The organism is Nocardia sp. NPDC047648, assembly GCF_040642815.1.
Classification (GTDB): domain Bacteria; phylum Actinomycetota; class Actinomycetes; order Mycobacteriales; family Mycobacteriaceae; genus Nocardia; species Nocardia gamkensis.
Genome location: NZ_JBEYSX010000013.1, coordinates 1 through 56,467, shown reverse-complemented (window position 1 = coordinate 56,467; position 56,467 = coordinate 1). Strand labels below are relative to the sequence as shown.

The 56,467-nt window shown below is 67.9% G+C and carries 51 protein-coding genes and 3 tRNA genes (1 of these 54 cut by a window edge); 35 read left to right on the top strand and 19 right to left on the bottom strand.

Annotated features, from left to right (window positions below; genetic code table 11):
- On the top strand, positions 1 to 777 hold the 3' portion of the coding sequence (locus tag ABZ803_RS25210) for an acyl-CoA desaturase (RefSeq protein WP_357042808.1). Its footprint begins 372 nt before the window's first position; 777 of the gene's 1,149 nt are visible here — the last part of the coding sequence; its start codon lies beyond the left edge, outside the window; its stop codon occupies positions 775 to 777.
- 42 nt (positions 778 to 819) lie between these two features.
- Entirely contained in the window at positions 820 to 1,095 is a 276-nt protein-coding gene (locus tag ABZ803_RS25205; RefSeq protein WP_245548852.1) for a hypothetical protein, read from the top strand.
- Here the strand turns inward: ABZ803_RS25205 and ABZ803_RS25200 are convergent, their stop codons facing one another.
- A complete protein-coding gene (locus ABZ803_RS25200) occupies positions 1,096 to 1,626 on the bottom strand; it encodes a DUF4254 domain-containing protein (protein ID WP_357042805.1) in 531 nt (176 codons plus the stop codon).
- Positions 1,627 to 2,057: 431 nt separating this feature from the next.
- On the opposite strand from ABZ803_RS25200, the gene ABZ803_RS25195 reads away from it, so the two are divergent.
- Positions 2,058 to 2,336, top strand: coding sequence for a hypothetical protein (locus tag ABZ803_RS25195; protein WP_210750904.1), 279 nt, complete (start codon positions 2,058 to 2,060; stop codon positions 2,334 to 2,336).
- Positions 2,337 to 2,379: 43 nt separating this feature from the next.
- On the opposite strand, the gene ABZ803_RS25190 is transcribed toward ABZ803_RS25195, so the two are convergent.
- The 3 genes from ABZ803_RS25190 to ABZ803_RS25180 form a co-directional block, all read right to left on the bottom strand.
- A complete protein-coding gene (locus ABZ803_RS25190) occupies positions 2,380 to 3,618 on the bottom strand; it encodes an MFS transporter (RefSeq protein WP_357042802.1) in 1,239 nt (412 codons plus the stop codon).
- Entirely contained in the window at positions 3,615 to 4,667 is a 1,053-nt protein-coding gene (locus ABZ803_RS25185; RefSeq protein ID WP_357043119.1) for a PLP-dependent cysteine synthase family protein, read from the bottom strand. Before ABZ803_RS25185 ends, ABZ803_RS25190 begins: the two co-directional genes overlap by 4 nt.
- 239 nt (positions 4,668 to 4,906) lie before the next feature.
- Positions 4,907 to 5,323 carry a hypothetical protein gene (locus ABZ803_RS25180; RefSeq protein WP_357042799.1) on the bottom strand — a complete coding sequence of 139 codons (417 nt, stop codon included), beginning with the start codon at positions 5,321 to 5,323 and terminating at the stop codon, positions 4,907 to 4,909.
- Between the two features lie 226 nt (positions 5,324 to 5,549).
- Here ABZ803_RS25180 and ABZ803_RS25175 point away from each other — a divergent pair, with 226 nt between their 5' ends.
- Entirely contained in the window at positions 5,550 to 6,227 is a 678-nt protein-coding gene (locus ABZ803_RS25175) for a DUF4389 domain-containing protein (RefSeq protein WP_357042796.1), read from the top strand.
- A 27-nt stretch (positions 6,228 to 6,254) separates the two neighbouring features.
- Here the strand turns inward: ABZ803_RS25175 and ABZ803_RS25170 are convergent, their stop codons facing one another.
- From ABZ803_RS25170 to ABZ803_RS25160, 3 genes are read right to left on the bottom strand one after another with little or no spacing between them, the layout of a single operon-like run.
- Complete coding sequence (locus ABZ803_RS25170) at positions 6,255 to 7,250, bottom strand: ATP-binding cassette domain-containing protein (protein ID WP_357042793.1); 996 nt, start codon at positions 7,248 to 7,250, stop codon at positions 6,255 to 6,257.
- On the bottom strand, positions 7,247 to 8,074 hold the full coding sequence (locus ABZ803_RS25165; RefSeq protein ID WP_062975709.1) for an ABC-2 family transporter protein: 828 nt from the start codon (positions 8,072 to 8,074) through the stop codon (positions 7,247 to 7,249). The genes ABZ803_RS25170 and ABZ803_RS25165 overlap by 4 nt, the downstream gene beginning before the upstream one ends.
- Positions 8,067 to 8,798 (bottom strand): ABC-2 family transporter protein, encoded by a 732-nt coding sequence (locus ABZ803_RS25160; protein ID WP_357042789.1) that lies wholly within the window; start codon positions 8,796 to 8,798, stop codon positions 8,067 to 8,069. Before ABZ803_RS25160 ends, ABZ803_RS25165 begins: the two co-directional genes overlap by 8 nt.
- 269 nt (positions 8,799 to 9,067) lie before the next feature.
- Here ABZ803_RS25160 and ectB point away from each other — a divergent pair, with 269 nt between their 5' ends.
- Positions 9,068 to 10,324, top strand: coding sequence for a diaminobutyrate--2-oxoglutarate transaminase (gene ectB, locus ABZ803_RS25155; RefSeq protein WP_357042786.1), 1,257 nt, complete (start codon positions 9,068 to 9,070; stop codon positions 10,322 to 10,324).
- A gap of 230 nt (positions 10,325 to 10,554) precedes the next feature.
- On the opposite strand, the gene ABZ803_RS25150 is transcribed toward ectB, so the two are convergent.
- Positions 10,555 to 10,628: transfer RNA gene (locus tag ABZ803_RS25150), tRNA-Arg, on the bottom strand.
- Between the two features lie 201 nt (positions 10,629 to 10,829).
- Here ABZ803_RS25150 and ABZ803_RS25145 point away from each other — a divergent pair.
- The 8 genes from ABZ803_RS25145 to ABZ803_RS25110 all read left to right on the top strand — a co-directional run bounded on the left by ABZ803_RS25145 (position 10,830) and on the right by ABZ803_RS25110 (position 23,080).
- Entirely contained in the window at positions 10,830 to 12,863 is a 2,034-nt protein-coding gene (locus ABZ803_RS25145) for a cytochrome c oxidase assembly protein (RefSeq protein WP_357042784.1), read from the top strand.
- Positions 12,860 to 13,828, top strand: coding sequence for a serine/threonine dehydratase (locus tag ABZ803_RS25140; RefSeq protein WP_357042781.1), 969 nt, complete (start codon positions 12,860 to 12,862; stop codon positions 13,826 to 13,828). Before ABZ803_RS25145 ends, ABZ803_RS25140 begins: the two co-directional genes overlap by 4 nt.
- A 160-nt stretch (positions 13,829 to 13,988) precedes the next feature.
- Entirely contained in the window at positions 13,989 to 14,486 is a 498-nt protein-coding gene (locus ABZ803_RS25135; RefSeq protein WP_357042778.1) for a single-stranded DNA-binding protein, read from the top strand.
- 79 nt (positions 14,487 to 14,565) lie between these two features.
- The gene (gene ettA, locus ABZ803_RS25130) at positions 14,566 to 16,242 is read left to right on the top strand and encodes an energy-dependent translational throttle protein EttA (RefSeq protein ID WP_063053815.1); all 1,677 of its coding nucleotides are present in this window, start codon (positions 14,566 to 14,568) and stop codon (positions 16,240 to 16,242) included.
- A 411-nt stretch (positions 16,243 to 16,653) separates the two neighbouring features.
- Positions 16,654 to 16,776 carry a hypothetical protein gene (locus tag ABZ803_RS25125; RefSeq protein ID WP_357042775.1) on the top strand — a complete coding sequence of 41 codons (123 nt, stop codon included), beginning with the start codon at positions 16,654 to 16,656 and terminating at the stop codon, positions 16,774 to 16,776.
- A 191-nt stretch (positions 16,777 to 16,967) separates the two neighbouring features.
- Positions 16,968 to 21,905: an NAD-glutamate dehydrogenase gene (locus tag ABZ803_RS25120; protein WP_357042772.1), complete on the top strand. Its 4,938-nt coding sequence runs from the start codon at positions 16,968 to 16,970 to the stop codon at positions 21,903 to 21,905.
- Positions 21,906 to 21,913: 8 nt separating this feature from the next.
- The gene (locus ABZ803_RS25115; protein ID WP_063053764.1) at positions 21,914 to 22,366 is read left to right on the top strand and encodes a thioesterase family protein; all 453 of its coding nucleotides are present in this window, start codon (positions 21,914 to 21,916) and stop codon (positions 22,364 to 22,366) included.
- A gap of 63 nt (positions 22,367 to 22,429) precedes the next feature.
- The gene (locus ABZ803_RS25110; protein ID WP_357042769.1) at positions 22,430 to 23,080 is read left to right on the top strand and encodes a hypothetical protein; all 651 of its coding nucleotides are present in this window, start codon (positions 22,430 to 22,432) and stop codon (positions 23,078 to 23,080) included.
- Between the two features lie 655 nt (positions 23,081 to 23,735).
- Here ABZ803_RS25110 and ABZ803_RS25105 read toward each other — a convergent pair.
- On the bottom strand, positions 23,736 to 24,044 hold the full coding sequence (locus ABZ803_RS25105; RefSeq protein ID WP_357042766.1) for an AzlD domain-containing protein: 309 nt from the start codon (positions 24,042 to 24,044) through the stop codon (positions 23,736 to 23,738).
- Entirely contained in the window at positions 24,044 to 24,739 is a 696-nt protein-coding gene (locus tag ABZ803_RS25100) for an AzlC family ABC transporter permease (RefSeq protein WP_357042764.1), read from the bottom strand. The genes ABZ803_RS25105 and ABZ803_RS25100 overlap by 1 nt, the downstream gene beginning before the upstream one ends.
- A gap of 93 nt (positions 24,740 to 24,832) precedes the next feature.
- Here ABZ803_RS25100 and ABZ803_RS25095 point away from each other — a divergent pair, with 93 nt between their 5' ends.
- A complete protein-coding gene (locus ABZ803_RS25095) occupies positions 24,833 to 25,399 on the top strand; it encodes an XRE family transcriptional regulator (RefSeq protein ID WP_062977186.1) in 567 nt (188 codons plus the stop codon).
- A 4-nt stretch (positions 25,400 to 25,403) separates the two neighbouring features.
- Here ABZ803_RS25095 and ABZ803_RS25090 read toward each other — a convergent pair whose 3' ends face one another.
- The gene (locus ABZ803_RS25090; protein WP_357042761.1) at positions 25,404 to 26,108 is read right to left on the bottom strand and encodes an HNH endonuclease; all 705 of its coding nucleotides are present in this window, start codon (positions 26,106 to 26,108) and stop codon (positions 25,404 to 25,406) included.
- Positions 26,109 to 26,351: 243 nt separating this feature from the next.
- Between ABZ803_RS25090 and ABZ803_RS25085 the strand changes: the two genes are divergently transcribed.
- The 6 genes from ABZ803_RS25085 to ABZ803_RS25060 all read left to right on the top strand — a co-directional run bounded on the left by ABZ803_RS25085 (position 26,352) and on the right by ABZ803_RS25060 (position 30,750).
- Complete coding sequence (locus ABZ803_RS25085) at positions 26,352 to 26,756, top strand: globin (RefSeq protein WP_062977185.1); 405 nt, start codon at positions 26,352 to 26,354, stop codon at positions 26,754 to 26,756.
- A gap of 247 nt (positions 26,757 to 27,003) precedes the next feature.
- Complete coding sequence (locus ABZ803_RS25080; protein ID WP_357043117.1) at positions 27,004 to 28,578, top strand: alpha-amylase family glycosyl hydrolase; 1,575 nt, start codon at positions 27,004 to 27,006, stop codon at positions 28,576 to 28,578.
- Between the two features lie 103 nt (positions 28,579 to 28,681).
- The gene (locus ABZ803_RS25075) at positions 28,682 to 28,960 is read left to right on the top strand and encodes a hypothetical protein (protein WP_062977182.1); all 279 of its coding nucleotides are present in this window, start codon (positions 28,682 to 28,684) and stop codon (positions 28,958 to 28,960) included.
- Positions 28,947 to 29,411, top strand: a complete 465-nt coding sequence (locus tag ABZ803_RS25070; protein ID WP_357042757.1) for a DUF5130 domain-containing protein — start codon at positions 28,947 to 28,949, stop codon at positions 29,409 to 29,411. Before ABZ803_RS25075 ends, ABZ803_RS25070 begins: the two co-directional genes overlap by 14 nt.
- Positions 29,412 to 29,603: 192 nt before the next feature.
- On the top strand, positions 29,604 to 29,837 hold the full coding sequence (locus ABZ803_RS25065) for a hypothetical protein (protein WP_357042754.1): 234 nt from the start codon (positions 29,604 to 29,606) through the stop codon (positions 29,835 to 29,837).
- 46 nt (positions 29,838 to 29,883) lie between these two features.
- Complete coding sequence (locus ABZ803_RS25060) at positions 29,884 to 30,750, top strand: alpha/beta hydrolase (protein WP_357042751.1); 867 nt, start codon at positions 29,884 to 29,886, stop codon at positions 30,748 to 30,750.
- Between the two features lie 185 nt (positions 30,751 to 30,935).
- Here ABZ803_RS25060 and pepN read toward each other — a convergent pair whose 3' ends face one another.
- Positions 30,936 to 33,518, bottom strand: a complete 2,583-nt coding sequence (gene pepN / locus ABZ803_RS25055) for an aminopeptidase N (protein WP_357042748.1) — start codon at positions 33,516 to 33,518, stop codon at positions 30,936 to 30,938.
- Between the two features lie 219 nt (positions 33,519 to 33,737).
- Between pepN and ABZ803_RS25050 the strand changes: the two genes are divergently transcribed.
- Positions 33,738 to 34,574 (top strand): phosphoribosylaminoimidazolesuccinocarboxamide synthase, encoded by an 837-nt coding sequence (locus tag ABZ803_RS25050; RefSeq protein ID WP_357042745.1) that lies wholly within the window; start codon positions 33,738 to 33,740, stop codon positions 34,572 to 34,574.
- A gap of 3 nt (positions 34,575 to 34,577) precedes the next feature.
- On the opposite strand, the gene ABZ803_RS25045 is transcribed toward ABZ803_RS25050, so the two are convergent.
- The 4 genes from ABZ803_RS25045 to ABZ803_RS25030 form a co-directional block, all read right to left on the bottom strand.
- Positions 34,578 to 35,054, bottom strand: a complete 477-nt coding sequence (locus ABZ803_RS25045) for an NUDIX domain-containing protein (protein ID WP_062977174.1) — start codon at positions 35,052 to 35,054, stop codon at positions 34,578 to 34,580.
- 232 nt (positions 35,055 to 35,286) lie between these two features.
- Positions 35,287 to 36,552 carry a DUF6596 domain-containing protein gene (locus tag ABZ803_RS25040; protein ID WP_357042742.1) on the bottom strand — a complete coding sequence of 422 codons (1,266 nt, stop codon included), beginning with the start codon at positions 36,550 to 36,552 and terminating at the stop codon, positions 35,287 to 35,289.
- Positions 36,549 to 36,950 (bottom strand): YciI family protein, encoded by a 402-nt coding sequence (locus tag ABZ803_RS25035; protein ID WP_174315502.1) that lies wholly within the window; start codon positions 36,948 to 36,950, stop codon positions 36,549 to 36,551. Before ABZ803_RS25035 ends, ABZ803_RS25040 begins: the two co-directional genes overlap by 4 nt.
- A 110-nt stretch (positions 36,951 to 37,060) precedes the next feature.
- Positions 37,061 to 38,293 carry an FAD-dependent oxidoreductase gene (locus ABZ803_RS25030; RefSeq protein ID WP_357042739.1) on the bottom strand — a complete coding sequence of 411 codons (1,233 nt, stop codon included), beginning with the start codon at positions 38,291 to 38,293 and terminating at the stop codon, positions 37,061 to 37,063.
- A 179-nt stretch (positions 38,294 to 38,472) separates the two neighbouring features.
- On the opposite strand from ABZ803_RS25030, the gene ABZ803_RS25025 reads away from it, so the two are divergent.
- On the top strand, positions 38,473 to 39,114 hold the full coding sequence (locus tag ABZ803_RS25025; RefSeq protein ID WP_084499355.1) for a DsbA family protein: 642 nt from the start codon (positions 38,473 to 38,475) through the stop codon (positions 39,112 to 39,114).
- Between the two features lie 40 nt (positions 39,115 to 39,154).
- On the opposite strand, the gene ABZ803_RS25020 is transcribed toward ABZ803_RS25025, so the two are convergent.
- Positions 39,155 to 40,072, bottom strand: a complete 918-nt coding sequence (locus tag ABZ803_RS25020; RefSeq protein WP_357043115.1) for a M48 family metallopeptidase — start codon at positions 40,070 to 40,072, stop codon at positions 39,155 to 39,157.
- 365 nt (positions 40,073 to 40,437) lie between these two features.
- On the opposite strand from ABZ803_RS25020, the gene ABZ803_RS25015 reads away from it, so the two are divergent.
- Both ABZ803_RS25015 and ABZ803_RS25010 read left to right on the top strand, forming a co-directional pair.
- Positions 40,438 to 40,911, top strand: coding sequence for a ribose-5-phosphate isomerase (locus tag ABZ803_RS25015; RefSeq protein WP_062977163.1), 474 nt, complete (start codon positions 40,438 to 40,440; stop codon positions 40,909 to 40,911).
- A gap of 19 nt (positions 40,912 to 40,930) precedes the next feature.
- Positions 40,931 to 41,743: a DNA-formamidopyrimidine glycosylase family protein gene (locus ABZ803_RS25010; RefSeq protein WP_357042736.1), complete on the top strand. Its 813-nt coding sequence runs from the start codon at positions 40,931 to 40,933 to the stop codon at positions 41,741 to 41,743.
- Between the two features lie 19 nt (positions 41,744 to 41,762).
- Here ABZ803_RS25010 and ABZ803_RS25005 read toward each other — a convergent pair whose 3' ends face one another.
- The gene (locus tag ABZ803_RS25005; RefSeq protein WP_040865435.1) at positions 41,763 to 42,713 is read right to left on the bottom strand and encodes a GGDEF domain-containing protein; all 951 of its coding nucleotides are present in this window, start codon (positions 42,711 to 42,713) and stop codon (positions 41,763 to 41,765) included.
- A 1,043-nt stretch (positions 42,714 to 43,756) separates the two neighbouring features.
- Here ABZ803_RS25005 and ABZ803_RS25000 point away from each other — a divergent pair.
- Positions 43,757 to 43,830: transfer RNA gene (locus ABZ803_RS25000), tRNA-Gly, on the top strand.
- Positions 43,831 to 43,877: 47 nt separating this feature from the next.
- Positions 43,878 to 43,954: transfer RNA gene (locus ABZ803_RS24995), tRNA-Pro, on the top strand.
- A 360-nt stretch (positions 43,955 to 44,314) separates the two neighbouring features.
- Here the strand turns inward: ABZ803_RS24995 and ABZ803_RS24990 are convergent.
- A complete protein-coding gene (locus ABZ803_RS24990) occupies positions 44,315 to 45,037 on the bottom strand; it encodes a MerR family transcriptional regulator (protein WP_357042733.1) in 723 nt (240 codons plus the stop codon).
- Between the two features lie 267 nt (positions 45,038 to 45,304).
- On the opposite strand from ABZ803_RS24990, the gene ABZ803_RS24985 reads away from it, so the two are divergent.
- The 9 genes from ABZ803_RS24985 to ABZ803_RS24945 all read left to right on the top strand — a co-directional run bounded on the left by ABZ803_RS24985 (position 45,305) and on the right by ABZ803_RS24945 (position 56,030).
- Positions 45,305 to 45,757: a hypothetical protein gene (locus ABZ803_RS24985; RefSeq protein WP_157107009.1), complete on the top strand. Its 453-nt coding sequence runs from the start codon at positions 45,305 to 45,307 to the stop codon at positions 45,755 to 45,757.
- Positions 45,758 to 45,807: 50 nt separating this feature from the next.
- Positions 45,808 to 46,701, top strand: coding sequence for an ROK family protein (locus ABZ803_RS24980; protein ID WP_357042730.1), 894 nt, complete (start codon positions 45,808 to 45,810; stop codon positions 46,699 to 46,701).
- A 380-nt stretch (positions 46,702 to 47,081) separates the two neighbouring features.
- A complete protein-coding gene (locus ABZ803_RS24975; RefSeq protein ID WP_357042727.1) occupies positions 47,082 to 48,206 on the top strand; it encodes a GAF domain-containing protein in 1,125 nt (374 codons plus the stop codon).
- Between the two features lie 67 nt (positions 48,207 to 48,273).
- On the top strand, positions 48,274 to 49,278 hold the full coding sequence (locus ABZ803_RS24970; RefSeq protein ID WP_357042724.1) for a conjugal transfer protein: 1,005 nt from the start codon (positions 48,274 to 48,276) through the stop codon (positions 49,276 to 49,278).
- Positions 49,279 to 49,294: 16 nt separating this feature from the next.
- The gene (locus ABZ803_RS24965; RefSeq protein WP_040865441.1) at positions 49,295 to 49,555 is read left to right on the top strand and encodes a hypothetical protein; all 261 of its coding nucleotides are present in this window, start codon (positions 49,295 to 49,297) and stop codon (positions 49,553 to 49,555) included.
- Positions 49,552 to 50,091, top strand: a complete 540-nt coding sequence (locus ABZ803_RS24960) for a hypothetical protein (RefSeq protein WP_245660143.1) — start codon at positions 49,552 to 49,554, stop codon at positions 50,089 to 50,091. The genes ABZ803_RS24965 and ABZ803_RS24960 overlap by 4 nt, the downstream gene beginning before the upstream one ends.
- On the top strand, positions 50,091 to 52,616 hold the full coding sequence (locus ABZ803_RS24955; protein ID WP_357042721.1) for an ATP-binding protein: 2,526 nt from the start codon (positions 50,091 to 50,093) through the stop codon (positions 52,614 to 52,616). The genes ABZ803_RS24960 and ABZ803_RS24955 overlap by 1 nt, the downstream gene beginning before the upstream one ends.
- Positions 52,616 to 55,075, top strand: coding sequence for a hypothetical protein (locus tag ABZ803_RS24950; RefSeq protein WP_357042719.1), 2,460 nt, complete (start codon positions 52,616 to 52,618; stop codon positions 55,073 to 55,075). The genes ABZ803_RS24955 and ABZ803_RS24950 overlap by 1 nt, the downstream gene beginning before the upstream one ends.
- An 82-nt stretch (positions 55,076 to 55,157) precedes the next feature.
- The gene (locus tag ABZ803_RS24945; RefSeq protein WP_357042716.1) at positions 55,158 to 56,030 is read left to right on the top strand and encodes a hypothetical protein; all 873 of its coding nucleotides are present in this window, start codon (positions 55,158 to 55,160) and stop codon (positions 56,028 to 56,030) included.
- The last annotated feature ends 437 nt before the right edge of the window (positions 56,031 to 56,467 follow it).

The following is a 56,467-nucleotide window of genomic DNA, read 5'->3' as shown; positions in this document are numbered from 1 at the left end:
CACTCGCACAACTACCTGCACCACACCTACACCAACATCCACAACAAGGACCGCGACATCGGCTACTCCATCCTGCGCATGGACGAGGCCCAGGAGTGGAACGTGCTGCGGCTCGGTCAGCCGCTGTACGCCTTCGTGCTCATGATGCTGTTCGAGTGGGGTGTGATGGGCCACGACCTCGAGGTCGAGAACATCCTGGCGGGCAAGAAGAAGTGGCCGGAGGTCAAGAAGCTGCTGCTCGGCCAGTGGCGCAAGGCGGGCAAGCAGGTGCTCAAGGACTACCTGGTGTTCCCCGCCCTGACCGGGCCGCTGTTCTTCCACACCCTGGCCGGTAACGTCACCGCCAACCTGGTGCGCAACGTGTGGGCCTTCGCCATCATCTTCTGCGGTCACTTCCCGACCGGCGTACAGACGTTCACCGAGGAGGAGACCGCGGACGAGACCCGCGGCGAGTGGTACATCCGGCAGATGCTCGGCTCGGCCAACATCAGCGGCAGTAAACTGTTCCATCTCATGTCGGGCAATTTGTCGCACCAGATCGAACACCACCTGTTCCCGGACCTGCCCGCGAGCCGTTATCCGGAGATGGCGCCGACTGTACGCGCATTGTGTGAAAAGTACGGTTTGCCGTACAACACCGGCCCGCTCGGTAAGCAGATCGGCTCGGTGTGGAAGAAGATCTTCAAGCTCGCACTGCCGCCGCGCTGGGTCGAGAGCGAGCCGTCTCCCGGTGTTATCGTGATGCGACAGCGGCAGGCGAGCGAAGCGGGCGTGTGAATGATCGGGAAATTCGAAAGCAACAAAGATCTCATTCAGGAAATGACCTCCTCCGGCGCCAAGCATGTCGGCAATATCGCCGGCATCATCACGGGCACCGTCGCCGAGGTCACCCGGGAGATCGGTGAGTGGATCACCGACACGATCGAGATGCGGGAGGCGGCGGCCGCGGCTCGCCGGGACGCCGCTGCGCAGCGGGACCTCGATACCGATCTCGGCGACGAGGCCGAGGTCCCGGTCGAGAAGCCGCCGGTCAGCCGGACGGAAGAGTTCCTCGACGCCGAAGTCGTCGAACCCGGAGTCGACGAGCCGCGCTGATCACCACACCGGCAGCCGGCGCCGGTGCTCGGTGACGTCGGTGATCAGATCCTGGTAGCCGTCGATCAGTTCGGCCAGCCTCGTCCACCGCAGGTGGGCTTCCCCGCCCACCTGCGCCGGATGCGGCCCACTCGTGATCTCGTCGCCCAAAGTGTGACGAGCCGCAACCCACTTCGCCGCGATTCGATCGATCACCGCCCCGAGTGTCTCGGTATGCAGCGAGGCGCCCTCCCGGTGCTGCACGTTGGCGGCGACCCAGGCGTCGATTCGTCCGATCCATTCGGCGCGGCAGCCGTCGATGTCCTCCAGCTGCCTGCTGCTTGCCGCGACGTGCGCGCTGGAGGCCTCCGGCGCGTGTGCGCGCTCGAGCGCCAGCTGCCGTCGCTCGTGGCAGTCGACGAGCATGCGCGCGGCGTGCAGCACGCTGTGCCGGTGCTGGTTCTCGCCGGCTTCGCGGAGCGCGCGAAGCAGTGCGGCGGGCGGTGGCAGCTCCTCGGCTCCGAGGCCGCGCTGAGCGTATTCGGTGGGCATGGCATACCTCCGGCGACGCGGCGATTCCTGGATGCGCCAGGGCCGAGGGGGATTTCGGGGAGGGGCGCCCCTCGGCTCCGGCGCAGTCCCGCATCCGGATGTCGTCCCACGGTCCACCAGCACGGCAGAGAAACCGGGAAATCCGCGACGATGCGAGAGAAGACGTCCGAGTAATCGGGACACTTTCAGGAAAGCGCGATAGCCGAAGCCACGCAATACTCTGGTGTACGAATCCGAGAGCTGCCGGGAAATTGTTATGCTCCGTTACGGATCGGTCAACCGGATCCGCGCAGGGGTTGCGCGCTCTCGAATTGTTCGAGCGCATGCGCAGCAATCCGATTCGACCCGAGCGCTGCGCGTCCGCGTCCGATCGGCTAACCTCGGTCTTCGTGCCCGCCTACGTGTCATCGCCCGAGTTGACATTCGGCTTCATGTTCGCACTGGAAGACCCTGAGCGAATCGCCGAGGTCGTGCGCAATCTGATCGTCCGCAAGACCGTCTCGGTCTTCCGTCTGGCCCGGCTCTCTGATGACGACGGCCCGCCGGAGCGCTACGTGGTCAACTGGGCGGTCATCCCGCAGATCTCGATCACCACCAGCGCCCCGGATCACGAGGAACTACGAGCCAACCGCACCATGCTGGTCAACGCCTTCCTGAGCGAGGACGGCGAGGTCAGCCTGTATTCGGCGCAGTCGAACGGACCCGCCTGACCAGGCCGTCCCGGCCGGCACGCACCCGGGACGACCCGCTCGATCAGCCGACCGGGACCGGTGCGTCGAGCCGTCCGGAACGGGCGAGCGCGAACAATGCCGCCGCCGCGACCGTGCCGACGGCGACCAGCGCCGCCCACGCCAGTGCGCTCAGACCGGCCTCGCGCGTGGCATCGAGCAGCGTTCCGATGCCCAGATTCCCGAGCAGGATGCCGACGCCGACGATCGTGTTGTAGAGGCCGTAGTGCGTCGCCACCAGGTGGTTGCCCGATAGTGCGACCACGGTGTCCATCTCGAACGGGAAGACCGCCGCCGCACCGATTCCCAGGACGACGGCGGTCAGCAGCAGCGCGCCGATCGCAGGCCACACGCCCGCGCCGGTGCCCGGGATCACCACCAGCGGTACGAACGCGGACGCGAGAATCGCCATACCCAGTGCCAGGCTGTGCGCGCGGCCCCAGCGCTGCCCGAACCAGCGGGTGATGCGCAGCTGCCCGGCGATAGCGATCAACCCGGACAGCACGAACACCGCGGTCATCAGCGCGGTCGCCGAGTCGCCCGCGATCCGTGCCGCGTGCACGGGCAATGCCAGGTAGACCTGGAAGGCCAGCACCGAGGAACTGATCATCGCCGAGGCGAACAGCAGGAACGGGCGGTTGGCCAGTACGACGCGCCAATCGTCCAGCACGGACGTGGTTTTCGGCGCGGCCGTGTGCTGCGGGAGCGCGCGTAACTGGGCCAGGGTCAGCGCGCCGAACACCACCGCGGCGCCCGTGGCGGTCGCGCGGAAGTCGACGGCCATCAGCGCGAGCCCGACGATCGGCCCGAGCAATATGCCCGCCTGATAGAAGACGTTGAACACGGCGAACGCCTCCACCCGGCGCGACCCCGAGTCCACCGCCAGATACGCGCGGACCGCGGGATTGAACAGCGCGCCCGCGAAACCGGTCGCTGCCGAGGCGACAAGCAGCGCCGGGAGCGTATCCGCAACTGCCAGCAGCGCGAAACCGCCTGTGCGCAGCAGACATCCGGCCACGATCAGCGGTTTGTAGCCGAGTCGATCGGCCAGGGTGCCGCCGAGCAGGAACATGCCCTGCTGGGCGAAGTTCCGGATGCCGAGGACCAGCCCGACCGCCCACGCGGCCAGCCCGAGCGGGCCTGCCAGGTAACCGGCCAGGTAGGGCATCAGCATGTAGAACCCGGTGTTGATGGCGAACTGATTGACCATCAGCATGCGGCTGGGGCGGTTGAAGCCGCGAAAGGTGGCGATCAGCTCGGTCATCGCGTCCGCTCCGCATCGGCGCCACCGCGGGGATCGACGACCGTCGTGCAGCGCGTCCACGGGTCGACGACGGCGTCGGTCGGATGCGCGATGCGCAGGGGTGCGGCGGGCGGCGTGACGCCGAGCAAGCCGTGCGCACGGCAGTACTCGTCGTTGTAGACGGTGTCGAAGTAGCGCAGCGGGCCGTCGGGGAAGATCGCGGCGATCCGTGTGGCCGGATCGCTGGTGCGGGCCAGCCAACCGGCGACCAAGGTGACGGCGCCGACGCTCCAGCCGCCGCTGGCGTGGTGTGTCGCGGCGAGCCTGCGGCAGGCCCACACCGCTTCCGCGGGCGCGACCCAGTGAACCTCGTCGAACGCCGCATAGTCGACGTTGCCCGGATGAATACTCGACCCCAGCCCGCGCATCAGCCGCCGTCCCGCGGGCTGGCCGAAGATCGTGGACGCCACGGCGTCGACGCCGACCAAACGCAAATGCGGGAAGTATCGGCGCAGCGTGCGCGCGATTCCGGCGGAATGGCCGCCCGTGCCGACCGAGCAGACCAGGACATCGATCCGGCCCAGCTGGGCCACCAGCTCGAGCGCCAGGGTTTCGTAGGCGTCGCGATTGTCGGGATTGCGGTACTGGTCGGGGCACCACGCCCGGGGGTCCCCGGCCAGCAGTTCGGCGACACGGTCGCGGCGCGCCTGCTGCCAGCCGCCGGTCGGGTGCGGCTCGGCGACCAGTTCAATCCGCGCACCGTAGGCCGCGAGCATGCGGTGCATGAGTGGTTCCAGGCCGGGGTCGGTGACCAGTGTGACCGGGTGGTGGTACACCATGCCCGCCAGCGCGAGGCCCAGACCGAGCGTGCCGCTGGTCGATTCGATGATCGGCGCGCCCGGTGCGAGGTCGCCGCGCGCGATGGCGCGCTCGACCATGTGCAGCGCGGGCCGGTCCTTCATCCCGCCGGGATTGGCGCCTTCGAGCTTGGCCCAGAAGCCGCGGCCCTCCGGTGGCGTGGTGTCACCCAGCGGTTCGGTGATCCAGAGGACCGGCGTGTTGCCCACCATGGTGTCCGGACGCGGACAGCGCTGGGCGGTGGTCAGCAGACTCGCCGGGCTCGCGAGCGGTGTCGAGGGAGGCGTCTGCGGCTCGCGCGCAGCGGGATCGGGCACAGCCGGGTTCTGCAGCGCAGAAGTCATGAGGAATCGTCGATTCTGTGCGGTCGCTACTGGTAGCGACGGTGTGAGTGCGGACTTCGCACGAACACCGGCCGGGCCCCGGCAGGCTCCGGCCTGACGCTGACCGATCAGTTCCGATCGATGCCGAATCGAGTGAGTTTGTCTCTGCCCGGACACACCGGGATGGCCGCGATCGGGGGCGCGCGCACGCCGCCACCGAGCGCGGCCGCGGGCGCCGCAAGCAGCACCGGCACCGAGGCGACCAGCAGCAGCATCAGCAGCGAGATGGCGCGTGGCAGGGCGGCGAGCACTGCGTCGCCGGGAACGTGCCGATCCGGCTCGTTGGCGTGCTGATGGCGGTCGAGGAGGATTGCCTGGGTGACGGAGGAGGCCATGACCGGGCCGGACGCTTCGATATGCGCATGGGGGGCGGCGGCGTGGGTGAAGACGTGACACTGGGGCACCGCGATGGCGACCACCCAGGCGGTGTACGCGAGAGCCACGAGTACCCGGGTCACCGGTAGTCGCAGCGCGCCGAAGGTCACGTCCCGATGGTACAAGTCCGGCCGGGGCGCGATCCGCCGGTGTCGGTGGCGGCTCGATCGATTCGATTGCGGCTCAGGCCCAGCCGTGTGCGGACCGCCCTCTCCGCGCCCTGATTCGTTGGCGTGTCGGTATCAGATGGTGCCGTTCTCACACGGCTGGATACGGGACAATCAGGACACCTACTGGTTGTGGGTTGGATCACAGCAGCCGTAAGGAGCGTTGCTCATGGAGCTCGAGAAGCCCGCCGTCCCGTCCGACCCGATTCGCGTGCGTGGCGATCTGGATCCGGCGCTGTCACGGTGGTTGTGGCTGGTCAAATGGCTACTGGCGATACCGCACTACATCGTGCTGTTCTTCCTGCACATCGCCTACGCGGTGCTCACGGTCGTCGCCTTCTTCGCGATCCTGATCACCGGCAAATACCCGCGGGGCCTGTTCGACTTCAATGTCGGCGTCATGCGCTGGGGATGGCGGGTGACCTTCTACTCCTTGTCGGTGCTCGGCACCGACAGATACCCGCCGTTCAGCTTGCGGACGAACGCGGACTACCCGGCCGACCTGGAGATCGACTACCCGGAGACGTTGCACCGCGGCCTGGTACTGGTGAAGTGGTGGTTGCTGGCCATTCCGCACTACCTGATCGTCGGCGCGGTGGTGAGCGGTGGCGTCGCGTTCGCGGGCGGCGAGGGGGACGACTGGGGCGGCGCCTCGATTTCGCTGCTGAGCATCCTGCTGATCGTCGCGCTGGTCGCCTTGCTGTTCACGGCGCGTTACCCGCAGGGCCTCTACGACTTCGTGATGGGCATCAATCGCTGGATCATCCGAGTGCAGGCCTACGCCGGTTTGATGCGGGACGAGTACCCGCCCTTCCGGCTCGACCAGGGCGCTCGTGAGTCCGACTGAACCCGGCCCACCGGAACCGCCCGTTCGTCAGCGGGCGGATTCGTAGATCCGCCGCACCACGTCCTCGATCTCGGGCTCCTCGATCGACAGGTCCCGCACTTCGGCGCGCTCCGACACCGCGGCCAGCAACTGCGCGGCCGTGATCTGTTCCGGATCGAAGGCCAGCCGTTGCCGCATGCCGTCGGCTTCGGTGCCCAGCAATTGGGCCGAGGGCAGATCGTCGAAGTCCGGGGCCGGTTCGGCCAGGTCCACCACCAGCACCCGGCGCGCGCCGACGGTGGCCGCCAATCCGGTGAGCGACCCGTCGTACACCAGGCGGCCGTGGTCGGCGACGAGCACCCGCTCGCAGAGCCTTTCGATGTCGCCCATGTCGTGGGTGGTGAGCAGCAGGGTGGTACCGCGCTCGGCGCGCTCGGCCCGGAGGAACTCGCGCAACCGTTGTTTCGACAGCACGTCGAGGCCGATCGTGGGCTCGTCGAGGATCACCAGCTCGGGCGAATGCAGCAGGGCCGCGGCGACTTCCGCGCGCATGCGCTGGCCGAGCGAGAGCTGGCGCACCGGTGTGTCGAGGGTGTCGGCCATTTCCAGTTGCTCGATCAGTTCGTGCGCGCGCTCGCGTGCGGCATCCGGCGCCAATCGGTGGATCGCGGCGAGGATCGAGAACGATTCGCGCAGCGGCAGATCCCACCACAGCTGGGAGCGCTGGCCGAACACCACCCCGATCCGGCCCGCCAGTTCGCGTCGCTGCCGCACCGGGTCCAGCCCGCAGGTACGCACGGTGCCGGAGGTGGGTACCAGGATGCCGGTGAGCATCTTGATCGTGGTGGACTTGCCCGCACCGTTGGCGCCGATGTAGCCGACGGCGGCGCCCCGCTCGATCCTGGCGGTCATCCCGTCGACCGCGGTGAGCGTTTCACGGCGCCTGCGCCAGCGGCGGCCGTTCTTGCGATACAGGATGAACTGCCTGGTGAGGTCCGCCATATCGATGATCGCCTCCGGGCCGGGGCGCCGGCTCGTTCTCATCCTCCGCCTCCCTGATAGTGCCGAGTGCCCGAGCGCCACAGACCGAGCGCCAGCAGCCAGACCCACAGCGCCGCTACCGGAGTCAGCCAGGCCAGCCAGGCGGGCAGCAGTGGCGGGCCGGGCAGGCGCAGCAGCGCGAGGGTGGGCAGGTAGGCCGTGAACGCGACCGGGATCGCGAACCCGAACAGCAATCGCATGGGGGTGGGGAACACCGAAGCGGGTTGTGTCGCCGCGAACGAGCCGCCATAGGTGAAGCTGTTGGTGAGCTCGGAGCCGTCGATCAGATAGAACTGCAACCCCGCGGCGCAGACGAACACGCCGCCGAACAGCGCGATACCGCCGACGAGCGTGAGGGCGAGCAGCGCGGCCGTGGTCGCGTCGCAGGCGATGTCGTTGCGCACCAAGCCCGCCGCCAGCGCGACGATCGAGACGGACGCGCGCGCGAACCTGCGCAGCGAGACATCGCTGGTGATCAGTTGCAGCAGTAGCGGTTGCGGTCGCAGATGATAGGCGTCGAGCTGGCCCATCCTGATCAGGACCGGCAGCGTGTCGAGGTGGCCGAACAGCACCTGGGACAGCGCGAAACTCGTGTTGCTCAATCCGAACAGCAACAGCGCGCCGTCCAGATCCAGTCCGCCGAGGACGCGCGCGGCGCGGAAGATCAGCCAGACTTCTGCCAACTCGACCAGGCCGACCAGCAGGGCGCTCAACAGCTCACTGACGAAGGACAATCGGTAACTGCGCTGTGCGCGGATCCTGGAGCGCAACACCGCGACGTAGGGTGTCGACCACGACCCGGCGCGCGCGGCGGCGACCTCAACCACCCTGCACCTCCAGCCTGCGCCGGCCGGTGATCAGCAGCACGCGCCCGGCGATCCCGGCCACCAGCACCCAGAACACCTGAACGCCGAGGACGGAAAGCGCTTGCGCACCGGTGATCCGGCCGGAGAGCACATCGATCGGAGACTGCAGGATCGAGGGGAAAGGTGTGGCGGCCGCGAGCGCGCCCAGCCACGCGGGGAACATGTGCACCGGGACGAAGAGCCCGGCCAGGAAGGTCCCGCCGGTGTAGTACAGCACCCGGATGCCGCGGGTCTCCACGACCCAGAATCCGATCAGCACCACGATGAACCGGCACAGGAACGAAATAATCACGGCCAGTAGGACACTCACCGCGCCGAGCAGGTAGGGGCCGGCCGAGACCGGCATCACCAGCCCGAAGGTGAGCGTGCCCACCAGCACGCTCGGTATGCCACGCGGCAGGAAGGTGCACGCCGCTCGCCCGAGATCGTCCGCGAGATAACCGCATTGGATATCGACAGGACGCAGGAAATCGATGGCGATGTCACCGTTCTTCACCCGATCATCCAGTGGTCCCAGGGTCCCCATGAATTGCAACGCACCGAGCAGCCCCTGTGACAGCCATACGTAGGCGCCGATGCTGCCCCGGTCGTACCCGCCGAAGTCACCGCCGGCGTCCACCGCCGCGGCAAGGACGGCGGCGCGGACGAACCCGAACACACAGTTGGTGAACAGTCCCGCGAACATCGCCGCTTTGTATTGCCACTGTCTACGGAATCCGGCGCCCATGAGCGATGTGTAGAGGGCGACGGCGCTGCGAAATCGTTCCCCCGACGGCACGCTGTCCGCCCCCCTCCGGTCTCCCGCGCACAAGGAGTCAACCTTACCGGCCCAGGTGGGCGCAGGAAAGGCCTCTGCGCTGTTTGGGGAAAAGGCCACATCCAGGCGTCGCGGATGTTAGAAACACTGTCACTTCAGATTGTGGAGCGCTCGCGCACGACGAGTAAGGATCGCCGATGACCGTCACCGAGATGACTGTGTTCGAGGCACTCGAATCCAACGTGCGCGGGTACTGCCGCTGCTGGCCCGCGGTCTTCGACACCGCCAGCGGAGCGTGGCTGCGCGATGAGACCGGCAAGGAATACCTGGATTTCTTCGCCGGGGCGGGATCGCTCAACTACGGCCACAACAACCCCGTGCTCAAGCGGGCGCTGCTGGACTACATCGCGGGCGACGGCATCACCCACGGCCTGGACATGTCGACCGTCGCCAAGCGGCAGCTGCTGGAAGCGCTGCGCGACAACGTCTTCGGTCCCCGCGGCCTGGACTGGAAAGTCCAGTTCCCCGGGCCGACCGGAGCGAACGCGGTCGAGGCCGCGTTGAAGCTCGCCCGCAAGGTCACCGGGCGCCAGACCGTGCTGAGCTTCACCAACGCCTTCCATGGCATGTCGCTCGGCGCGCTCGCGGTCACCGGAAACGCCGCGAAGCGGTCCGGCGCGGGGGTGCCGCTCGCGCATGCCGTGCCCATGCCCTACGACGGATACCTCGGCATCGCCGACGACCTGCTCTGGATGCGCAGGGCGCTGGACGATCCGTCCTCCGGTCTGGACAAACCGGCCGCGGTGATCGTGGAGACGGTGCAGGGCGAAGGGGGCATCAATGTGGCCCGCGCGGAATGGCTGCGCGGACTGGCCGAGCTGTGTTCGGCCCGCGGCATCCTGCTGATCGTCGACGACGTCCAGATGGGCTGCGGCCGTACCGGGCCGTTCTTCTCCTTCGAGGTCGCCGGGATCACGCCCGATATCGTGACGTTGTCGAAGTCGATCGGCGGCTACGGCCTGCCGATGGCGTTGGTGCTGTTCAGGCCGGAACTCGATCAGTGGGCGCCCGGCGAGCACAACGGCACCTTCCGTGGCAACAACGCCGCATTCGTCACCGGTCGTGTGGCGCTCGAGCACTATTGGTCGGATTCGGCGCTGGAACTCGCGACCCTCGCCAAGGGGGAGCGGATCGCACGGGCGCTCGATGGGCTGGCCGAGGCGTTCGAGGGGGTCTCGGCGCGCGGCCGCGGCCTGGTGCACGGCGTCGTCTTCGAGGACGCGTCGCTGGCGGAGAAGGTCGGCCAGGCCGCGTTCGACCGCGGACTGCTCGTGGAGACCTCCGGCTCGGCGGACGAGGTGATCAAGCTCATGCCGCCCCTGACGGTCACCGACGACGAGATCGACCACGGCATTCGCCTGTTGACCGGAGCGATGGAGGCGGTCTGCGGTTGACGGTTCGAGGCTCGGCAGGCGCTCCGCGCTGGTCAGCGGGCGGGCCGCGGGGGCGGTGGTGCGGTGTCCGGTCCCGCAACCGGCTCGCAAGTCTCGCGGGAACTTCGGCTCGATCGCGGACACTGCCCGCCGTCGAGACGCGCGGGAGGAGAATCTGCGAGTGTTTGAGCCTCGCGCTCCCTGGGTAATAGCACTGGAGACCCGCATAGCTGCAGGTCTCCAGTGTGCTGCGCCCCCGGCAGGAATCGAACCTGCGACCTAGGGATTAGAAGGCCCTTGCTCTATCCAACTGAGCTACGGAGGCAGCGGGTTCCACGATGGCCGACATTGGCCGTGCTGTCCAGCGGGTCGATTATAGCGACCGTCCAGGTGGTCAAACTCTTAGCGTTAGCAACGTTTCAGCCATTCCGAGACAGTAGGTGACGCGCCGGTGGTGATCCGCGGTCAGGATATCGGTACAAACCCGACCGGGCCACGGATTACTCGCCGAACTACGCTCAGTCGTATGTCGTCCGCCCCCACCTCGTCCGCCGCTCCCGAAGCCGAGGCTGTCCGGTCCGGGGCGACGTTCACGACGGTGACCGCGCTGGCCGGCGCCATCGCGGCCGTGGTCGCGGCACTGGTGGTGGGGCTGTCGGCGGCGCAGGCGCTGAGTCTGCTCGGCATCCCCGACCCGGGCGTGGCGACCACCTACGGTCTGCCCGCGGTGCGGGCGCTCGCCGATCTGGCGGCGGCCCTGACGGTCGGTTCGCTGCTCTTCGCGGCGTTCCTCGTGCCGCCGCAGGGCAACGGACTGCTGGACGTCGGCGGGTATCGGGCCGTGCGCCGGGCATCGAACTTCGCGGTGGTCTGGGCATGCTGCGCGGCGCTGCTCGTGCCGCTCACGGTCTCGGACACCACGGGCCGGCCGGTCGGGGAGGTGCTGCGGCCCGACGGTCTGTGGCGGGCGATCGGTCAGATCGAGCTGGCCGGGGCCTGGCGCACGACCGTCGTCTTCGCGCTGATCGTCGCGGTCGGCTGCCGGCTCGCGCTGCGCTGGGGCTGGACTCCGGTTCTGCTCGGCGGCGCGATCGCGACCATGATGCCGCTGGCGTTGACCGGGCATTCGTCCTCGGGCGGGTCGCACGACGTGGCGACCAACAGCCTGATCCTGCACCTGGTGGGGTCCGCCGTCTGGGTCGGCGGCCTGTTCGCGGTGCTGGCGCACGCCTTGCGCGGCGGCGCGTACACCGACCTGGCGGCGCGGCGCTTCTCGCTGACCGCCACGGTGGCATTCGCGGTCATCGCGGTCAGCGGCGTGATCAACTCCTGGGTCCGGGTGCCGCTGGAGGAGCTGTTCAGCAGCACCTACGGCAGGCTGGTGCTCGCCAAGGCCGCGGCGCTCGCGGTGCTCGGCGCGTTCGGTTATCTCCAGCGCCGCGCCGCCTTGCCCGCCCTCGCCGCCGATCCTCGCGACCGCTCGGCGCTGGTCCGCTACGCGGGCGTCGAGGTGCTGATCTTCGCCGCGACCATCGGCCTCGCGGTCGGGCTCGGCCGCACGCCGCCGCCACCTCCGGATTCCGTTCCGACCCCCGTCGAAGTGGAGCTGGGCTACGACCTGGCCGGGCCGCCCAGCATCGCTCGCATGATGTTCGACTGGCGGTTCGATCTGATCTTCGGAACGTTGTCGCTCGTGCTCGCGGTGCTGTATCTGCTGGGCGTGCGGCGGCTGCGAGCGCGGGGTGACGCGTGGCCTGCCGGGCGGACGCTGGCCTGGCTGTCCGGGTGCGTGGTGCTGCTCGTCGCCACCTCCTCCGGCGTCGGCCGGTACTCGCCCGCGATGTTCAGCGTGCATATGGGAGCGCACATGGCGCTGTCGATGCTCGCCCCGATCCTGTTCGCGCTGGGTGGCGCGGTGACGCTGGCGTTGCGCGCGCTGCCTCCGGCGGGCCGCGGCGGCGTGCCCGGCCCCCGGGAATGGCTGCTGGCCGCCGTGCACAACCCGGTGTCGCGTTTCCTGACCCACCCGATCGTGGCCTCGGCGATCTTCGTCGCCGGGTTCTACGCGCTGTATCTGGGCGGCATCTTCGACGCCTACGCCGACTCGCACGCCGCGCATCTGCTGATGAACACGCACTTCCTGCTCAGCGGTTACCTGTTCTACTGGGTGGTGATCGGCATCGACCCCAAGCCGAGGCAGGTCGAACCGCTGACCAAGCTCGCCATGGTGTTCGGCTCGCTGCCGTTCCACGCGTTCTTCGGCGTCGCGCTGATGAGCACGACCACGGTGCTCGGCGGCTGGTTCTACCGCGGCCTCGGGCTCGGCTGGAACGGCGATCTGCTCGGCGACCAGCGCACCGGCGGCAGCCTCGCCTGGGCGAGCGGTGAGGTCCCTCTGGTGGTGGTGATGCTGGCCTTGCTGATCCAATGGTCGCGCAGCGACAAGCGGCTCGCGCAACGCACCGATCGAGCCGCCGAACGCGACAACGACGCCGCACTCGCCGCATACAACGCGATGTACGCCGAACTGGCCAAGCGAGATGGAGAAGTGCGTAAGTGAGTGAACGCGCCACCGTGGTCTCCCCACACAGACCGGTCGGGCGGGTGGAACGGTCGCACGTGCGATCCGCGCGCAAGCGGCTGGCGGGGCAGATCCGCAAGACGCCGGTCTTCCACACGTCCGTGGCGAGCCCTTCCGGTCCGGTGCCGGTGACGATGAAGCTCGAGCATCTCCAGCACGGTGGCACGTTCAAAGTCCGCGGCAGCCTCAACGCGCTGCTGGAGTCGGGCGAGCAGGCCGATCATGTCGTGATCGCCTCCGGTGGCAACGCCGGTATCGCGGCCGCGCTCGCCGCCGCGCGACTGGGCAAGTCGTGCACTGTCGTCGTCCCGGAGACCGCCCCGCACACCAAGGTCGCCGCGATGTGGTCGCACGGCGCCGATGTGCTCTGGCACGGCACCACCTACGCGGAGGCCTCGGTGCACGCGGCCGAGCTGGCCGCCGAACGCGACGCGCTGCTGCTGCACGGCTACGACCTGCCCGCGGTGGTCGCGGGCATCGGTGTAGTCGGGCTGGAACTCGAGGAGCAGGTGCGCGGTCGGCCGCCGGTGCTGGCCGCGGTGGGCGGCGGCGGACTCGTCGCCGGGATCGCGGCGGCGGTCGGGCGCCGTCAGCAGGTCGTCGGGGTGGAGCCCGAGGGCGCCGCGATCCTGCGCGCGGCGTTGACGGCGGACCATCCCGTGGACATCGTCGCGTCCGGGCTCACCGTCGACGCGCTGGGCCCGACGCGGATCGGCGATATCGCCCTCGACGTCTCGCGCCGGCACGGTGTGCAGTCGCTGCTGGTCACCGACGACGCGATCAGCGCGGCGCGCGAGTATCTGTGGCGCGAATTCCGCATCCTGGTGGAACTGGCCGGTGCGGCGGCGCTGGCCGCGGTGCACAGCGGAGCCTATGTCCCCGAGCCGGACGAGCGCCCGGTCATCGTGCTCTGCGGCGCCAATACCGATGTGGCGGTGTTCTGATCTCCCCTGCGTGAAACGCCCAATCTTCACAACTTGGGAAGTTGTGCACATTCCCGGATCGGCTCGCTCGGCGCCCGCGGATCGGCGCACCCTAGAAGAGCCTCCTGGAGGGGGAGGAGATTCCGGGCAGGCCCGGATCCGAATGCGAAGGGGCGTAATCATGTACGAGGCTCATGCGACCGTGATCGGAACGATCGCGACTCATCCGGTCAAGCGCGACCTCGCCAACGGCGAGCAGGTGGTCACCTTCCGGCTGGCGAGCAATTCGCGCAGGCTGGATCACGCGTCGGGGCAATGGGTGGACAACGGCACCTTGTACCTCACGGTCAGCTGCTGGCGCAGGCTGGTGGCGGGGGTCGACGCGTCCCTGCGGCGCGGCGATCCGGTCATCGCCTACGGCCACCTGCGCTCCCACGAGTACCGCAGCAAGGACGGTGTGGAACGACGGGACCTGGAGATGCGCGCTACCGTGGTCGGACCGGACCTGTCCCGTTGTGTGGCGCGGCTGACGCGGTTGTCCGACCTGTCGTCGCGGAATACTTCCGAGGTGCCGAGCGCTGAAGCTCGGGTACCGGACGGCGATGCGCCGGGGGAGAATGTCGCAGCCGCCGGTTCGGCACCGCCACGCGGCAACGCACCCGAGCCTGTCGACGCTTGATCGCACGACCGGTTTCGTCCCGGCGGCAGGGTAGCTCTGCTTCGTCCCCTCATCTCACGCACCGATAGGCTTCACACTTATGGCTGAGTTCATTTACCAGATGAAGAAGGTTCGCAAGGCGCACGGCGACAAAGTCGTGCTCGACGATGTCACCTTGAACTTCCTTCCCGGCGCCAAGATCGGCGTCGTCGGCCCGAACGGCGCAGGTAAATCCAGCGTGCTGAAGATCATGGCCGGCCTGGACCAGCCGAACAACGGTGACGCCTTCCTCGCCCCGGGCGCGACCGTCGGCATCCTGCAGCAGGAACCGCCGCTCAACGAGGAGAAGACCGTCCGCGGCAACGTCGAGGAGGGCATGGGCGAGATCAAGGTGAAGCTGGATCGCTTCAACGAGATCGCCGAGCTGATGGCCACCGACTACTCCGACGAGCTCATGGAGGAGATGGGCAAGCTCCAGGAGGATCTGGATCACGCCGACGCGTGGGATCTGGACTCCCAGCTCGAGCAGGCGATGGACGCGCTGCGCTGCCCGCCGCCGGACGAGCCGGTCACCAACCTCTCCGGTGGTGAGCGCCGCCGGGTGGCGCTGTGCAAGCTGCTGCTGAGCAAGCCCGACCTGCTGCTGCTGGACGAGCCGACCAACCACTTGGACGCCGAGAGCGTGAACTGGCTCGAGCAGCACCTGGCGCAGTACCAGGGCGCCGTGCTCGCGGTCACCCACGACCGGTACTTCCTGGACAACGTCGCCCAGTGGATCCTCGAGCTGGACCGCGGCCGCGCCTACCCCTACGAGGGCAACTACTCCACCTACCTGGAGAAGAAGGCCGAGCGGCTCGAGGTGCAGGGCAAGAAGGACCAGAAGCTGCAGAAGCGGCTCAAGGAAGAACTCGCCTGGGTCCGTTCCGGCGCGAAGGCCAGGCAGGCCAAGAACAAGGCCCGTCTCGGCCGGTACGAGGAGATGGCGGCCGAGGCCGAGAAGATGCGGAAGTTGGACTTCGAGGAGATCCAGATCCCCGCGGGCCCCCGTCTGGGCAACGTCGTGGTGGAGGTCGAGCACCTGGACAAGGGCTTCGGCGATCGCCAGCTGATCAAGGACCTGTCGTTCACCCTCCCGCGCAACGGCATCGTCGGCGTGATCGGGCCGAACGGCGTCGGCAAGACCACGCTGTTCAAGACCATCGTGGGGCTCGAGCAGCCCGACAGCGGCGAGGTGAAGGTCGGCGATACGGTCAAGCTGAGTTACGTCGACCAGAATCGCGCGGGCATCGACCCGAAGAAGACGGTCTGGCAGGTGGTCTCCGACGGGCTGGACTACATCGAGGTCGGCCAGCAGGAGATGCCGTCGCGCGCCTATGTGAGCGCGTTCGGCTTCAAAGGCCCCGACCAGCAGAAGCCGGCGGGCGTCCTGTCCGGTGGTGAGCGCAACCGGCTGAATCTGGCGATGACCCTCAAGCAGGGCGGCAACCTGATCCTGCTCGACGAGCCGACCAACGACCTCGACGTGGAGACCTTGGGTTCGCTGGAGAACGCGCTCGAGAAGTTCCCCGGCTGCGCCGTGGTCATCTCGCACGACCGCTGGTTCCTCGACCGCACCTGCACCCACATCCTCGCGTGGGAGGGCGACTCGGACAACGAGGCCAAGTGGTTCTGGTTCGAGGGCAACTTCGAAGCCTACGAGGCCAACAAGGTCGAGCGGCTCGGCCCGGACGCGGCCCGTCCGCATCGGGTGACGCACCGCAAGCTGACCCGCGGCTGAGTTCGTCGTGGCGGGTGGGTGCACGACGTAGGACGCACCCACCCTGCCCGGAGCGGTGAAACATTCGTGCGCAACCTCGGGCGGGATCGCTTTTCCTGTTACCGGGGCGATTCAGTGGCCCGACCACGGCTGTCCGCCACCGTTCGGTGCGGGCTGAGTTCGGACCGGATGTCGGCGAGTCGATTTCGCCGTGCGTGATCCACTGCCACCGCGGGAGAACGCGCGGAGGCCGGGCGGTGATTTCTGCTGCTGCCCAGCGTTTGCTGATGCGCCGTGGGGGGCGGCGAGGCCGGATAACAGAGCCGGGAGCGGGCGACGAACGCTCTCGGTGGGACGGCGCGAAAAGTCTTTGTCCCCGAACGCGGAAACAGGAGTGACACCTACCCGCGCGTAGCTCGCTAGGGTGGAGATGTGAATGCGCAGGCGCAGTTCGAGCAATCGGTGGCTTCGGTCGCCGGCGCGGTGGTCGAGCTGACCCGAGGTACCGGTGCGGCGCCGCTGCCGCCGCGGATACGACCTGTAGCGCTCACCTGACGTTCGCGGGTCCGATTCTGTGCTGTGCCCGAGATCAACGCGTGCGATCTCGGCACACGAGCGGCGAACTGCGCGGTCGCGGTGAACTCCTGCATGTCGAAAGGGAATTCACCCACGCGTCCTCGGCGCACAGTTACTCTCGGACCGGCGTCACTTTGTTACGGAACCGATATCCGAGGGAGTTGGCGAAAATGACCGTCTCGTCCGAATTGTCCAGCGCGGCGTGGGCCGCGGGTTTGCCGCAGTCACTGCGCGGCGAACTCGCGACGCTCGAGGAAGCCTACTTCCGCCACGTCGACGCGGGCGATGTGGACTGTGCGATCACCGGCATCACCCAGATCTTCCGCAGGCATTTGGAGTTGGCCGTGACCCGACGCCCTGGTCGCGCGCTGGTCCGGGTTTATCACCCGGATGACGCTTCCGGAATCGGTGCGGCGGTGCAGATCGTCACCGACGATATGCCGCTGCTGGTCGAGTCGATCAGTTCGTCGCTGAGCCGGATCGGCGTGAGCGTCAGCGAGATCATCCACCCGATCTTCGAGGTCGAGCGGGACGAGCAGGGCCGGCTGACGCACGCCGCCGCGCACGAGGTGGACGGCACCGGCGCGGCCGGGCTGCGCGAATCCTGGATGCACGTGCAATTGCACCCGTCGACCAGTGCGGCGCTGCTGGCCAAGGTCGAATCCGCGATGCCGGATGTGGTGGACGACGTGCGTCAGGTGATCGGTGACACCGAGGCCATCAAGGACGCCCAGAGCAAGCTGGCCGACGACCTGGAGCGGGCCGCGCGATCCGGGACGGCGCCGTTCGAACCGGCCGAACTGACCGACACCGCCAACCTGCTGCGCTGGCTGGCCGGGGGGAATTTCACCCTCCTCGGATACGCGCGCTACCGGCTGAGCACCGACCAGGGCAGGGAGATGACCACCGTCCTGCCCGCCACCTGCCTCGGCGTACTGCGTCCGGACGTGGGCACCGACTTCCACGTGCCGGTCAACGGCGGCGACCGTCCGCTGCTGACCCTCACGCAGGGGCTGGTTCCGGCCACCGTGCATCGTGCGGTGTACCCGTACTTCGTCAGCGTCGCCGACTTCGACGCGAACGGAGCGGTGGTCGGCGAACACTTGTTCATCGGCGTCTTCACGGTCACCGCCGTACACGAGAACGTCCTGGACATCCCGGTGATCGAGCGCCGGGTCCGCACGGCGATCGAGGAGAGCGGATTCGACCTGGAATCGTTCTCCGGGCAGGCGATGCTCGAGGTCATCCAGTCGTTCCCCCGCACCGAGCTGTTCTCCGCCGACGGCGAGACGCTGCGCCGCACCGCCACCGCCGTACTGAGCGTGGGCTTGCGCCGCCAGGTGCGCCTTTTCCTGCGCGCGGACACCTACGGCCGCTATGTCGCCTGCCTGGTCTACCTGCCCCGTGACCGGTACACCACCAGGGCACGGCTGGAGATGCAGGAGATCCTGGTCCGGGAACTGGGTGGGGTGTCCATCGACTACTCCGCGCGAGTGGGCGAAAGTGATTTGGCGCGCGTGTATTTCACGGTGCGCATGCCGGAAGCCGAGCACGGCGCCCCGCGGCGGACGCCGCCCGTCGCCGACACTTCCGAGCCCAACCGGCTGCGTCTGCAGAACCTGCTCGCCGAGGCGACTCGTACCTGGGACGACCGCCTGAACGACGAGGTGAGCACGTCGACAGTGCTCGACCCCGCCGTGGTGCAGCAGTACGCGGAAGCCTTTCCCGAGGGCTACAAGCAGGATTTCGCCGCGCCCCGCGCGCTGCGGGACATCGTGCGCTTGGAGCGGCTGCGCGACGGCGGTATCGACCAATACCTGTACCGCAAGCCGGGTTCGGCGCCGGGCTCATGGCGCTTCACGTTCTACATCGGCGGCAGCGGGATCTCGTTGAGCCAGGTGCTTCCGCTGTTGCAGAGCCTCGGCGTCGAGGTGGTGGACGAGCGGCCCTACCAGATCGAGCTGGAGGCCGCCGACGGCGCCGAAGGCGGTGAGCGGTGGATCTACGACTTCGGCCTGCTCGCCCGCGCGGAGCTGCTGCGCAGTTCGCTCGATCGGGATCTGGACGCGGAACTGCTGGAGTCCTCCAAGCGCGCCGACGTGCTGGAGGCGGAGGTGCGCGGGCTGCGGGAGCGGTTCGTGGAAGCCTTCGAGGCGATGTGGTACGGCCGCGCGGAGGCGGACGGCCTGAACGAACTCGTGCTGCGCGCCCGGCTGCCGTGGCGGGCCGTCTCGATCCTGCGCACCTACGCGAAGTATTTGCAGCAGGCGGGTTTTCCGTACAGTCAGGCCAATATCTGCCGTGTGCTGCTCACCTATCCGGATATCGCGCGCCTGTTCGTCGACCTGTTCGCGGCGCGCTTCGATCCCGACACCGTCTCCGCCGAGCACGCCGCGGAACTGGAGACGCAGGTGCGCGGCCGGATCGACGAGGTGGTCAGCCTGGACGCGGACCGCATCCTGCGCGCGATCCTCGGCCTGATCAAGGCGACGCTGCGCACCAATTACTACGTGACCGACGCGGAGGGCAAGCCGCGCGACTACGTCTCGGTGAAGGTGGAACCGCGGGAGATCGTCGAATTGCCCAGGCCGAAGCCGCAGTTCGAGATCTTCGTGTACTCGCCTCGGGTGGAGGGCGTGCACCTGCGGTTCGGTCCGGTGGCCCGTGGCGGGTTGCGGTGGTCGGACCGCCTGGAGGACTTCCGTACCGAGATCCTGGGTCTGGTCAAGGCGCAGGCGGTGAAGAACGCGGTGATCGTGCCGGTGGGTGCGAAGGGCGGCTTCGTGGTGAAGCAACCGCCCGCGGCCACAGGCGATCCGGTCGCGGACCGGCAGGCGCTGGGTTCCGAAGGCGTGGCCTGCTATCGCACGTTCATCTCCGGCCTGCTGGACGTCACCGATAATGTGGACCGCGCGAGCGGGGAGGTGCTGCCCCCGGCCCGAGTCGTGCGGCGCGATGGTGACGACACCTACCTGGTGGTGGCGGCCGACAAGGGCACCGCGACGTTCTCCGACATCGCTAACGACGTCGCGCAGAGTTATGGCTTCTGGTTGGGCGACGCGTTCGCCTCCGGTGGATCCGCGGGGTACGACCACAAGGCGATGGGCATCACCGCCAAGGGCGCGTGGGAGAGCGTGAAGCGGCACTTCCGCGAGATGGACATCGATACGCAGACCCAGGACTTCACCGTGGTGGGCGTCGGGGACATGAGCGGCGACGTCTTCGGCAACGGCATGCTGTTGTCGGAGCACATCCGCTTGGTGGCGGCGTTCGACCACCGGCACATCTTCCTCGATCCCGATCCGGACGCGGCGCGTTCCTATCGGGAGCGGCAGCGGATGTTCGCGTTGCCGAGGTCGTCGTGGGCGGATTACGACACGTCGCTGATCAGTTCCGGCGGAGGTGTGTGGGACCGCACCGTGAAGGCCGTGCCGATCAGCCCGCAGGCCAGGGCGGCGCTGGGCCTCGGCGATGACGTCGTCTCGCTGTCGCCGCCGGATCTGGTCCGCGCCATCCTGCTCGCACCGGTCGATCTGCTGTGGAACGGCGGGATCGGCACCTACGTCAAGGCGAGCACCGAGACCAACGCCGAAGTGGGCGACAAATCCAACGACCCGGTGCGCGTCAACGGGAACAAGTTGCGGGTCAAGGTGATCGGCGAGGGCGGCAACCTCGGTGCGACGGCGCTCGGTCGCATCGAGTTCTGCCGCAACGGCGGCAAGATGAACACCGACGCCTTGGACAATTCGGCGGGCGTGGACTGCTCCGACCACGAGGTCAACATCAAGATCCTGCTCGATGCCGTCGTCTCCGGCGGTCAGCTGCCGCCGGACGAGCGCAATCCGCTGCTGGCCTCGATGACCGACGAGGTCGCGCAGATGGTCCTGCGCGACAACGTGGCGCAGAACTTCCTCATGGGTATCTCACGCACCGAGGCTTCGCAGATGCTGAGCGTGCAGATGCGGCTCGTCGAGGATCTGGAAGAGCGTCGCGGCCTGGATCGCGAACTCGAGGCGCTGCCCTCCGATCAGGAGCTCAAGCGCAGGCTGGAAGAAGGCTCCGGGCTGGCATCGCCGGAGCTGGCCAATCTGATGGCACACGTGAAGCTCTCGCTCAAGGCCGATCTGCTCGATTCCGACCTGCCCGACAGCCAGTACTTCGCCATGCGGCTGCCGGACTACTTCCCGACACCGCTGCGCGACCGCTTCGGGGCGGCGATCAAGCGGCACCGGCTGCGCCGGGAGATCGTCACCACCATGATCGCCAACGAGATGGTGGACTACGGCGGCATCACCTACGCGCACCGGTTGAACGAGGAGGTCGGCGCCACCACCACCGACGCGGTGCGCGCTTTCGCCGCCGCCAGCGGGATCTTCGACCTGCACAAGACGTGGACGCGAATTCGCGCGTGCGACGCGCCCACGTCGGTGCGCGACCTGCTCGAACTGGAGACGAAGCGCACGCTGGACCGGGCGTCCCGCTGGCTGCTGAGCAACCGGCCGCAGCCGATCGCGGTGGGCTCGGAAATCAGCCGGTACCGCGCCGACGTGCGCGAACTGGCCCCGAAGGTGCCGGGATGGCTGCGTGGACACCACGTGTCGACCCTCACCGACCGGTCCGCCGAGCTGATCGCCCGCGGCGCGCCGACCGATCTGGCCACCGAGGTCTTCGGCCTGCTCCACCTGTTCCCGCTGCTGGACATCGTGGACATCGCCGACATCACCGACCGGGACGGCGACGAGGTCGGGTCGCTGTACTACGCGCTCAACGATCACCTCAAGATCGACTGGCTGTTGCAGGCGGTCAGCCACCTCGAACGCGGCGACCGCTGGCACGCGCTGGCGCGGCTCGCGCTGCGCGACGACATGTACGGGTCGCTGCGCTCGCTCACCCTCGACGTGCTCTCCGGCGGCGACCCCGAGGAGACGGCGGATGAGAAGATTGCATACTGGGAGTCGAAGAATCAGTCCCGCCTCGGCCGAGCCAGGGCGGCGCTGTCGGAATTGTTCGAGTCCGGAACCCACGATCTCGCCACGTTGTCGGTTGCAGCGCGGCAAGTGCGGAGCATGGTGAGCGGGGTGGGCGCTCAATCGGAGGTACCACGTTGACGAGTTCGGTGAGCGGAAGTGGGAAAGCGGCGGGCAGCCTCGTGCTGCCCAGGCGTTTCCACGCCAAGGTGGACGTCAGGTGGTCGGACATGGACGTGTTCCAGCACGTCAACCATGCCCGGATGGTGACGTTGCTGGAGGAGGCGCGGATTCCGTGGCTGTTCGAGGACGGCCGTCCGACCGCCCCGCTGCGCGAGGGATGCGTACTCGCCGACCTGCGGGTCCGCTACCGCGGCCAGCTGCGGCACGAGGACACGCCGCTGGATATCGCCATGTGGATCGAGCAGTTGCGCGCGGTCGACTTCACTATCGGCTACGAGGTGCGGGCGGCGGGCGCACAGCCCGATTCGCCCGCGGCCGTGGTCGCCTCCACGCAGATCGCGGCGTTCGACATGCGGGCGCAGCGATTGCGCAGGCTCACCGACGCCGAACGTGATTACCTGTCCGAATGGATGGAGTGAGTGGCCGCGCGTCGATGATCGTCGAGTGCTGACGGCGGAGCTGCCGTGATAGCGGAACAACGAGTGCTGCATGTGCCGGATCCGGCGGAGCGAGAGAACCTCGCGACGTTTCTGACCAGGGCCGTGCGGCTGGACCCGGCGGCGGTGGTGCGCTTGCGCCGCCGCGGGGAGAACTACGTCGCGGCCTGGGTGGCGACGGGTTTCGAGGCGCTGGCCATGCGCACGGTGGTTGCCCAACTCGGTGTCGACGACGTGACCGTCGGCGCCGATCTTGTGCTGGCCGGTTCGGCGAGCGGCGGTCCGATCGACCTGGGATTCTCGATGGATTCCGCGTGGCGCGGCGCGCTGCCGCCCACGGACGGTTTCGCGCACGTCGACGATGTGCCCGCGCGCACCCTGGTGGAACTCGCCGAGCAGGGTGCGCAGCTGGCGAAGGAACACGGCAGCAGCCACGGCCCGCCCGCCTCGTTGCTCGATCAGGCGGTGCTGACCGTGTCCGGCGCGGGCGCCCGGGTGCAGGTGCCGATGCGGGTCGTCTTCGCTCTCACGGCCATGGACTTCATCCCGCATTCGGGGGAGAAGGCCGACGCCCGCCGTATTCCGCCCACCGAGATCGTGCGTGTTCGGGCGACCAGGACATGGCTGCGCCTCGACGCCCGCTACGGCTCCGTGGCTCGGCGGCTCGGCGGAGGGATTCCCCTGCTGCCGCATTGAGCGTGCCGCGCGCCGAAACCGATGTGCTGCTGGAATGTCTACGTCCGTGTCGTCGAGTGCACCTCCAGCTTTCTGCTTCCGCGTAGACGCCGCGTCCCGCCGATGCGCGTGGCCGCGGCAGCGGAGGAGCGGTGCGAAAGTGGCTATCGACGCGCGAGTGTCGTCGGGGACCGAAGACGCATCCGGGACCACCGATTGTGCTGCCTTGCAATACTTTCGCTCCACAATGGGGCGGTTTCGCGGTGCCGTCGGCCCGCCTCGAGGGTGGGTCGCGCGCTGGTGTCGGTGGGTGGTGTGCTGCTAGCGGTCGCGCGTGTCGGCGGTTGTCTGCGCGGGGTGTTGCGGCGCCATCGACACGCTTCGAGGGTGGGGCGCCCACTGGTGCCGACGGGCGGTCGCGCTGCCGTCGGTCGTGCGCACGATCCGCTGACGACGGATAGTCACGTGCCGGACCGGCCTTTCGCGAGAATCGAATTCGTTCCGGACGGTCATCCTCGAGCTCGGTTGTGCCGTACGCGGCGTTATTCCTGTGCGCGAGGCGGACCCGGTAGCACGTGGACGGCCGGGAACGATCGATCGTATGGGCGGCGCCGTCGGCAGGAGGGGACGGCGCCGCCCTTCGCGAAAAAAGGTGACAGAAAGCGTGTTCGGGCCGTCAGGGGATGCCCATCGAGCGAAGGAGTGCCGCCGTCGCGGCGGCGGCGAGCATGACCAGCAAGATGGGGCGTTGGTACCAGGCCAACACTCCGCCGACGAGAACGCCTGCGGGCACGGCGAATCCGAGGCTCGCGGTGCCGATCGGCAGGGTGGTCACGGCCACCACCGCGGCCAGCAGCACGACGGCGCCGATTTCCAGCATGCGCACCGCGCGCGCCGGAATGCGCACCCGCTCGCGCAGCGCGGGCCCGGCCCAGCGAAACGCGTAGGTGCCCGCGGCGAGGGCGATGATTCCGGCGGCCAGCATCACGCGGCTTCCTGTGCGGCCGACTGCTCAGGTTTTCCCCGCGCCGCGACCAGCACCCCGCAGAGGGCGAGGAGGACCGGCAGTCCGGTGGGCAGAAACGGAGCGCAGGCCAGCGCGATCGCCGTGCCCGCACCCACCGCGACGAGGGTGGTGCGATCCCGCAGAGCAGGCAGCACCAGCGCGAGCAGGACTGCGGGAAACACCGCGTCGAGCCCGAACGCTGATGTGTCCGGAATTATCGATCCGATCAACGCCCCGATGGCCGCGCCGCCGGGCCAGGCGAGCAGCACCCCCGCGCCGGTGAGCCAGTAGGCCGCCCGCCTTCGCCGCGCGTCGGGCTGCGCGATGGTCATGGCGACCGACTCGTCGTTCATCAGATGGACGCCCAGTGACCTGCGCCAACCCGTGCCCACCGCGTCGGGGACAGACAGTCCGTACGGCACATGCCTGGCGTTCACCAGCAAACCCGCCAGCACCGCCGCGATCGGACTGCCCCCGGCGGCGACGATGCCGATGAAGAGGAATTCCGAGCTTCCGGCGAGCACCACGCACCCGAGCAGGATCGGGAGCCAGATCGGCAAGCCCGACGCGACCGCGGTCGCCCCGTAGGAGACCCCCATCACGCCGACGGCGAGACACACAGCCCCGATGCCGGTCATCACACCCCGATCGAGTGTTCGCCATATCGAACGCATGTTGTTTATAGTGAACATGGCGCCCGGTTCCGTCAATATGGTTTTCTGTCGAAGACGTAGCGCCACAGGCGACGCAGAACAAACGGAGCGGGTATGACCGAGCAGGACGCGACGACAACACCCCAGGCGGTGATCGCCGCCGCGCTGCGCCGCGAGCGCACTCGGGCCGGGTTGTCGCTGAGCGAGGTCGCCGGCCGGGCGGGTATCGCGAAATCCACGCTGTCCCAGTTGGAATCGGGCACCGGGAATCCGAGCCTGGAAACCCTGTGGGCGCTGTGCGTCACCCTGGATATGCCGTTCTCTCGATTGCTCGACCCACCGCGCCCGAGTGTGCACGTGATTCGTGCCGGTGAGGGCCCGGTCGTCGCGGCCGAGCAATCCGAATACCGGGCGACCCTGCTGGCGGCCGGGCCGGCCAATTCCCGCCGCGATCTGTTTCGGATCACCGCGGAGCCGGGGCATGCGCGCCGGTCGGATCCGCACATCGCCGGTGTGGTCGAACATGTGCTGCTCGCCGAGGGGCGCGCGCTCGTCGGACCGGTCGACGCGCCCGTGGAACTGCACCCGGGCGATTACATCGCGTACCCGGGTGACCGGCCGCACGTGTTCGAGGCGCTCGCCTCGCCGACCTGGGCGACGCTGGTGGTGGAATACACCTGATCGGTCAGGCGGCGCCTTCGCCGAGATACTGCAACCACACGGGATCGAGTTCGGCGGTGGTGGACAGCAGGCGCCAGTGCGGACCCTTCGGCGAGACCAGCGGGGCTCGCAGCGTCCAGCCCAGCTCGCTGAGCAGCTTGTCGGCTTTGCGGTGGTTGCACGGCGCGCAGCTGGCGACGCAGTTCTCCCAGGAATGTTCCCCGCCGCGGCTGCGCGGGATGACGTGATCGATGGTCTCGGCCTTGCCGCCGCAGTAACCGCAGCGGTAGCGATCGCGGTGCATGAGGGCGGCGCGGGTCATCGGCACCCGGGCGCGGTACGGGACGTGGACATAGCTGCGCAGGCGGATCACGGAGGGGATGGCCACCGCCGTCTCGGCGGAGTGGACCACCGGCCCTTCGTCACTGTGATGAATGGCGTCGGCCTTGTCGCAGATGAGCAGGATGATCGCGCGGCGCGCGGACAGAGCGGTGAGCGGCTCGTAGGTGGCGTTCAACAGCAACACCCTGGTCTTGAGCCAGTTCGTGCCTTCGGCGGGCGGGGCGGTGGGGCGGGGTCCGTGGTCGTGATGGCCACGATGTCCACCCGGGTGATGGTCGGACACGATGTGCAGCGGAGTAGCCCCCGACCCACGATTGTGGACGTCGGCGGGCTGGAGTTGTCGGTGCGCTCGCGCCTCGTGTGATCGGGCGCTGTGCCGCTGCTTCATCTCGACCTCGATTTCATGATTGGCAGGATCATGTGGTATCTGCAAAGCAGAGACTGTCACCCAGTTGACCATGGAATGTCGGGCATTGCACGGTGATTTTCAACAATGTCCGGTTAACTGTGGCTGAAGTGCCATTTCAGCGCGATGTTCCGGTTGCCGAGCGGCAGCGCGAGGGCAGTGCGGCGGCAGTCCCCCCGCGCGGGCACAATGGACAGCGGCGCATCCGGTGAATCGAGAGGGTCTATGACTTCGGGCGAGCAGACGGCGACGTCGTTCTACGAGGCGGTCGGTGGGGCGGAGACGTTCCAGCGGCTCGTCGCGACGTTCTATCGCGAGGTGGCCGCCGACGAGGTGCTGCGCCCGCTGTATCCGGAGGAGGATCTCGGGCCGGCGGAGCGGCGCTTGCGAATGTTCCTCGAGCAGTACTGGGGCGGTCCGCGCACCTACTCCGACGAGCGCGGCCACCCCCGCCTGCGCATGCGGCACATGCCGTTCACCATCGGACCGATCGAGCGGGACGCGTGGCTGCGGTGTATGCGCATCGCGGTCGCCGAGATCGAGCCCGAAACCCTGGATGACGAGCATCGCAAGGCGCTGCTGGACTACCTGGAGATGGCAGCCAACTCCTTGGTGAACGCCCCGTTCTGACAATGCCTTCGCCATGGGGCGGCGGTGTGTTTTCTACCGCGTTGTGGTGACGACGGATTCGCTGGTGAACTCGGAGTGACGGAGGCGTTGCATCCGAGAGGCGGTGTAGAGCAGGGTTTTTCGCCTCCGTGCGGGTCGCTGCTGAACATTTGCCCGAGATTCGAAAGCTCATCTCGCCTGAAGGCTTTCGCGTCGAAACTTTGGCACTATTGCGGATGTGAGTGATGCACCAGCCGTAACGGCGCCGGTGGATCCCACCACTCAGTCGTGGTGGCGGTCGGCCGTGTTCTACCAGGTTTATCCGAGATCTTTCGCGGACTCGAGCGGAGACGGGGTCGGCGATCTCGGGGGAGTCCGGGACAAACTGGGCTATCTCGAACTGCTCGGGGTCGACGCGCTGTGGATCTGCCCCGTCATGCGTTCGCCGATGGCCGACGGTGGCTACGACGTTGCCGATCCGCGTGACATCGATCAGCTCTTCGGCGGGCTCGCCGCGATGGACGCGCTGATCGCCGAGGCGCACGCCCGCCGGATCCGGGTGACCATGGACCTGGTGCCCAACCACACCAGCGACCGGCATCCGTGGTTCCGCGCGGCACTGGCCGCGGCTCCCGGCAGCCCGGAGCGCGACCGGTACATCTTCCGCGACGGCCGTGGGCCCGGCGGCGCCGAGCCGCCCAACAACTGGCCGAGCATCTTCGGTGGCCCGGCCTGGACGAGGATCACCGAACCCGACGGCACGCCCGGCCAGTGGTACCTGCACATCTTCGCCCGGGAACAGCCGGACCTGAACTGGTCGAATGCCGAGGTCGCCGCCGATTTCGAGCAGACGCTGCGGTTCTGGCTCGACCGGGGGGTGGACGGGTTCCGGATCGACGTCGCGCACGGCATGGCCAAGCCCGACGGTTTGCCCGACATGCCCCAGTTGTCCGTCTCGGCCCTGCTGGCGCACGACGACAGCGACCCGCGGTTCAACAATCCCGCCGTCCACGACATCCACCGCCGGATCCGCAAGGTGGTCGAGGAATACCCCGACGCGGTGACCATCGGTGAAGTGTGGGTGAACGACAACACCCGCTTCGGCGAGTATGTACGCCCCGACGAACTGCACCTGGCGTTCAACTTCCGCCTCGCGGAATCGTCGTTCGACGCCGAGGCGGTGCGCGACGCGATCGACAACTCGCTCGCCGCCGTCGCCCCGGTCTTCGCCGTCCCCACCTGGACGCTGTCCAACCACGACATCGAGCGCGAGGTCACCCGGTACGGCGGCGGCGCGCTCGGCGTCGCGCGGGCTCGGGCGATGATTCTGCTGGAACTGGCGCTGCCCGGCGCGGTGTTCATCTACAACGGTTCCGAGCTGGGACTGCCCAACATCGACGACCTGCCGGACGAGGTGTTGCAGGATCCGGTGTGGGAGCGCTCCGGGCACACCCAGCGCGGCCGTGACGGGTGCCGGGTGCCGCTGCCGTGGGAGGGCGCCACGCCGCCGTACGGGTTCACCACCGGAACGCCGTGGCTGCCCATGCCGCCGGACTGGGCGCCGTTGACCGTGGAGGCTCAGCTCGAGGAGCTGGGGTCGACCCTCTCGCTGTATCGCCTCGGTATCGAGCTGCGCTCGCTGCGTCCGGAGTTCGCGGGGGACCGGGTCGAGTGGTACGGCAGCCCGCCGGGCTGTCTCGCGTTCCGCCGGCCGGGCGGATTGGTCTGCGTGCTCAACGCCTCGGACGCGCCCATCCAGCTACCGCCGGGAGACGTGCTGCTGGCCAGCGCGCAGGCCGAGGGCGGCCAGCTGCCGCCCAACGCGGCGGCCTGGTTGGTCTGAGACACGGCGAAACTCCCAGCTCGGCGCCGGTGCCGTCGACTCCGACGGCGTTCCGGCGCGACCGGACGGAGAACTACTACAGAGGATCGTCTACCTTTGACCCGTGAGCATTCTCGAGACAGTGCTGATCTTCGCCGGCATCCCGCTGGTGATCTACGGCGTGATCGCCGGATTGTCGTTCCTCGGTAAGCCGCTGCCTGGCGAGAAGCCGGTCCACTTCGCCCTCGGCCAGAAGTGGACCCAGCCGCCGGTGCTGTGGAGTGCCACTGAAGAGGTGATCGGCTCGGGTCACCACTTTCCGGAAACGCCGCATGGACAGCATGCGGCCATCGAGTCCACCGAGGTGGAGCTGATCGGAGGACGGGCAAGTGGCAGGTTCTAAGTGGCCCGCGGTGGTCGAAGCCGATTTGCCGCACGGATACGCCATCACCACCAGCGGGCGCGTCTCCGGCGTGCACGAGGCGGGCGATGTGTTCAAGGAAGCGCCGTTCAACGATGAAGAGCGGCTCACCATGGACAACGTGCTGACCGAGGCGACCCGCGCGACCAAGGTGCGCTTCAACGTCTACATCGGCGATCTGGGCGGGGACCCGGCCGCGGCCGCGGACGCGATCTTCCCCGGCACGCCCGAGGCGGCGCACTCGGTGCTGATCGCCGTCTCGCCCAACGAGAAGGCGATCGAGGTGCGCTCGGGCAAGGCGGTCGCCGACCGCGCGAACGATCGCGTCTGCCAGCTCGGCGTCACAGCCGCGCTCAGCTCGTTCCGGCAGGGCCAGCTGATCGATGGCGTGGTCTCCGCGGTGCGCGTGATGGCCGCCGCGATCGGTCGGTAGTTCACCGCTATACAGCGCATTCCGGCGCGCTCACCCGTTCGGGTGGGCGCGCCGTCGTGTTTCCGCGGTGAGGTTGCCCGCGGAGACCGACTATATTCCTGATTTATAACCGTTCATGTCACATTGACAGGTTGGTCCCGCGTGGCCATTCTTAACCATTGAAATCTATTTAGACGGTTAGGACTGGTGAGCATGCGGCGCGAACAGATGGCGTGGACCGGCCTGGCGGCTACGGCCGTGACCGCCGACTCGTACGGCGGCGACGGCGTCGGACCCGCCCGCCCCTCTCCGCACCCCTGTGACGGGCTGGTGCGGCCGCTCGGCGGCGGCTTGCTCGACCGGGTCGGTGCGAAGTGGGGCTCTGGGCCCGATCCGCGCTCGGCACGGCGCAACGCCGACCGCGTCGAAGTCACTCCCGACCCGTGAGCGAACCCCCAAGCGTCCATTCGATCAACACAACAGGAGAATCACAATGGAATCAGTGCGTCACAACACCGTCGAGATCCAGGGCCTGCCGGTCTTCTACCGCGAGGCGGGCGATCCGACCAAGCCGACACTCGTCCTGCTGCACGGCTTTCCGACCAGTTCGGCGATGTTCCGCACGCTGCTTCCGGAACTGGCCTCGGATCATCATCTGATCGCACCGGACCATATCGGTTTCGGGCAGTCGGCCATGCCGTCCGTGCTCGCCTTCGACTACAGCTTCGAGAAGCTCACCGAGATCACCTTGGAACTGCTGGACACTTTGGGCATTCAGCGATTCGCCCTCTATATCCAGGATTACGGTGCACCGATCGGGCTGCGCATCGCCTCCCGCCATCCGGACCGGATCACCGCGATCGTCACCCAGAGCGGCAACGCCTACCTGGAGGGCTTCACACCGTTCTGGAAAGTGCTGTTCGCGCACGCCGAGGACCGTGCGGCACACGAGCCCGAGGTGCGTAAGCTGCTCGAACTCGACGCCACGAAATGGCAGTACACGCACGGTGTTCCGGCCGATCGGCTAGCGCGGGTCAACCCCGACACGTGGACCCTGGATCAGCACTACCTGGATCGTCCCGGCAACAAGGAGATCCAGCTCCAGCTGTTCGCCGACTACAAGCTGAACCTCGACCGCTACCCGGAGTTCCAGAAGTACTTCGCCGAGCACCAGCCCCCCGTCCTGATCACGTGGGGTGAGCACGACGAGATCTTCGGCGCCGACGGCGCCCGCGCCTACCTGCGTGATCTGCCGGACGCCGAACTGCATCTGCTGGATGCGGGCCACTTCGCGCTGGAAACGCACGGCGCCGAGATCGCCGCGTTGATCCGCGACTTCCTCGCTCGCAAGCTCGGCTGACCGGGGAGAGACTCCGCCGCACCGACATCGCGCCGGGTCCAAGCGGCACCGCGGACATGACGCGAACAGGGCGTGCTCATCACGACGGATGAGCACGCCCTGTTTCGGCCGCACGTCGCGCCGGAGGGGCCGATCGGCCCCTCCGATGGCCTCTGCCGTCGGCCGGGCCGTCAGCCGACGCCGGTTCAGCCCTGGGCGTCGAAGGCGCGGGCGCGCAGCGAGCGTTCGATGCCCGCCTTGCCCTCGCTGACCAGGCGGCGCAGCGCCGGCGGGTGGTCGCCCGCGAGGAACTTGTCGGCGACGGCCACCGCGTCCTCGCTGATCGCCCAGTGCGGATAGAGGCCTACCACCACGGTCTGGGCGACTTCGCTGGAGCGGCGCTCCCAGACGCCGGGGACCTCGGCGAAATATCGCTCCACGTAGGACGTGAGCAGCTCACCCTGTCCGGCGGGCGCGAAGCCGCCGACGATCGAGCGAGCGGTGACGTTGGGCACCGAGTCGTCGCCCATCACCGTCGCCCACGCCTGCTCCTTCACCTCGGCGATGGGACGCGCCGTGGCCGCCGCGGCCGCCTGCCGCTTGCCCGCCGCGGTCGGGTCGTTGGCCAGCTCTTGGTCGATGACCGGCGTGTCCAGCCCGTCGGCGTCGACCTCGCCCGCCGCCGCGAGCGCGGCGAGAAGCCGCCAGCGCAGATCGGTGTCGACGACCAGACCGGGCAGCCCGACCTTCGCCGGATCACCGTCGAGCAGTTCGCGCAGCACCTCCGTGTGCCAGGCCGACAGCTTCGCGCCGGTCAGCGCGTTGACGAAGGCCAGCTGGTGGTCGGAGCCCGGCTCGGCTTCGCGTGCCAGCTCCAGCAGCCGGTTGGCGTATTCCGGCCAGCCGGTGGCCGCGGCCCATTCGGGATCGGCGTAGCTGCTCAGCGCGGTGTTGGCTTGCATCAGCAGCCGCTGCACCACGCCGATCTCGGTCTCGGCCCCGACGCCACGCTCGACCAGCGCCACGAAATCGCGGGCGCGGAACTCCGCCTGGCGGGTCATCTCCCAGGCCGCCGACCAGGCCAGCGTGCGCGGCAGCGGCTCCGCGATATCGGCGATGCGGTTGACCAGCACGTCGAGCGAATCGGCATCGAGGCGGATCGAGCAGTAGGTGAGATCGTCGTCGTTGACCAGCACGAACTTGCCGCGCGGCACGCCGACCAGCTCGGGCACCTCGGTCCGTTCGGCGGCGTCGAGGTCGAGCTCGACGCGCTTCGTGCGCACCAGCTTTCCGTCCTGGTCGTCGTACACGCCGATGGCCAGGCGGTGCACGCGCCGCTCACCGGCGCCGGGCTGCGCGCCTTCCTGCACCACGGCGAACGAGCCGAACTTCCCCTCGGCGTCCACCTCGAAATCCGGGCGCAGGATATTCAGCCCGGTGGTCTTGAGCCACTGCGCGCCCCACGTGGATAGATCGCGACCGGACGACTTCTCCAACGCCGACAGCAGGTCGTCGAAGGTGGCGTTGCCGTAGGCGTGATCGGCGAAGTACGCGCGCAGGCCGGCCAGGAACGGCTCGAGGCCGACATAGGCGACGAGCTGCTTGAGAACGCTGGCGCCCTTGGCGTAGGTGATGCCGTCGAAGTTCACCTCGACCGCGGCGAGATCGGGGATGTCCGCGGCGATCGGGTGGGTGGAGGGCAGCTGGTCCTGCCGGTAGGCCCAGGACTTCTCCACGTTCGCGAACGTGGTCCACGCGCTGGCGTATTCGGTGGCCTCGGACTGGCACAGCACCGACGCGAAGGTGGCGAACGACTCGTTCAGCCACAGATCGTCCCACCACTTCATGGTGACCAGGTCGCCGAACCACATGTGCGCCATCTCGTGCAGCACGGTCTCGGCGCGGCGCTCGTAGGACGCCCGGGTGACCTTGGACCGGAATACGTAGTCCTCCAGGAAGGTCACCGCGCCCGCGTTCTCCATCGCGCCCGCGTTGAACTCGGGGACGAACAGCTGGTCGTACTTGCCGAACGCGTACGGCACGCCGAAGTTGCGGTGGTAGAAGCCGAAACCCTGCTTGGTCTCGGTGAACAGCCGCTCGGCGTCCATGTACTCGGCCAGCGAGGCCCGGCAGTAGATGCCCAGCGGGATGCTGCCGTGCTCGTCGGTGTAGACGTCGGTCCACTGCGCGTACGGGCCCGCGATGAGCGCGACCAGGTAGGTGCTCATCTTCGGGGTGGTGCGGAAGACATGCTTGCCCGGCTCCGGCGCGAGCGTCTGCACGACGGCGGCGTTGGAGATGACCTGCCAGTCCTCCGGCGCGGTGACGGCGAGGTCGAAGGTGGCTTTGAGGTCCGGCTGGTCGAAGCAGGCGAACATGCGCTTGGCGTCGGCGGTTTCGAACTGCGAGTACAGGTACACGGCCTCGTCGGCGGGATCGACGAACCGGTGCAGGCCCTCGCCGGTGTGCGAGTACTCGCAGTCGGCCTCCACCACCAGCTCGTTGCGCTCGGCCAGGCCGGTCAGCGTGATCCCGGTCGACTCGTCGTAGTCCGAGACGTCCAGCGCGGTGCCGTTGAGTACCGCCGAGCGCACGCCGCGCGCCACGATGTCGATGAACGTGCTCGCGCCCGGCGTCGCGGTGAAGGTCACGGTGCTGCGGGAGAAGAAGGTGTGCTCGCCCGGTTCGCCCGCGCCGTCGGTGAGGTCCAGCTCGACGCGATAGTTCTCGACCGACACTGTCGCGGCGCGTTCGATCGCTTGGTCGCGAGTGAGATTGGGTGCGGACATAAGGCTCCTTCGGGGTCGAAGAACTGGCACGGGCGACACCCACAATGCCACCTCGGCGTAGCGGGGCGCGCGGGACTTTCCCGACGAACCTCGATGATCGGGCCCTCCTGCGCGCCGGGACGGCGGCGCGACGCGGACGGCGCGACCGCCGTGCTCGGGGGCGGCGGTATTGTGCCTGGTACAGCACAGGTTCACCACCACGGATTCGGAGGCTCGACGTTGAAGCATGTGCACGCCGGGAAGGTGCGTGACCTGTACGAGGACGGCGACACGCTGCTGCTGGTCGCCTCCGACCGGGTGTCGGTGTACGACGTGGTGCTGCCGACGCCGATCCCGGACAAGGGCGCACTGCTGACGCAGCTGTCGAACTGGTGGTTCGAGTACTTCACCGACGTGCCCAACCACGTGGTCTCCGCGACCGACGTGCCCGCCGAGTTCGCCGGTCGCGGCATCCGGGTCAAGCCGTTGAAGATGGTGCAGGTGGAGTGCATCGCACGCGGTTACCTGACCGGGTCGGGGCTGGTGGAATACCGGCGAACGGGCTCGGTGTCCGGGGTCGCGCTGCCGCCCGGACTGCGCGAGGGCGACCAGCTGCCCGAACCGATCTTCACGCCGACCACCAAAGCGTCCGAGGGACACGACGAGCCGATCACCTTCGCGGACGTGGTGAACCAGGAGGGGCGCGAGGTCGCCGAGCGGCTGCGCGAGCTGACCCTGCACCTCTACACCCGTGGGGCCGCGCACGCCGCCGAACGGGGTGTCATCGTCGCCGACACCAAGGTCGAATTCGGCTGGGACGGTGACGTGCTCACCCTCGGCGACGAAGTGCTCACGTCCGATTCTTCGCGTTTCTGGCCCGCCGACGAGTGGGAGCCGGGCCGCGCGCAACGTTCGTTCGACAAGCAGTTCGTTCGCGACTGGTCCACCTCCACGGGCTGGAACAAGGAGGCGCCCGGCCCGGAGATCCCGGCCGATGTCGTCGCGGCGACGCGCGAGAAGTATGTCGAGGCCTACGAACTCATCACCGGCCGGACCTGGGCGGGCGTGCCGCGGTAACGCTCAGTCGGTGAGCAGCTCGGCCAGCCGGTCCAGGCAGGGTCGCTGGCCGGCCACCAGTTTGTCGCGCGCGGTGGCCGTGTCGAACCATTCCGCGCGATCGATCTCCGGGAACTGCGCGAACCGGCCGGAGCGCGGCGGCCATTCCAGTTCGAAGGTTCCCGGCGCCACGGCGGCGGGGTCGAGATCGCCTTCGACGGCCCAGGCGGTGAGAACCTTCTTACCGCTGCTGTAGCGCATCTCGCCCAGCGGCCGCCACGTGCCGTCCGGGACCGGAAGTCCGAGTTCCTCGGTGAACTCGCGGCTCGCGGCGGCTCGCGCGTCCTCCGTCTCCGGTTCGTACTCGCCCTTCGGAATCGACCATGCGCCCAGGTCTTTTCGCGCCCAGAACGGGCCACCCATGTGCCCGAGCAATACCTCGACGGCGCCGTCGGAGTTCCGGCGGAAGAGAAGGACTCCCGCACTGTGCCTGCCTGCCACACGCGTAGTCTGCCCGGTCGTGCTCGGCCGAGCCTCCTCGGCCGTTCTGCCGGGCGCGTCGCCGGAGCGGCCGTGGCGCGGCGAACACCCCGTCGTCGCCGCTCGCCGGCTTCGGACCGCTCGCATATCGAGCCGCCCGGATTGCACGCGAGCCGGTCGGCGCCGATCCGGCAGCGGGTACGAGTCGGTGTCGAAGTGCGGACCGTGGATGCGCGAAGCCTCGGCATCCGCTTCACCCGGCGAGACTTGCCCGCGTTTCCTGGCGCAGCCGTGCCGCGCGGATGGTGAGGTAGTCGCGCTCGGGGACGCTCGTCGTGCGGGCGGCGGCTTTGGTGTAGCACTCGATGGCCGCGTCCACCGCACCGGCCATCTCGTGCAGGTGGCCGCGTACGGCGTCGAGCCGGTGGGTCCCCGGCAGCCGGTCGTCGAGGGCCTCGGCCAGCGCGAGACCGGCTTGCGGCCCCGCCACCATCGCCGTCGCCACCGCCCGGTTGAGCGTCACCATCGGATTGTCCGAGAGCTGTTCGAGCCGGTCGTAGAGCGCCAGGATCTTGGCCCACTCGGTGTCCTCGGCACGCGCGGCCTGTGCGTGCAGGACCGCTACGGCCGCCTGGATCTGGTAGGGCCCACGCAGGCCGCCGGCGAGCGTCCCGGTGACGAGAGTCGTTCCTTCGGTGATCAGCGCCCGGTTCCACAGCGCGCGATCCTGCTCGGCCAGCGGGATGAGTTCGCCGCGGGGCCCGGTGCGTGCCGCGCGCCGGGCGTCGGTGAGCAGCATCAATGCGAGCAGGCCGGTGACCTCGGGGTCGTCGGGCAGCAGCCGGTGCACCGCCCTGGTGAGCCGGATCGCCTCGTCGGACAGGTCCGTCCGCTGCAACGTGTGCCCCGAGCTGCTGGTGTGGCCCTCGTTGAAGATCAGGTACAGCACGTGCAGGACCGCGCCGAGCCGCTCCCGCCACCGCTGGTCACCCGGCTGCGCGAAGGGCCGCTCGACCGTGGCCAGTTTCTTCTTCGCCCGGGTGATCCGCTGCGCCATCGTCGCCTCCGGTAGCAGGAAGGCGCGGGCGATCTGGTCGGTGCCCAGGCCACCCACCGCGCGCAGCGTCAACGCGATGGCGGCGGCGGGCGACAGCGCCGGATGGCAGCACAGGAACAGCATGGTGAGCGTGTCGTCGTGGTCCACCGGGACGGCATCGGTCACCTCGCGGTCGAAGGCGGTGGTCTCCCTGCGCCGCCGGGCCACCTCCGCGCGCACGGCATCGGCCATGCGGCGCTGCGCGACCTGGATCAGCCAGGCCCGTGGATTGTCCGGCAGGCCCTCCTTCGGCCACTGGGTCGCGGCCGCCAGCAGCGCTTCCTGCAACGCGTCCTCGGCGGTGTCGAAGTCGCCGAAGCGGCGGAGGAGCGTTCCGAGGACCTGCGGCGCCAGTGCGCGCAGCAGGTCCTCGGTGCTCGCCGGGAGCGGTGTGTCGTCGGGCACCGCACGCCGGTCGCTCATTGCTCGGTGGCGGGGGCGCCCATCACCGCGCGAACTTCGATGTACTCGCCGATCGGTTTACCGCCCGGACCGGGGGCGGCGGAGGCCTGCGCGGCGATCTCGTAGGCCCGTTCGGGGCTGTCCACGTCGACGATCCAGTACCCGGCCAGGAACTCCTTGGTCTCCGGGAAAGGCCCGTCGGTGACCACCGGCGCCGACCGGCCGTCGGAATTGACGATCCGTGCCTCGTCCGGCCCGGCAAGCCCCTGCGCGTCCACCAGCTCGCCCGCCTCGGCCAGCTGCGCACCCAGCGCGCGCTGGAAGTCTATGTGCGCTTGGATTTCTTCCGGGGACCATTCGTTGATCGGTGTGTCGCAGTACGCGGTAGGCCCGTAGGTCTTCAGCAGCATGTACTTCACGATTCGTGTCCTCTTTTCCGGCCTCCGGCCGCGTGGAGCGCCCGGGGTGGCGCTCGTAAGCAGGTCGGAGGCCCGCGCGCGGATTCGACACAACTTGTCGGTGATCCACGTCACAGCTTGGTGGTGGTGTCGGCCAGCCGGTCCGGGTCGACCGGATCGCCCGCGAGAATCAGTTCCTTGATCCGATCGGTCACGTCCCAGACGTTCACGTTCATTCCGGCGAGCACTCGGTTGCCGGAGTCCAGCCAGAACGCCACGAACTCGCGCGCCGCCGTATCGCCGCGCACGACGACCCTGGCGTATTCACCCGGTGCGGCGAACCCGGTGTACTCCATGCCGAGGTCGTACTGATCGGTGAAGAAGTAGGGCAGCCGGTCGTAGGCGGCCTGCTCGCCGAGCATGGTCGCGGCGGCGACCGCGGGTTGGTTGAGTGCGTTCGCCCAGTGCTCCACCCGGATCCGCCGGTCGAGGACCGGGTGCTGCTGCGCCGCGATGTCACCGACCGCGACGATATCCGGATCGCTGGTGGCCAGGCGTTCGTCGACGAGCACGCCGTCGTCCACCGCGAGCCCGCCATCGGCGGCCAGATCGACGTTGGGGCGCGCGCCGACGGCGACCAGTATCGCGTCGGCTTCGACCGTGCTGCCGTCCGCGAGCCGGACGCCGTTGGCGACGTCGGTGGCGATGGCCTCCTCGGTGGTGATCGCGTCGACCTGAGCGCCGAACCGGAAGTCGACACCGTTGGCGCGGTGCAGGTCGGCGAAGACCTGGGCCATCTCCGGGCCGAGCACCGCCAGCAACGGTAGGTCGGCGCGTTCGACGACGGTGACCTCGACCCCGGCCGAGCGCGCGGCCGCCGCGACCTCCAAGCCGATCCAGCCCGCTCCGATGATGACGATCCGGCGCGCGCTGCCGAACAGTTCGATCAAGGTGTCGGAATCCTCGATGGTCCGCAACGTGTAGACGTTGGGCGCGTCGGCGCCGGGAACCGGCAGCGTCCGCGGCGTCGAGCCGGTGGCGAGGGCAAGCTTGTCGTAGGACAGGGTGGAATCGTCGGGCAGCGTGATCGTCTTCGCGGCGGGGTCGAGTCCGGTGACGGTGGTGCCGAGGCGGACCTCGACGTGGTGGTCGCGGTACCACTGCGCGGGAACGACGGTGAACTCGGGCAGCGACTTCTTCCCCGCGAGGTGCTCCTTGGACAGCGGCGGCCGCTCGTAGGGCAAGTGCTCCTCGGCCCCGATCAGCGTCACGGTTCCGTCGAAGTCCTTGGCGCGCAACGTTTCCGCGAGCTTGGCCGCGCCCAGCCCACCGCCGACGATGACGAAACGCCGGTCAGAACTCATCGCGGACTCCTTCTCCGAAGGGAACCAAGCTCCTGCCGACCAACCCTACTGGCAGCCGTGCGCGTCGCTCGGGAAAACGGCCCCGCGGATGGGAACGAATCGCGAGCCGCCGTGGTTGCTCGGTAGGACGGCCGAGTGTGTCCGCCGTCCGTCCAGATGTGATCGAGAGGAAGCCGCCCGTGACCGACAAAGCCACCAAGGACGTCGTCGATTTCTGGTTCGACCCGCTGTGCCCGTGGTGTTGGATCACGTCCCGCTGGATCCTCGAGGTCGAGCAGGTACGTGACATCGAAGCCCGCTTCCACGTGATGAGCCTGTCGGTACTGAACGAGGGCAAGGACGTGCCCCCGCAGTACCAGGAACTGCTCGCCACGGGCTGGGGTCCGGTCCGCGTCGCGATCGCCGCGGCGCAGGAGCACGGCGACAAGGTCCTGTTACCGCTGTACACCGCCATGGGCACGCGCATCCACAACCGGCGTGCCGAGTACGAACGCGAGAACCGCGAGGAGTCCCTCGCCGCGGTGATCGCCGACTCGCTCGCCGAGGTCGGCTTGCCCGCCGAGCTGGCCGCGGCCGCCGAGAGCACCGACTACGACGAGGCGCTGCGCAAGAGCCACCACGCGGGCATGGACAAGGTGGGGCCGGATGTCGGGACCCCGACCATCCACATCAACGGGACCGCGTTCTTCGGCCCGGTCCTGTCCCGGATTCCGCGCGGCGAGGAGGCGGGCAAGGTCTGGGACGGCGCCGTGGCGCTGGCGTCCTACCCGCACTTCTTCGAGCTGAAGCGCACGCGGACGGAAGATCCGTCGTTCGACTGAGCACTGTGCGCGGGTGCCGACGTGCGGCACCCGCGCATCGTCACAGCACGGACTTCGGTGGGCTCGCCGGAAGCTGACCGTAGGAGCTCGCGTAGCCGCCCGCGGGCACGCTCGCGCCCGCGGGCGGCGCCGGACGCAGGAACAGCTTCCCGTGCCTGCTGCGGTCGCGCAGCGCCCACATCCGCCAGGTGAGCACCGGATGGCTGGACAGGGCGTTCACCATCCAGACGAAGAATCCCTTCTCGACGACCGCCCGGTCGGCCATCTCGTCGAAGCCGACCAGCCTGTTCATGTACTTGCCGGCGGCCAGGGTGCCCATGGCGGCGGACGCCCCGGTGTGCCGATTGCAGAAACCGTGGTTGTCGGCGGTGTACTCCTGCGCGCGGATCAGGCTGCTGCCGATGATCGGCAGGAACGGCACGAGGAACATGCCCAGTTGCCGCCAGTACGACGTGTGTCCCGCCGCGATGTGGCCGACTTCGTGCCCGATGATGAACGCCAGCGCGTCCGGTTCGCGCGCGGCGCCGCCGATCTCGAACAAGTCGCTGTAGACCACCACGTAGCGCCGGAAGCCGTGTCCGCTGGCGAACGCGTTGATCTGGCCGTTGCCGAGCACCACGTACGCGTCCGGCACCTTCGCCATGCCGAAGCGGGCGGCGGCGTCCACCACCATCTGGTAGCCCTCGGGGAACTGGGTCGGCGACATCCGCACGCCGTTGACCCGCTGGCCCGCGTAGTTGACGCCGCGGCCGAACCACAGCAGCAGCGGAGCGGCCGCGAACGCCAGGACGTACTGGTCGAAGTTCCCGGTGGCGAGCAGCACCAGCGCGATCAGGTACGCGAACACGGTCAGCACCACCACGACGACGAGCATCGGGATCTCCCAGCTGTGCCGCGCGGGCATGCCGAAGGGCGACAGACCGCGAGGCTGCCGCTGCGGCGGCGCGGGGGGCGGCATCGGAGCGCCGGAGTAGGACCCGTACGGCGCGGGGTACGCGGGGGGAGCGGCAGGGTAAGAGCCCGAGGTGTACGGCCGTCCGTAGGGTGCGGCAGGCGTGTCCTGAGCCGAGACCCACCCGCCCTGCTGGGCATACGGGTCGGCCTGTCGGCCCGCCTGGTCGGGCGGCTGGGGTTCGAACGGCTGCATGGCATGAACTCTATTCAGTTGCCGGGAACGGGGCTGGCGCCTCGGTCGTGTCACCGGGCCCTGTGGCCGCCAACACAACTGGCGTATCACTCGATTCGCGAAGGCCGGCCCCGGTGTTAATCGCGGGGGATGCCCTCTTGCCGCCCGCGCGGCGGCCGCCTGACACAATGCCTGCCATGCGCGTTTACCTGGGTGCCGATCATGCCGGTTTCGAACTGAAGAATCTTGTCAAGGCCCATCTGGAACAGGCGGGTCACGAGGTCGTCGACTGCGGTGCGCTCGAGTACGACGCGCTCGACGACTACCCCGCCTTCTGCATCGAGGCGGCCCGCCGGACGGTGGCCGATCCGGGCAGTCTCGGCCTGGTGTTCGGCGGCAGCGGCAACGGCGAGCAGATCGCCGCGAACAAGGTGCCCGGCGCCCGCTGCGCGCTGGCCTGGAGCGTGGAGACCGCGAAGCTGGCCCGCGAGCACAACAACGCGCAACTGATCGGTATCGGCGGCCGCATGCACTCGACCGAGGAAGCGCTGGCCATCGTGGACGCGTTCGTGTCCACCCCGTGGTCGGACGAGGAGCGCCATCAGCGGCGCATCGACATCCTGGCCGAGTACGAGAAGACCGGCGTCGCCCCCGCGGTCCCCGCGTACTGAGCGCACTGCGTAACGGACTGTGCCGGAAGGACATACGCTGCACCGCCTCGCGCGGCTGCATCAGCGGCGACTCGCGGGCGGTGTGGTGCGGGTGTCGAGCCCGCAGGGCAAGTTCGCCGCGGGCGCGGCCCGGGTGGACGGGCAGGTGCTGACGAAATCCGAGGCGTGGGGCAAACATCTGCTGCACCACTACGACTCGGGCCTGGTCGTGCACGTGCATCTCGGCTTGTACGGCGCCTTCACCGAATCCGCGCTGCCGATGGGGGAGCCGGTCGGCCAGGTCCGGATGCGCATGTTCGGGGGCCAGGATGGGCAGCCGGGCTTCGGCACCGACCTGCGCGGGCCCACCGCGTGCGAGATCATGCTGCCACCGGAGGTGGCGGCGCTGACCGACCGGCTCGGCCCGGACCCGCTGCGGCGCGGCGCCGACCCCGACCGGGCATGGCGCCGGATCCAGCGTTCCCGCAGGCCGATCGGCGCGCTGCTGATGGACCAGCAGGTGGTCGCCGGGGTCGGTAACGTCTATCGCGCGGAACTGCTCTTCCGGCATCGGATCTCGCCGCACCGCCCCGGCGCGGGGCTGTCCGCGGGCGAATGGGCGCAGATGTGGTCGGATCTCGTCGCGCTCATGCGGGTGGGGGTGCGTGTCGGGAAGATGGTCGTGGTGCGGCCCGAACACGATCACGGCGAGCCGTCGTACGCCAAGGATCGTCCGCGCACCTACGTCTATCGCCGCCAGGGCGCCCCGTGCCGGCTGTGCGGGACCCCGATCGCGCATCAGGTGATGGAGGCCAGGAATCTCTTCTGGTGTCCCACCTGTCAGCCCGGCTGATCCGGCCGGTCGGTGCGGCTCAGCCTGCGACGGCGGTGTCGATGTCCGGCTCGTCCGCGAGGGCGAAACGGCGACCGCCTGCCGTCTTGGCGGAGTACATCGCGCGGTCCGCGCGGCGTAGCAGGTCGGTGAAATCGATCGGGCTGCCCGGCGGGCTGTAGGCGGTGCCGACGCTGGCGGATACCGGCACCGGTCCCGCCGACGACCAGACCGGGTCACGCAGGGCGGCCACGATCCGATGCGCGAGATCGCCGAGGTTGTTGTGGCGCGGGTTGGTCGCGAGCACGAACTCGTCGCCGCCGTACCGGCAGATCACCGTGTCCGGTGGGCAGGCTTCGCGCAGCCTGCCGGCCAGTTCGACGAGCACCTCGTCGCCGATCGCGTGTCCGTAGCCGTCGTTGATCTGCTTGAACCGGTCGAGGTCGATCAGCAGCAGTCCGACGCCGCGGGTCGGGTCGGTGGCCATCAGGCGCACTTTGTCCTGCAGCAGCGTCCGGTTGGCCAGGTCGGTGAGCGCGTCGTGGGTTGCCTCGTGGCGCAGCCGGTGCTGCAAGGCGGCGATCTCCTGCACCCGCAGCGACACCTTGGCCGACAGGTTCTGCTCCTGTTGGGCGAGGGCGCGTTCCTGCAGCGCCTGGGCGTAACTATCGATGGCCTGGCTGGCGATGAAGGGCCAGCGGGTGGCCACCAGGGAACCGGGCGCGCCGGACGGGAAACCCAGCAGCCAGCGCGTGGCCTGCGCCAGCATCCGGATCCGGTCGAACGGCGCCTCGGCGAGCCGGGCACCGAGCATCCGTGCTTCGGGTACCGGGAACGGCTCGGACCTGGCGAGCCTGAGCAAGCGCTCGACGATCTCGATCAGCACCGGTTCCAAGTGCTGGGGCGCCGCGCCCGAACCCGGCTCGGCGCAGACCGCACGGGCCCAGGCGCGGGCCATGGCGGCTACCGGGGGCTCGATGTCGGTCGACATCGGACTCACCCGGTGTGAGTGACGTCGGTACCCAGGTGCCCTGTAGTCACACAGGTGCCGGCGTCACCCTGATCGTTCCCACTGCTACGCGGTTGTGTCCACCTGGTTCGGCGCACGCTCACCGCCCCCTTTCCAGATACCCCCGTCCGGCAAAAAGGATCCTAGCAAGCCACTCGGCATCGAAAAGCGCTGATTTGCAACGTGTTCTCGATGCTTCGCGAACAGCGATCGGGTATTTGATCGTACCCGTCGCGTTGGTGTTACACCCGATTCTCGTTCGCTGCAAAATCGCGCGGCGACGCGCTGGCGACACGCTGCGGGAGGGGTGCGGGGAATGGTGCGCGAGCAACGGCGACGGTCCGGTCCGGCCCGGCGCCGCCCGCCTTACGAGAATCTGTTCTCGCACGCGACGTCCTCGTCTTCCCTGTCGTGTTCCGAATGGTTGTGCCGAGTGTTCCGAGGGTAGTCGCTTACCGGCGGTGGGCCGGTCGATACGGTTCGGGTCGCCTACGCCGTCGCTTCGGGCCGCGACACCGGAGCCCGCCTCGACCGGGGGCGCGATGCGCACCGGCGGGCTGGCCGCTCGATGCGCCGACGCTCCCGGCGGACGGGTTCCTCTGCGATCGGCCGAGGGTTCGCGGGATCGACCTCGTCCGCGCGTGCGCCGTGTCGAGTCGCTCCCGGCCGCGCGGCCGTGGCTCGGCGACACACCGAGTGTGTCGGCCGTGACGGCGAGTCGTGCGGTCCTCATCGGAAATCCCTCGAGCGATGTTCTTGGGGTGACAAGTGTGTCATTCGAGTTTCGCCCACCGGAATCCGACACGCCAGAGTTTCAATGAAAAAGAACCTTTAAATTTTCTCGAGCGCGCCACCGTGTGCCGGCGGCCCGGCCGTGCGACACTGGGCGCGGCAACCCTGGAGCGCTCCGCCGGGCAACCTGCGAGATCTCGCTGCGCGGGGGGCTGATTGGCGTTTCGGAAGCAGGGTTCGGTACAGTCGGATCGCACACGGCATCGTGGCGATCCCATCGGTGTCGTATGCCTGCGGGTGTAGTTCAATGGTAGAACCTCAGCCTTCCAAGCTGATGGTGCGGGTTCGATTCCCGTCACCCGCTCCACGGAGCATTCATCCTCGTCGGCGGCCGCCCCGCCGCCGCGAGGGCCACGGGGTGTAGCGCAGCTTGGTAGCGCATCCGCTTTGGGAGCGGAGGGTCGCAGGTTCAAATCCTGTCACCCCGACCATCGTTCGGGGGCGGGATTCGTCTCCGGGTCTCGACAGAAGCGGCGGTTCCGCCGTGTCTCCGCGGATCGATACGCTACGCATCCCACCGGGTTTCGCACGTGTGGGAGAACGGCCGGGGTGGATGCGCGGAGTCAGGGGAGGGGCGCCGGGGCATTCCGTGGCAACTCTTCGGCACTGGTCCTACGTAGGTATGTTCGGCGATTCGCCGGGCGTCGTGTTCGTCGCGCCGGAACCGGGCTGCGAGTCATTCGCCCACGGTGACCGGCGCACGGTTCGAAAAGGCCTGAATGCGAATGTCTACGTAAGTATTCGACAGTGCCGGATGGAAATAGGAGAACGGTCGGTTCGCGACCGCGCCGTCACTGCTCGGCTTGCGCCTGTGGGCTGGAGGCCACCGTGGACGGCGGCAGCTCGGAATGCCGGGCGAACGCCTGGTCGATCAGCTCCGAGGTGGCGCGGGTGACGATCAAACGGGCGATCGCCAGGTCGGTCTCCAGCTTGGTGCGGTCCCGCGGGGTCCGCGCGGAGTCTTCGTAGGTCTGCCCGGCCAGGCGAAAGAACAACTCGGTGGCGAAGCGGTCGGCGATGCGATCGCAGTCGGCGCGCAGGCGTTCGACCAACTGGAACGTGTCCGGCATCGGCAGTCCGGTGTCGGCGAGCCGGGTGGCCAGATCGCAGCACCGGGGATTCGTGACCCGGTAGGCCTCGAGCGGGTCCTCGCTGGAGGCCAGCGCCTGCTTGGCGTACTCCGGCAACTCGGCGTAGCTGTCCTGTGGCTCGGTGGTTGCTTCCGGGTCGGCTTCGGCCGCGTTCGCGTTCTTCACTCCGAGTACGTCGGCAAGTCCGTCGCCGCGGTCCCAGGCTTCCAGCAGCTCCCTGATCCCGTTCAGCTTCATGCCCCGGCCCAGCAGGCGGCTGATCGTTTGCAGGCGGTTGAGATGGTCCGACCCGTAGTACCCGATCCGCCCGCGCACCTCCGGCGAGGGCAGGAGACCTCGCTCGTGGTACACGCGGACGCTGCGCACGGTGGTGTCGGCTGCCCGTGCCAGTTCGTCGATCGTGAATTCAGAGTCTGCAGCCATGTTTAAAAGGAAACCATAGTCGGGCCCCCGTGGAAAATGGTCCGTTTCATAACGTGCCGTTAAAGACGGTAGCTGTGTGTTTCTTCAAGGTCAACGAGCCGTTACATAGCGGCACAAGAGGTTGTGTGCTGGGCAACAGTGGGCTACCGTGCGTAGACCAGCTTATCGCGGCTGGGTTCCGGGGACTGTTGAGCAGCCCTGATGACCGTCCGATCCATGGGCCACGCACCTGCCAGAGGTGTGTGCTCGGCATCCCCGGAGATGGCTATGAGCATTACGCGAACCCTTCCGATGGACACGGGATCCATTGCATCAGCAAAGGTCTCGTCGATTCCGGCAAAGTCGAACCAGCGGCCCCCGTGCGCCGACGTCCCGGACAACTGGGACATGGACACCGGGAATCCGGATGCCTGGCGAGCAGCGGTGCGCACCTGTCAGAGTTGCCCCTTGCTCGCGCAGTGCCAGCAGTTGGCGCAGGCTCTCACCACCCGCGGAGACGGTCCCCGCGCGATGATCTGGGCGGGTGTCGCCTACGACAACTCGGGCAGCGTCATCGAGAACCTGGACCGGCACCGTGCCGCGCCGATCGACCACAAGCGCCCCATGCGGATCATCCGCACCGGACCGCGTCCGCTGCGTACCGTGTCCACGCTTCCCGCGCCTCGTCGGCACATCGTGCTCGGGCAGCCCCTCAAGCCGACCGGCACCGACGGCCTGTGATTATGCTGCGTGCAGCTTTTCGCGTCGAGTCGTTCGGTGGTGCGTAACTCATGACAGTTCTGGCATTGGAGATCGGGTCGTCGGGCTTCGCGGCGACCCGAGTCGCCGACGATGTCGACACCGACGACATCCGGAGGATCCCGATCCCGGTGACGGGCGCCTGGGACCGATGCCAGGAGCTGCTGCTCGAGGTCGCGGGCGGTGACCAGGTCACCGCCCTCGGCGTCGCTTCGGCAGGGCCGATCGATATGGCGGCCGGGGTGATCGCCCCCTCCGAGGTTCCGGAGTGGCGAGCGGGTTTCGAAATCGTCCGAGCCGCGCGGAAGCTGTTCCCCGAAGCGCAGGTTCCGCTCGCGCTGGACGGCGTATGCCTGGCGCTGGCGGAGCGCGGTTTCGGCGCGACGAGCACAGTGATGGACAGCCTGGCGCTGAGTATCTCCGATCGCATCACCGGCGGGGTCGTGGTAGGCGGCTTCGTCTTGGTGGGGCGCACCGGTAACGCGGGGCACGTAGGTCATGTCCTGGTCCCCGGCTTCGACGATCGGTGCTCCTGCGGCGGCCGTGGGTGCCTGGAAGCGGTCGCCGGTGGCCTGGCCATGGTGCGCTGGGCCAGAGAGCAGGGCTGGGCGGGCACGTCGGTCCCGGAATTGCTGGAATCCGCCCGCGTCGGCGAGGACATTCCCGCCGCGGCGCTCGGCCGGGCCGGCACGGCGCTCGGACGGGCGATCGCCTCGGTGGCGGCACTGCTCGACCTCGACCTCGTGGTGCTCGGTGGCCCGCTCTCCGAGGCGGGGCCTGCGCTGTGGAAACCGCTCGGAGAGGCGGTGGCCACGCACGCTCGGCTGAGTTTCCTGCCGGGATTGCGCGTCATTCCTTCGCAGCTCGGTGAGGTCGCGACGATCATGGGCGCGGGTGTGCTGGCTCTCTCCGGAAGGAATGCCTGAGCTATCGCACCGTGGCGTAATGCGCTGGGCGGGAGCGAGTTCAAGCCATCGTACGAAGTTGCCAGGGGAATGCTGTCAGCGTCGGCCGACGGCTTCCGTTGATCTTGTATGCCGGTTTGCGGCGGATGTGCCATTGCCCTGTGCGCCGGTCGAGGAGGACTTCTCCGGAACTTAACGTGAACAAAATGAACACCCCTACGCGTGTCTCGTGATCGTGCCCCAGACTTCATTGAGAACGGGCGGCCGATGTCGCAGGTTGATTGAGCCGCTAAATAACGGTACATTGCCTGAGTCACAAGATGTCTCATCCGGGTTGAGGCGGACCCGGAGGAACGGCTGGTCGGGCAAGTGCGAAGCGAAGTGGCGCAGTGATTCCATGGGTGACTATCGAGACGTTGGCGCCGGACGGCATGTCCGTGGCGTCGGTGGGAGATGCACCGCGTGAGTTCGCGAGCTGGCAGCGGGTGGTGCAGCGAACGCTGTCGAAAATGCCCGCGCTGTACGACAAGCTCACGACCGCGGCATTGACCGAGGCCATCCATACCGCGCACGACCAAGCGCAGGACGTGGATCTGGCCATCCAGACGCGGGCGGGAAGGCATCAACTGCTCATCCGTCCGATCTTCGGCCCGGCGGGGGACGTGCACGCGGTGCGGTTGTGGCTGGGCCCCGCGTCCGAGCGGGTGCCCGCGTTGCGTCCTGCGGTGGGCGCCATTTGGGATCTGAGCAGTCAGACCATCCAGCAGCCGAGCGGCATCACACGCCTGTCGGGCAGCACCGCGGAACAATACGTCCCGCGGATGTCGATCGCCGAACTGTTCCACCGGGTGTCGAGCTTCGATCGGCACGCGGAGATGCTCGATCTGCTCTACGACCCCAAGCCCGGTGAGCGGATGCAGTTCGACACCACGGTGATGCACGGATTCGGTCGTCCGGCCCAGTGGCGGATCACCGTTCGTGCCCGCGACGACGAGCGCACGCGCGGTGCCTGGTGGTTGATCGAGGACGTGACGTCGGAGAACGCGCCGTCGGCGTGGCCGACTCTGGAGCGCATCGGGTTGCGTGAGGCGCACCGCCGGGCGGGTACGCATCTGGCCGTGGTGCAGCTCGAGCACACCAGCATTTCGCACTGGCTCACCGATCCCGCGCCATGGGTGCGGTGGGACTATCTCTTCCGGCCGGTGGATGTGTTCCATCCCGACGACCGTCCCCGGCTGGCGGAACTCGGCGACCGGCTGCGCTCCGGTGACAGCGCCGGCGTGACCCTGCGGGTGCTCAACTACGGCGGCGGTTACACCCCGACATCGCTACTGCTCTACCCCTATCCCGGGTACTCGAGCAGACAGCTGGCCATCGCGCAACTGGTTCGCGCCGCCGATGATGTTCCGTTGCTGGAAACCCATCGCCAGGTGCTGGAACCCCGGCAGTGCGGCGCGCCGATCGGCTATGACGAACAATTGCGGCATTGGCTGGCGGGCAGGATGAAAAGCAGCCCCGCCTGCTGACGATTGATTCCCACGACTGGGAACTACCGGCCGGTTAAGAATCCATGTGCTCTCTACCATTCCGGGAGTGAGGACAGTGGTTCGTGGACCGGCAGATTCGGGTGAGGCACTGCTTCGCCGGATGGCCGCCCGCCGCCGTCGTGACAACATCGTGGTCGGCGTACTGGCGGTACTCGCCGTGCTCGGCGGCGGCCACGCGATTCTCAGTGTCTTCGACTCCCCTCCGCCTCCGCCGTCGGACGCTTCGACGACGGCAATTATCGGGCGCTCGCAATTGGCAAGCTCTTTCGCGGAGCAGTTCGTCGTCACTTATCTGACCGCCGTTGCGGGGCAACAGGATCGGATCGGCGAATTCGTCGGTTCCAATCAGCAGATCACGTTGCCTTCGTCCGCGCGTCAAGTGTCCGACCCGTCGGTCGCCTATGTGTCGCGCGTGGTCTCGACGGGGGCGGTCGACGTCTGGTCGGTGACCGTGTCGGTGCGAGTCGGCAAAGCCGGCGCCGCCACCGCGCCGGAACATCGGCAGTTCTACCGCGTCGCGGTGTCGGTGTCGGATGGGCGGCTGCGCGCATTGTCGATGCCCGCGGTGGTCGAACCGCCCGCGAAGGGCGTCGATCTCAAGCTGGCCTACGGCTCGCCCTGCGCACCGGACACGCCGCTCGGCCAGGTCGCCGCGGGTTTCCTCAACGCCATGCTGGCCGGAAACGGTGACGTGGCCCGCTACACCACTCCGGATGCCGGACTGGCCGCGTTGAAGCCGCCTCCCTACACCGCCGTCGAGCTGACCTCGCTCACCACGGACGATTCGAGCTGCGGTTCCGGCGGTGCGAAGGCTCAGGTGCTGGCCACCGTCAACCCGAAAGCCGACACGGGCGCCGCCTCGACATTGGCCTACCCGCTCACCATGATCCGCAACGCGGGCCAATGGCAGGTGGTGTCCATAGATCCGATCCCCGCTCTGTCGAGTCCGCTCGCGGTGGTCGTCGGTCAGGATTCACGCGGCGCAGCGCCGCCCACTTCGACCTCGTCTTCCTCGCCGACGGTGACGATTCCGCCGGCGACGCAGAACTGATCCGAGAGGCAGCCCGATGGGTAATCTGAGCAACATCCTCTATGGCGTCCTGATCTTTGTCCGGTGGGGCGGGATGATCATCATCGCCATCGTCACGATCGGCGTGGTGATCTCCGAGGCAGCCAAATCCAGGCTCTCGCCTGCGCGGATCATCGTCGTCTTCGGATCGGGGCTGATGGCCGGGGTGGTGATCTGGATTCTGCCTACGACCATCAATTACGCGCGAACGGACGCCAACCTCATCGTCCCCGATCACCCCATCGGTGGCTATCGATGAGCCAAGTGATCAAGGTGTTCACGCCGGTCAAACGTGTCCCCACGATGATCGGCAAGGCGCAGAACGGGCAGAAGCTTCCGTTCGGCCCGTACACCCTGCCCCAGGTCGCCGCCGGTGTGGCGATGATGTCGGTGACGTCTGTGTGCGCCATGACTTTTCCGGTCAACCCGGCCGTAACCTTCATCGCCGGTCTGGCCATGACCATCTTGTCGGTTTTCGTGCTGGGACTCGTGCCGTACACCGGCGTCCGGATGACCTCACGGGCCCTATGGCTGGGCAGGCTCATCGTCTACCGCAAGCCGGTGTCCGCCTCGGGTATGCCGATCACCAATGACTCGGTACGCCACACCCTGTTCATCGAGGAGACCGTGGTCCTCTTGCTGCCCGACCGCCCCGGTGCGGCGGTGGCCGCCAAGCCGAAGTCCGGTATCCGGATGCTCGAGGTGCTGAACGGGAGCGGCAAGGCCACCGACCTGTGGAGGCGACTGAACGGCAAGGACAACGGCAACGGTACTTCCACCGAAGGAAGCCCCTGATGGCACTCGGACGAGATCTACAGCCCACCGCGGCGATTCGCGGCAATCTCCAGTTCACCCATTCGGGTCTGGTCACCGCGACCTATTTCATCAATCCGCTCGGTTACGGCTTGCGCAAGGCCGGTGACAAATACGACGTGAAGCTGGCGCATCACTCGCTGGTCACCAACTTGCCGAGCGGATCGTTGCTGTTGGGCATCCAGGCGCGGCTGAACACGATCGACGTGCTCACCAAGATGGTGGAGGGCGTCGACCTGGACGAGTGCGAGGACTACGCCGACGAGGTGGTCGCCTCCTACGAGCGCGTGCACGCCATCATGCCGCAGACCCGCATCTTCCTGCTGTCCATCCCGGTCGGGGCCAGCAACTCCAGTATGTCCGCGTTGTCGCGCCTGTGGCGCGGTAGCACCACCACGATCGACGCGACGGCGATCGCACGCGCCGACCTGGACGCCTACGACGAGAAGGCGAACGAGATCCTGTCCAGGATCGGCGGGGACTTCGATCCGCAGCCGGTGCCCGCCGCCCTTTTCCAATGGTTGTGGGAGCACTACCTTTCGCGCGGTGCGGCCGGGGACCCGGTGGCGCCCACCCGCGCGGGTGCGCTGGACGACGCGACAGCGGCGGTCTTCCGCTCCGCCGCGCTCGACGAGGGGGCGCAGGCCGACAGCAACCGGCGTATCCGTCCGTCGTTCGTGCCCGTGATCAAGGTTGTGCAGCCGGATTTCGAATACCGTCCCTCCTACCAGGCCATGCTGACCCCGCACTCATTCCCGTACGCAGGCATGACGTTTCCCGGAGGTAGCGAGTTCCTGAACGTGCTGGAGGGCCTCGGCGACGTCACCGTCGACTGGGGGATGCGGATCTCGACCAAGTCCGCCGAGCAAGTCCTCAAGAACAACGAGCTCAACTTGCGCAGGCTCGGCGAGCAGATGGACCAGCGGGACCAGGAAATCTCGTTCGCGCAGAACACGCTGGCATCGAAAGCACAGATGCTCGGTGAGTACAATCAGCACTTCGAAGTCAACGGCGGCGAATCAGAGGTCTCGTTCACCACCGTCATCGCGATCGGCGGGCCGTCGCGGGACGCCACGATGGACGCGGTCAACACGCTCAAGCGCCGCTACAAGCGGTTCCAGGTCGATATGGTCGCGCCGGTCGGCGCGCAGGTGGATCTGTGGTCGATGCTGGTTCCCGGCAGCCAGCCACGCCGGGCCTTCGATGACTTCGCGCATATTCTTCCCTCGGACATGTGGGCCGGTTTCGTGCCGTTCACCACCAGTCAGATCGGTGACGACAGCGGGCCGGTGATCGGGGTCAACCTGCTTTCGGGGCATTTCGAGCCGATCCACTTCGGCATCATGGAGGCCGCGCTGCACGACCTGTCCGCATCGTTCGCGGTGACCGGCGAACTCGGCTCGGGCAAGTCCTATTTCCTCAAGCTGATGGCCGTGCTCGTGCACGATATGGGCGGGCAGTTCCTCGCGATCGACCGCAGTCAGGTCGGCGAGTGGGAGCATTTCGCGCGGTCGATCGATGACGCGGTCATCATCGACTTGGCCAATCCCACGGTGTCGCTGGATCCGCTGCGGTTGTTCCCCCCGAGGATCGCGGGTGAACGTGCGCTCGACTCGATTCTGCCGTTATTGGATCTGTCGCCGACCTCCGGCACGGGTGCAGCGGTGAGCAACCTGCTGTCGCCCCGAGGCATGGCCGAGCACAAGATCAAGAGTCTGCTCGATCTGTACCACGTCGTGCGCCGGTTACGGGACCACCCCGACCGCGGCGAGGAATACGCTGATCTCGCGGCGCGGCTCGGCACCGTGGTGGAGCGGGTGCCGGTGCTGTTCGACCCCAAGTTGCGACCGCTGCGCCTCGATGCCGCCGCGACCGTGGTGCGCAGCCACAACCTGCAGCTGCCGAGTGCCGAGGAACTCACCACGCCGCACCTGTACAACCGGTTGCCGCTGACGAAGCGGCTCGGCACGGCGCTGTACGAACTGGTCGGCGTGGCGGCGCGCGAGGCGTTCCTCTCCGACAACGGCAGGTTCGGCCTGCTGGTCGGCGATGAGGCGCACCACTTCACGCAGACGCAGGTCGGCTCGGCGGTCACTTCCGATTTCAGCCGCGACGGCCGTAAGCACCTGGCCGCGATCGGGCTTGCCTCGCACGACCCGGCCACCGACTTCCAAGGCGCGGCGCACAACCTCATCCCGAACCGCTTCGTCTTCCGGCAGCGCGACGAGACGCTGGCGCGCAACAGTTTGGAGTGGTTGGGCGTCGATCTGGAGGAAGCGCCCTTCCTGTTGCAGATCCTTCGCGAAGAGACCTCGCCTCCGGTAGGACCGGGCCGACAGATTCCCGAGGAGCGTCGTGGCGAAATGTTCATGCGCGACGCGCTGAACCGCATCGGGCGCGGCAAGGTGCTCGGCCCGGCGCGCCCGGACCGCGCCGCGGCGATCACCAGCACTCCGACCAGCGCCAATGGCATGCGGTCGGCGCTACCGGAGCGAACGGTACGCTGATGAGATCGATTCTCCGCCAGCGCATTCGCACCGATCAGCCTTCCTTCGGGATGCCATGGGAACCGCAGTTCTGGGACATCGATCGTGGGCGGCCGCAGGTGTTGTTCCGGCGATTCCGGGCTTGGATCGCCGCGTCCCGCCGTCGCCGTCGGACCGCGTGGGTTCTCATCGCCCTCTTCGTGCTGTTCGTCTTCCCGGGTCTCGTCGGTGCGGTATCCATCGCGCAGACCGGCACAGTTGCGCCGGGGGCGGCACCCAACAGTGCGACCAGCTGGATGAATGTCAAGGATTCCCAAGGAGTCAATGTCTCGAGCTATATGTTGGTGATCGATCACGGCGGAGTGTTCAACCTGGGGAATTTCGCGCTGTGGATGATCCTGACGCCGATGTTCGCGCTTTGGCTGGTCACCGTGACAACAGGGGTTTGGTTCCCTGGCCAAGCAATGGATTTCGGGTGGCTGAACCTGATCAGCGCGCCGTTACGAGCGATGGCCCAGAACCTGACTGTGCAGATCGCGACACCCCTGATGGCGGCGACGGCGTTGGCGATCGGCGCATTCTTCGTGGGCTATTTCATCGTTCGCGCCCTGTACGCCAAGGCCGTTACGCAGGTCGTCACGATGATAATATTCGCGATCGCGGGCGTGTTTTTCCTGGCCAACCCGCTGGCCGAGGCGCTGTCCGACCACGGGTTGCTGGTGCAAGGACGTGACCTGGGACTCTCGGTGGCGGCCGGTCTGAACGGCCATAACAACCCGAATCCGCGCCAGTTGGTGGCCACGGTGCAAGCGACCAACGCGGACAATTTCGTGCGGCTTCCGTTGCAGGTGTGGAACTTCGGACACGTCGTGGACAGCAACCCGTCCTGTCGAGCGGCGTGGTCGGCCGGCATGACGGCCGGGAGCGAAGACCGGGTGAAGAACGGAATGCGGTCCTGCGGCGACGGTGCCGCGTATGCCGCGGTGGAGAATCCGGGTCCCGGTCAGATCGGAGCCGGACTGCTGCTGCTGCTGTGCGCGGTCATTCTCTTGGCCTTCGCCGCGTACTTGTCTTTCAAGATCATGTGGGCCGTACTCGACGTCATCTACTATGGGTTCGCGTCGATCTTCGGCTTCGCCGCAGGCGGATACATCTACGGTCCGACGCAGACATTCACCGTCCGTTGCGTGGTCCACGGCTTCATTGCCGCCGGTAAGATGGCCTTCTTCGTCATCGCCCTCGGCATATACGAGCTGCTGCTGGGCAGCCTGTTTCGAGCAGCGAATGGCCAGATCATGGTCGTGTTCGTCATTGGAGCGTGCGTCGAGGTCGTCGCCATCGTCCAGGTACGGCGGCTGAGCAGAAACATCGACGAGGCCAATGACTGGGTGACCAACCGCATCGGGGCGGCGATACACAGCGGCGGTTCTGCACAGGGTGCAGGCGGCGGCGCCGCATTGGGTATGGGATTGGGGATGGGCACCTCCGGCGCGGCCAACTCGTTGTCCCCGCTGGCAATGCTCGGCGCGGTCAGTACCATCAACAGCTCGCCGGTCACCGCATGGATGTTCGCGGGCCGTCTCAACCCGCTGAGCCCCTTCTCGCGGGTAGATCATATCGATAAGAAGAATAAGGCGAGGGGCCTGAGTTCGCGGGACCTCAGAAATGCCACGCACGGTGCCGCCTACGATCGGGTGTCCTCCGCCGATTTCGCCCGGGCTGGAATAACGAGGTCCGGTGCGCGCCGCAACAGTGAAAGAGCGGCCGCCTTCGCGGCAGAGAATGTCGCGCATGCGACAGGCATGATGGGCAGCGTGCAGTACGCACTCCGGATGGCCGGTATCAGCTGGGGAAGAGGGCAACGGGCGACCATTGCACGAGCGGATATCATCCGGCACGCGGACGACGAGCCGCTCGCATCGAAGCACCTCGGCCGTGTAGTCGCCGCGCACAAGCATTTCGAGCGGGACTTCCATACGAATCCGGGGATGATGATGGCCAGGTTCCACGGGTTGGAAGCCAGCGTCGATCGCTATCGCGGTGATTATCAGGGCGGTGTGCACATCTCGGAAGAGCTGGCCCAGCTCGGCAGAGATTACATCGACAATCCGCACAAGCAATGGATCGATGCACTGCAGGCCCATGCCGAGGGGCCGATCACGGGCGCTGGCACCGCGCGGCTGCAGATCAACGGCCGGGACCTGAATCAAACCGAAGCGGACCGGTTGAGGAGCTGGATCTCCAACGAGCATGCGCTGCGGGTCCAGGCGGCCACCAACTGGGTAGCCGAAAACCCCAACGACTTCGAGCGGATCCGAGTACTCCGTTCCGAAATCGACAAAGCCGCCCAGACCGACCAATGGCAGGCGGGCCGAAATATCACCGGTGCTGTCTCGCTCCCACAGCCGAACCCCGCACAGCCGCTGCCCGCGATTCCGGGCAGGATCCTCAATCCCCTCAGAAACCCGCGCGGCCGCTGATCACCCCGCGATAAGGGCAAGACAGCGGGCAGATATCACAGAAAGGCAGTCGATGATCGGTCGTCTCTTAACGTTCGTACTGATGCCGTTCTGGATATGGCTGGTGCTGGGAGGCGTCGGCGTCCTGTTCGTGATCCTGATGGGCCTGGTGCTGGTCATCGGCGGTGCGACGTCGGCGATCGCTTCCGACCTGCACTACCAGTGCGACAGTGCGGTGGGACCCGACCCCTCCCAGACCGTGACTGCGACCCGGGCGTCGACGGCGGCGCGGCCGACTACGCTCAGCGCACCTGCGGCTGGGGTGACCACCGCTCCCACGACGAATCCGTATGCGCAACTGACCATCGCACCAGACGACACCCATGTGTCCGACTGGCAGCGCGCGTGTGCCACTGCGCTGAAGGACGCCCCTTACCAAGATCCGCCCTTGCTCTCGGGTAACTCGGGAATCGGCGCCGAATGCGCGCGTCGGCTCGCCCTCGCACAAGCCGGAGCCTCGTCGAACGGAGGTCAGGGCCGCACCGGTGGCTCAGCGGATGCCGCCGAGTTCACCAGATCAGTCATTTATCAGGCCTCCGCCGCACAGTCGAGCGGGCGATGCGAAGTCACGGCGGCCCCGGTGGCGCTGCCGCCGTCGGTGGACGTCGCGCAGCAACCGAGCGGTGCGGCTCGGCGGCCATGCGGGCAGTCCGACAGTTCGGGAGCCACGGTGGTTGTGCTGCCGAACACCGTCGCGGCGCAGGGAGCGTGCGGTCAGCGGGTGGACCTGTCGGCTGTATCGGGGGGCGACCTGGTCTTCTGGAACTACCGAAAGAACGCGCCCACCGAAGTCGGAATCGCGATCAGCGGCACGATGCTCGTCACCCTCGATTCGGCGAACCGCGGTTTCGTCGAGCAGGCCATACCCAGCACTGATGACGTGCGGGTGAAGCGAGTGCTCGGCAGCGGGATGTGATGGATACACGATGCCACCTACAGAAGTAGAGCCGCAGATAGAGGCGGGCGACGAAGCCGAGGCGCCGCCGGGGCCGGTGACGCCGTGGTCGAACCGGCCTGATCAGCAGCGGCCACGTCCGGGTGGTTCGGTGCCGGGGCAGCCCGGTCCATCGACAGGGCCGGGGCAGTCCAATGGGGCGGGCGAGCCGGGGCAACCCGGGGTGCCGGGTCAGGCTGGGTCGCCCGGTGTTTCGGGTTCGGCTGGGTCGCCGGGTGTTTCGGGTCCGTCTGGGTCGGGTGTTCCTGGTCAGTCGGGTGGTGTGCCTGGTCAGTCGGGTGGTGTGCCGGGTCAGCCGGGTGAGGGTGTGGCGGGTGGTGTGGTGGCTCCGCGGGTGGAGCAGGCGCCGGGTGCGGGGCGGGGTGGGGAGGAGGAGTTGGAGCCGGAGCCGTTGGTGG

Coding starts and splice junctions, on each gene's coding strand:
- ABZ803_RS24960 (WP_245660143.1), top strand. CDS start 49,552: ATGAGCCAAGTGATCAAGGTGTTCACGCCGGTCAAACGTGTCCCCACG.
- ABZ803_RS24950 (WP_357042719.1), top strand. CDS start 52,616: ATGAGATCGATTCTCCGCCAGCGCATTCGCACCGATCAGCCTTCCTTC.
- ABZ803_RS25175 (WP_357042796.1), top strand. CDS start 5,550: ATGGAGCTCGAGAAGCCCGCCGTCCCGTCCGACCCGATTCGCGTGCGT.
- pepN (WP_357042748.1), bottom strand. CDS start 33,518: ATGTCCGCACCCAATCTCACTCGCGACCAAGCGATCGAACGCGCCGCG.
- ABZ803_RS25190 (WP_357042802.1), bottom strand. CDS start 3,618: ATGACCGAGCTGATCGCCACCTTTCGCGGCTTCAACCGCCCCAGCCGC.
- ABZ803_RS24980 (WP_357042730.1), top strand. CDS start 45,808: ATGACAGTTCTGGCATTGGAGATCGGGTCGTCGGGCTTCGCGGCGACC.
- ABZ803_RS25135 (WP_357042778.1), top strand. CDS start 13,989: ATGTACGAGGCTCATGCGACCGTGATCGGAACGATCGCGACTCATCCG.
- ABZ803_RS25030 (WP_357042739.1), bottom strand. CDS start 38,293: ATGAGTTCTGACCGGCGTTTCGTCATCGTCGGCGGTGGGCTGGGCGCG.
- ABZ803_RS25005 (WP_040865435.1), bottom strand. CDS start 42,713: ATGTCGACCGACATCGAGCCCCCGGTAGCCGCCATGGCCCGCGCCTGG.
- ABZ803_RS25065 (WP_357042754.1), top strand. CDS start 29,604: ATGCGGCGCGAACAGATGGCGTGGACCGGCCTGGCGGCTACGGCCGTG.
- ABZ803_RS25120 (WP_357042772.1), top strand. CDS start 16,968: ATGACCGTCTCGTCCGAATTGTCCAGCGCGGCGTGGGCCGCGGGTTTG.
- ABZ803_RS25185 (WP_357043119.1), bottom strand. CDS start 4,667: ATGGTGGGCAACACGCCGGTCCTCTGGATCACCGAACCGCTGGGTGAC.
- ettA (WP_063053815.1), top strand. CDS start 14,566: ATGGCTGAGTTCATTTACCAGATGAAGAAGGTTCGCAAGGCGCACGGC.
- ABZ803_RS24965 (WP_040865441.1), top strand. CDS start 49,295: ATGGGTAATCTGAGCAACATCCTCTATGGCGTCCTGATCTTTGTCCGG.
- ectB (WP_357042786.1), top strand. CDS start 9,068: ATGACCGTCACCGAGATGACTGTGTTCGAGGCACTCGAATCCAACGTG.
- ABZ803_RS25105 (WP_357042766.1), bottom strand. CDS start 24,044: ATGCTGGCCGCCGGAATCATCGCCCTCGCCGCGGGCACCTACGCGTTT.
- ABZ803_RS25090 (WP_357042761.1), bottom strand. CDS start 26,108: ATGAAGCAGCGGCACAGCGCCCGATCACACGAGGCGCGAGCGCACCGA.
- ABZ803_RS25160 (WP_357042789.1), bottom strand. CDS start 8,798: ATGTTCGCGGGACTGTTCACCAACTGTGTGTTCGGGTTCGTCCGCGCC.
- ABZ803_RS25095 (WP_062977186.1), top strand. CDS start 24,833: ATGACCGAGCAGGACGCGACGACAACACCCCAGGCGGTGATCGCCGCC.
- ABZ803_RS25040 (WP_357042742.1), bottom strand. CDS start 36,552: ATGAGCGACCGGCGTGCGGTGCCCGACGACACACCGCTCCCGGCGAGC.
- ABZ803_RS25145 (WP_357042784.1), top strand. CDS start 10,830: ATGTCGTCCGCCCCCACCTCGTCCGCCGCTCCCGAAGCCGAGGCTGTC.
- ABZ803_RS25020 (WP_357043115.1), bottom strand. CDS start 40,072: ATGCCGCCCCCCGCGCCGCCGCAGCGGCAGCCTCGCGGTCTGTCGCCC.
- ABZ803_RS25205 (WP_245548852.1), top strand. CDS start 820: ATGACCTCCTCCGGCGCCAAGCATGTCGGCAATATCGCCGGCATCATC.
- ABZ803_RS25170 (WP_357042793.1), bottom strand. CDS start 7,250: ATGAGAACGAGCCGGCGCCCCGGCCCGGAGGCGATCATCGATATGGCG.
- ABZ803_RS24990 (WP_357042733.1), bottom strand. CDS start 45,037: ATGGCTGCAGACTCTGAATTCACGATCGACGAACTGGCACGGGCAGCC.
- ABZ803_RS25060 (WP_357042751.1), top strand. CDS start 29,884: ATGGAATCAGTGCGTCACAACACCGTCGAGATCCAGGGCCTGCCGGTC.
- ABZ803_RS25015 (WP_062977163.1), top strand. CDS start 40,438: ATGCGCGTTTACCTGGGTGCCGATCATGCCGGTTTCGAACTGAAGAAT.
- ABZ803_RS24955 (WP_357042721.1), top strand. CDS start 50,091: ATGGCACTCGGACGAGATCTACAGCCCACCGCGGCGATTCGCGGCAAT.
- ABZ803_RS25085 (WP_062977185.1), top strand. CDS start 26,352: ATGACTTCGGGCGAGCAGACGGCGACGTCGTTCTACGAGGCGGTCGGT.
- ABZ803_RS25200 (WP_357042805.1), bottom strand. CDS start 1,626: ATGCCCACCGAATACGCTCAGCGCGGCCTCGGAGCCGAGGAGCTGCCA.
- ABZ803_RS24945 (WP_357042716.1), top strand. CDS start 55,158: ATGCCGTTCTGGATATGGCTGGTGCTGGGAGGCGTCGGCGTCCTGTTC.
- ABZ803_RS24985 (WP_157107009.1), top strand. CDS start 45,305: ATGAGCATTACGCGAACCCTTCCGATGGACACGGGATCCATTGCATCA.
- ABZ803_RS25195 (WP_210750904.1), top strand. CDS start 2,058: ATGTTCGCACTGGAAGACCCTGAGCGAATCGCCGAGGTCGTGCGCAAT.
- ABZ803_RS25100 (WP_357042764.1), bottom strand. CDS start 24,739: ATGCGTTCGATATGGCGAACACTCGATCGGGGTGTGATGACCGGCATC.